Origin of the sequence: Rice orange leaf phytoplasma (genome assembly GCF_001866375.1) — a bacterium.
Classification (GTDB): Bacteria; Bacillota_I; Bacilli_A; order Acholeplasmatales; family Acholeplasmataceae; genus Phytoplasma; species Phytoplasma asteris.
Genome location: NZ_MIEP01000008.1, coordinates 1 through 57,671, shown reverse-complemented (window position 1 = coordinate 57,671; position 57,671 = coordinate 1). Strand labels below are relative to the sequence as shown.

Here is a 57,671-nt window from a genome sequence, read left to right as displayed (position 1 = left end):
GCAAAGAAGAAGAATTAGAGTGGCGCAAAAAAGACCCAATTGTACGTTTTCAAAAATACTTGATGAATAAAGGTTATCTAACTCAAAAACAAGTAGAACAATTTGAAAAAGAAGCCCAAGAAGAAGTTGTTTTAGCACACCAAAAAGTAGAACAAACAGGCAATAACATTGATATTAAAGATATTTTTGTATACACTTATGAAAAAATGACTCCTCAATTAGAAGAACAATACGAAGAATGCAAAGCTTTTTTCAACACAAAGGAAGGTAAATAATAATGGCTTCAATGACATTACTAGATGCAATTAATCAAACTTTAGATAGCAAGTTAGCAAAAGATCCTCGAGTAGTTCTTTTTGGACAAGATGTAGGAAAATTAGGCGGTGTTTTTCGCGTAACTAAAGGCCTGCAAGATAAACACGGAGAAACTCGCGTTTTTAATGCCCCTATTGCTGAATCTTCTATTATCGGAAGTGCTATCGGACTTGCCATTAACGGCATGCGACCAGTTGCAGAAATCCAATTTGATGGTTTTATTTTTGTAGGACTAGAAGACCTATTTGCCCACGCAGCCCGTTTGCGTAACCGTAGTCGTGGTAATTACACAGTACCTATGGTAGTAAGAGTCCCAGTTGGTGGAGGGGTAAAATCCTTAGAACATCACTCCGAATCATTAGAAGTAATTTTAGGCTCTGTTCCTGGTCTTAAAGTAGTTATTCCATCCAATCCTTACGACGCTAAAGGTTTATTAATGGCTGCTATTAACGACCCTGATCCAGTAGTCTACATGGAACCTAAAAGAATTTATCGTGGTTTCCGTCAAGAAGTTCCCGAAACAGATTACGAAGTCCAAATCGGTAAAGCCAAAGTCGTTCAAGAAGGCACAGACATTACAGTTGTAGCTTGGGGAGCAATGGTACCAGAAACACTATTAGCCCTTAAACAACTTGATCCTAATGTTTCCGTAGAGCTAATTGATTTAAGAACTATTAATCCTATTGACAGAGAAACTGTAATTACATCTGTTAAAAAAACTGGACGCTTTTTAGTAGTTCATGAAGCATGTAAAACTTACGGACCTGCAGGAGAATTAATTGCTTTAGTTAACGAACAAGCTTTCTTATACCTAGATGCAGCTCCTGCCAGAGTTACTGGAAATGATATCACAATGCCTTTAGCCAAAGCAGAACATTATCAGTTTTTAAGCCCTGAAAAAATAGCTGATGCTATTAAAAAAGTGGTTTGCGAATAAGATAACAAAAAGATATAAGGAGATAAAAATATAAAGGCAAACTAACCCTTTTCTTTTGTCCTGAAAAAAAATACATTAAAACTACTTCCAAATCAAATTAAAAACTCAAAATATCTAAATAAAACTAAAAACCACAACCACAACCATAACCACCAACCAAAACACATACCAAAATAAAAATTAAAAACTAAAAAAACCAAAAAACAAAACCCCAACCAAACTAAACTGCATTATAATCAAGGAGATAAAAATATGTTTGAATTTAAATTTGCTGATGTCGGAGAAGGCATTCATGAAGGTACAATTACAAGATGGTTTTTTAAAGTGGGCGACCAAGTAAAAGAAGGTGATATTTTAGTTAAAGTTGAAACTGACAAATTAGACGTTGAACTAACTTCTCCTGTAGCAGGAAAAATCTTAAAAAGAGACCTTAATGAAGGTGAAGTTATTTGCGTAGGAGATACTATCGTTTTAATCCAAGAACCAGGTGACACTGATGCAGATGTTAAAAAGTTTTCTTCTCAAAACCCTAATGAAACTGCTGCTACAGAAAAAAACGACACCCAACAAGCACAAACATCCGCACAAACCTCTTTACCACCTCAAAAAGTACTTGCTACTCCATTAGTAAAAAATCTAGCCAAAGAACTAGGACTTGACCTTTCAACCATTAAAGGAACAGGTGTAAATGGAAAAATCTTAAAAGTAGATGTACAAAACACAACTAACCCTTTACAAACTCAACCACAACCACAAACAACACAACCAACAACCCCTTTTTTCCAAGAACAACCAACCCCCACCCCAACTTTTGCCACATCTAGCCAAGAAACAGAAGTAGTAAAAATTTCTCGCCTCAGAAAAGCCATCGCCCAAAAAATGGTTATTTCCAAAGGAAAAATCCCAGAAACTACTCTAATGGACGAAGTAAACATTACTGCTTTAGTAACACTACGCAAACAAGCCAAAGATCAAGCACAATCCCAAGGAATCAAATTAACTTTTATGGCTTTTATCATGAAAGCAGTAGCGATTGCCTTACAAGAATTCCCAGTATTTAACGCTAGTTATGATGACGTTAAAGAAGAAGTTACTTACAAAAAATTCATTAATTTAGGAGTAGCAGTTGATACCAAAGACGGTCTAATCGTTCCTAACATCAAAGATGCTAACAAATTAACTCTTTTAGAAATGGCACAACAATTACAACAAGTAGCCAAAGCCACTACCGAAAGAAAAGTAGAATTAAATCAGATTCAAAACGGAACTTTTACTATCACTAATTTTGGTTCTATTGATATTACTTACGGCACTCCAGTTATCAATTACCCTGAATTAGCTATTTTAGGAGTAGGAAAAATCACCAAAAAACCTGTAGTTGAAAACAGTCAAATTGTAATTGCAGACATGCTTCCTCTTTCCTTAGCAATTGACCACCGTATTATTGATGGTGCTGATGGCGGTAGATTTTTAAAACGCGTTAAAGAATTGCTAAATACTCCTACTTTATTGCTTTTATCCTAACAGAAAGACCAAGGGCAAATTATGAAAAATTATGATGTTTTAGTGATTGGTGGAGGTCCTGGTGGATACGTTGCTGCCATTAAAGCTGCTCAAATGGGTGCTAAAGTTGCTTTAGTAGAAAAACATAAATTAGGTGGTATTTGTCTTAATTATGGCTGTATTCCTACCAAAGCTTATTTAAAAAGTGCCAAAATGTATAAAGATATCAAACGTTGTGCTGATTTTGGAATTAAAGTACAAAACGGCGTTTCTTTTGATTGGTCCTCCATTTTATCACGCAAAAATAAAATTGTTGCTCAACTTACTACAGGTATATCTTTTCTCCTGAAAAAAAATAAAATTGATTTTTACCATGGTTTTGCAAGTGTTCTTTCTCCTTGCGAAGTACAAGTAGACACTAACTTATTGCACACCCAAAAATTAATTATTGCAACAGGCAGTACCGCTTTTGTTCCTCCTATTCCAGGTGCCCAAGAAGCTTATCAAAAAGGCATTCTTAAAACTAGTAAAGAATTACTACAACTAGAAAGCTATCCTTCCAAAGTTACTATTGTAGGAGGCGGTGTTATTGGAGTAGAATTTGCAACTATTTTTAATTCTTTTGGTAGCGAAGTGACTATTTTAGAAAGACAAGACACTATTCTAAATGGTATGGATAGGGACGTTGTTGTTGCATACACTAAAAAACTTCAAGCAGACGGCATCCAAATTTTGACTCAAGTAGAAGTAACTAAAATTAATGACAATCAAACTACCTACACTCAAAAAGGAAATTCCAAAACAATTACTTCGGATGTTATTTTAATGGCTGTAGGCACCAAAGCCAATCTTGCAGGCTTAGAAAAATTAAATTTAGCCCTCAACCGCAATAGCGTCCAAACTGATAATTTTTGTCAAACTTCAATTCCTGGAGTATATGCTATTGGTGATGTAAACGGCAAACACATGTTAGCTCACGTGGCAAGTCATGAAGGTATTGTAGCTGTGACTCACGCTTTAGCTTTAGAACAAAAAGCACATCCCATTAATTATGACCGTGTTCCTGCTTGTATTTATGGTTTTCCTGAAATTGCTTCTATTGGCATGACCGAACAACAAGCCAAAGAAAAACAAATGGATTATAAAGTTTCTAAAATATCTCTGGGAGCTGTTGGCAAATCTTTAGCTGATGGCGAAAAAGAAGGTTTTGCTAAATTAATTGTTTGCAAAAAACATTTAGAAATTTTAGGAATGCATATTTATGCTTACAATGCTACTGAATTAATTAGTGAAATGGCTGTAGGAATGGAACTTGAAGGAACCGCTTACGAACTATCTCAAGCAATTCATCCTCATCCTACCTTATCAGAACTTACTTTTGAAGCTCTTTTAGGAGCTGTTGACAAACCAATTCATGCATAATTATTATTTGATCTTTTAACAAAAAAAAAGAACCTTTAATAGGTTCTTTTTCCTTAAATGGGTGATGCAATTATGAAAACCCAAAAAAGAAAAAGAAAACGAAGCGAAATAAAACAACAAAACTAAAATAAAGATAAAGCACAACATTAAATATTAAATCCTCAAATATTTTTGAATAAAAGAAGATGATAAATGATTACTAAATATAACATTAGAAAAGTTTTATTTTTTATCTTATTATTTGAAGATTTTACCATAGCTTTTCTCGAAAAAGCCAAAATATTTACAATCCCAGATAAATATTGGGCATTAAGTTTACCTTTTATTTATTTGTTGCCATTTTTGACTCTTTCTGGCATTCCTTTTTATATTGGATTTAAATGATCACAAGGTAAAGAATTTGTTTAATAAAGACCCTAACAAAGGGGGGACACTTCAAAATATTGATTTTGGTGAATCTATTAGGCCAGATTTTAAAGCATGCATGTATGATGGCAATATAGGTTTAATTCTAAAGAAAAAAAACTAAAATAGTTTGTTGCTCTTTTGTTTTAGCTTTTATACTAATGATTTTAGCACTATTTTTTAGTGTGGAATTAAAAAAAGAAAAATTGGCAAAATTTTTATTTTATATTTCTTTAACTTATTTTATTTGTTTTTATATCTATTTTACTTTATATTCATATAGTGTTTTATGGTTTTTATATGTTAAATTTTTTAAATGGTTAGGTTTTGCTTATTTTGAAAAAGATTTTATCAAAACTATCAAAAAACATAATTTATTTGCTATTAGTATTTTTTATTATGAAAACCAAAAAAAGAATAAGAAAAATAAAGATTAAAAGCCCAACATTTATTAAATAAATTTTGTTTTGCTTTCTTATGTATCTAATTATAAATTATTATTACTTTGCAAAATAATTTACCCTATGAAATTAACAAATCTAAAATCACTTCTTTAATCTTTTATATTTACCATTTTTTAAAACTTATAAATAACAACAAAATAACCATTTTCCAACCCCTTAAAATCAAAAAAAAGGAATACATTAAAATGTTAATAGACACTCACGCTCATCTCAATCTTAAAACATATAAAAATAAATTAGATGATGTTTTTCAAAAAGCTTGGAATAATGACGTCAAAAAAATGATTGTTATAGGCATGGATGAAAAAACTAACCAAAAAGCATATGAAATCGCTAATAAATATAAAGAAGTAATGGTAGCTTTTGGGATTCATCCTTGTTCTGATTTTTCCCAAGAAACTCCCGAAAGCATCATCAAATACCTCAATCATCCGCAAACAGTTGCTATAGGAGAAATTGGCCTTGATCTTCATCAAAGACAAGATAATTTAGCTGTCCAAAAAAAGTTTTTTCAAGCCCAAGTTAAAATTGCTATCCAATATAACTTACCTATTATTATTCATGCACGCAAATCTTTTGAAGAAATTTATCAACTTTTACTACCTTATCGCAATCAAGTTAGAGGAGTTTTTCATTGTTTAGTTTTTAGTTTAGAAGAAGCCAAAAAAGCTTTGGAACTAGGTTTTTACATTGGAATTGGAGGAGTTGTTACTTATCCTCATGCCAAAGTTGCCCACGAAATTGCAAAAACTATTCCCCTAGATAAAATTTTATTAGAAACTGATTGTCCTTATTTAACTCCTTATCCGTTTCAAAATGAAACCAATGAGCCTTATCATATCAAATTAATTGCCCAAAAAATTGCTCAATTAAGAAATATTTCTTTGCAATGTATTGCTACTCAAACAAGCAATAATGTAGCTAAGTTGTTTTTAAATAAAAATTCTTTTTAATCTTTTTGGCATATCACAAAAATATTTGAAATATAGAATAATTCAAAATCACACCCAAAAAACATCCCTTATATAATAAAAAAATCAACTCCGCTTATGCGAAGTTGATTTTGCTTTTTTCTTCTTCATCAGTTTGGCGAAAACTATCTACATCTAACCAAACTTCAGAAACAGTAACACATTTACTTTGCTTAACTTTTCCTTCTAACACTTTAATAACTTGTCCTGGTTGCAAAAAAAACTCAGGATTATCAGCGTCAATATGAGTAAAATTAATAAGAACTTCATCATATTTTTGTTTACAATTATCAGTTCCTACACAAACATTAGTAGCAAACCATTGTCTTTTTGAACTACCATTTTGTTTTAAATATCTAACTTTTACTTCTAAATAAAAATTTTTAACGATTGCTTGTTGCATGCATTCCATTTTCTAACACTTCCTTTTACAATTTTTTGTTGATAAAATCGTTACTTTTCAAGTTTAATTCATTACTTAGAAACTTAAAATAATGAAATTATCTCCTAATATGATAAAATAATATTGAACTGTTTAATGTAGTTTTTTTATTTAACATTTCATTTACTATTATAGCAAATTATTATAAATTTTATTTTGATAAAAAAATATTTGTAATAAATTTATCATTAATTTGTTCTAAATTATCTTTTTGTTTCTATAATTATTTGTCAACCAATCTTTTGATATCATTATTTGCCTCTTTATTTTTTTTATTTTTGCCACATTTTTGCCAAGACTTATTAATTGCAACTTGAAAATTATTTTGATAATGCTTTTTCTGAAATTTCTTTTAATTGCAAATGCTTTGAAATTTTAACTCAAAAAGGCTAGAAGATAATTATTATCAAAGTAATTTATTATGATGGATTATAATTTTTCAACACTTCACAAAAGAAACAATCAAATTATGATTTAGCCCTATTTTTATTTTTTGCCTCTATATTTCGATTTGGTAAAAATAAAATACTTTTTAATGAACCCCAAACTTAAAAAACCTCAAACGTTTTATTTACCAACAAAACAATTTAATCTAAAAAACAAAATCAAATTTCAAAAACAATACACAAAAGAAAGGAGCTTTTTTATGATTAAAATAGCAATAGATACTATGGGAGGCGATTTTGCCCCATTAGAAATTGTCAAAGGAACCTTGCTTGCCTTAAATAAAAATAAAGAACTTCACGTTGTTTTATATGGCAATCAAAAATTAATAACTCCACTTATTGAAAAAACTCCTTTTTTTGGCAACAACCAAATTGTTATTAAACACACCCCTTATTTTTTAAGATCAGACGATAAAAATATAAGAGACCAATTAAAAACCACTCCCAACGCTTCTTTATTTTTAGCGCTTGAAGCAGCCAAACAAGATGAGGTTCAAGGAGTAGTTTCGGCAGGCGCTACCCAAATTTTGGTCTTAGCAAGTCATCTTATTCTTAAAAAAATGCCTTTAATGCAAAGAATTGCCATTGCCCCTATGTTTAATTCCTTTGATAATCGCACAAGAATTTTGTTAGATGCAGGCGCTAACACCGAACTAAAACCCCAGCATTTGCACACTTTTGCAAATTATGCCACCATTATTGCCAAAGAAATTTTAGAAATTCCAAATCCCCAAATAAAACTACTTAACATCGGAACAGAGCCTACCAAAGGAAGAGCTTTGGAACTTGAAACTTACCAACTTTTAGCCCAAGACTCCAATCTTAATTTTGGCGGTAACGAAGAACCTCAAAACCTTCTTACTACTTCAGCAGACATTTTATTAAGTGATGGATTTACTGCCAACATCGCCTTAAAAACTTATGAAGGCACAATGCTTAATTTCATGAACCACTTAAAAACTATCCTTACTAAAAATCTTATCAAAAAAATGGCAACTAAAACTTTATTTCAAAAACCACTACAACAATTAAAAAACCAACTAGACCCACGCCAAATTGGAGGAGCTATGCTTTTAGGACTTAACAAAATTGTCATTAAAGCTCACGGCTCTTCCCAAGCTTACGCTTTTTGCCAAGCTATTTTACAAGCTCAAAAACTAATTAAAGCCCAAGTAAATCAAAAAATTACTCATTCCTTAGAAAGTGCAAAAAACAAAGAAACCCAAAGTAAACAAGCATCAACAACAAACACAGCTCCCAAAACTTCTGAAACTCCCAAAACTTCTGAAACCACCAAAGAAAGCCAATCCCTATGAAAAACATCCAAACTCTTTTTCAAACCCTCAATATCACTCCCCAAAACCTTGCCCTTTACAAACAAGCTCTTACCCACAGCTCTTATTCTAACGAACAAAACCCACCCCAAGAAGACAACGAAAGACTTGAATTTTTAGGAGATGCCATCGTAGGCTTACTTATGGCTGACTATCTTTATTCCCAATCCAAAGAAGACGAAGGCATTATGACTAAAAAAAGAGCTCAAGCGGTGTGTGAAAGGTCACTTACCATCTACGCTCAAAACATTGAATTGCAAAATTATCTTCTTTTAGGCAAAGGCGAAAAAAACAAAGATTTTAATGCTAAAAGTATTATGGCAGATACTTTTGAAGCCTTATTTGGTGCTATTTATCTTGATTTAGGATATTTGACAGCCAAAAAAGTTTTTCATAATATTGTCTTACCTCACTTAGTCAAAACTATATATATTATTGATTTTAAAACTCAATTACAAGAAATAGTTCAGTCAGAAAAAAAAACTATCCAATATAAAATAGTCCAAGAGCAAGGACCTGCTCATTCTAAAAATTTTGTAGCAGAAGTTTATTTAGAAAAAAATCTTTTAGGAACAGGTGAAGGTAGCACTAAAAAAGCCGCTGAGCAAAAAGCAGCCCAACAAGCATTATCCAAAGTTGCCAAACCCAAAGACCTACTCAACAACAAAGGCGGCAAAGAAAAGGAGCTTCAATAATAATATGGTTATGTTTCAAAAACTTTACGAAGATGGTTTTTTACAAGTAGAAAAAATGTTAATTCAAGAATACCAAAAATTAGGATTAACCTACCCTGAACTAACTATTTTGCTATTCTTACTAGATTTTTCCAAAAAACGCGTCTTTTCGTCCAACGCCTTAGCCAAAAAAGCAGGAATCACTAAAAAAGAAGTAGAACATATTTTAGAACAATTAATGTCAAAGGTTTTTTTTGACCTTTCCCAAGAAACTAAAAACCATAAAATTATTGAAGTTTTTTCACTACACCCCACTTTTGCCAAGCTAGAAAAAATCTATCAAGACCAAATTCGCGAATCCAAACGCCAAAACCAACTTACCTTAATCCAACAAACTATTGAATATTTAGAACACAACAAAGGACAAACTCTTACATCTAACGAATTAGACTTAGTTAGAAATTGGTATCAAGACCAAGAATTTAGCCATGAAGAAATTAAAAACACAATTGAAGAAGCTCTTTGTGTTAAAAAAACCTCTGTTTTTTACATCAACACTTTGCTTGGCAAAAAGAAATTTTTGACAGTTATACCCGATGAAAAAGCAGACAAAGCCTTAGCAAAACTTTTTAAAAAAATAAAATAACACTCAGTTTGGCAAACAAAAAGTCAATCTTACTCTTTTTATGTGTTATAATTACTTATGTAATTATTTTTTTAGTATTTCAATTATTTTATTTATGAAAAATAACTAGTAAGGGAATTAAGAAGATGAAATTTTTAGCAACTAAACGAGGAAAAATCATTACTGGCATTATTTTTATTACTTTTACTCTTTATTTAGGTTTAGGTTTTTATATTTCTTTTAATCCTGTTAACTGGCTTTCTCCTAAAAAAGTTTGGGCAAAACAAGCAGCTCAAAATTTGTATAATTCAGTTGAAAAGTTAACAAAAGAAGAAAATAAAGGCAATGTTAATTCCAAACTTGCCAGCATTAAAACTAATTTAGAAGCAGTAAATAAACACGTAATTGAATATTATAAAGAATCAACTAGCAATGAATACGAAGTAGTAAAAGACCTATACGAAAAAATTGTTAAAGCAAAAGACGATGCTTATGATTATTTAAAAAAAAACGATAATAAAGCAGATGATACAATTTTTTCAAATATAAAAAAATTATTTAAAAACGATAATGCCAAAAACCTCCAAGAAAAAGTTAATAATTTAACCAAATAAAAACACCCTTATTAAGGGTGTTTTTATTATACATATAACAAAAAAACTACCTTTTTAAGGTAGTTTTTTTCATTTATAAATTATTTATTTTTTTGATTTAATAAAGACGCTTCAACAAACCCTTTAAATAAAGGATGTGGTTTTAATGGTCTTGACAAAAACTCAGGATGAAATTGTACTGCAATAAACCAAGGATGGCTTTTTAACTCAATAATTTCACAAAGCTTTTGTTCTTGATTTATTCCAGAAACAACAAAATCATTATTTTTTTCAAATAAAGCAACATAATGAGGATTCATCTCAAAACGATGACGATGTCTTTCATAAATTATTTCTTGATTATAAATAGCTTTACTTTTGGTATTGGCTTTAAGATGGCACGGATAAGAACCTAATCGCAGGGTTCCTCCTAAATTGCTGTCAACTATTTTTTTAGTAATTACAGGATGCGGCGTCTTTTCGTCAACTTCCAAAGAATTGGCACCTTGTAAATGTAGCACATTGCGGGCATATTCAATAACTGCTAACTGCATACCTAGACAAATCCCAAAGAAAGGAATATTGTTAGTTCTTGCATAATTAATGGCTAAAATTTTGCCTTCAATAGCACGATTGCCAAAACCATAAGGAACTAAAATACCATCATAGTCTTCAAGCAAAGAAGAAATGTTGTCTGGCGTTACTTTTTCAGCATCTATCCATTTAATTTCCAATTTACAATTATATTGATAAGAAGCATGTTTAAGAGCTTCTACGATTGATAAATAAGCATCATGTAAAACAATGTATTTACCCACTAGAGCAATGACTACTTTTTTTTCTAAATTTTGGATGCGTGTAATTAGTTGTTGCCAGGCTTGCAAATCGGCGTTTGAAAAATTAGTAAGTTTTAAATGTTGTAAAATAAAATCATCGATTCCTTGATGATGCAAGTTAAGAATCATTTGATATAAAATATCAACATCTAAGGCTTCAAAAATAGCTTGTGGATTGATGTCACATAAAGCAGCAATTTTATTTTTGGTTTCTTGGTTGATAGGAACTTCACTACGTAAGACCAAAATTTGAGGTTGTATTCCTAAAGCACGTAATTCTTTAACGCTGTGTTGGGTAGGTTTTGTTTTGATTTCTTGAGCTTTTTTTAAATAAGGAACTAAAGTGGTATGAAGATACAAAACATTGTGATAACCAAAATCAAAGCGCACTTGTCTGATGGCTTCTAAAAAAGGCGATGATTCAATGTCTCCTACGGTGCCTCCAATTTCTACAATAACAACATCTGATTTGTGAAAAAGAGCAGCATCAATTAGTTTTTGTTTGATTTCTTCAGTGATGTGTGGAATAACTTGCACGGTTTTACCTAAGTATTTGCCTTCGCGTTCTTTATTGATCACACTTTGATAAATTTGCCCTGCAGTGACATTTGACTTTTTGCTCATGTTTTCATCTAAAAATCTTTCATAATGACCCAAATCAAGATCAGTTTCAGCGCCATCATCAGTGACAAAGACCTCACCGTGTTGATAAGGGCTCATTGTTCCAGGATCAATATTAATATAAGGATCTAGTTTTTGAATACTTACTTTAAGACCTCTATTTTTTAAAATTTGTCCAATAGAAGCAGCAGTGATGCCTTTTCCTAGGCTTGAAACGACTCCTCCAGTAATAAAAATAAATTTGGTTTTTAAATCTTTATTATTCAAGTTTTTGTACTTCGCTTTCTTTATGATTGGCTTGTGTGGTGCAATTGGAGTTTTGATTTGATTTTGGTTGGGGTGTAATGGGTTCAGAGAAGGATTTATAAGTGATTGGATGGGGCTTTGTAGGAGTTATTTTTTTACCAATAACAGTTAAAATAGGGATTTGGGTTTCATATCTTTTTTGGGTGTGTTCTAAAATACGAGGATCAAATGAAACTATATTTTTTTTAACTAAGATAATAATAGTTGAACCTCCTGTATCAAAATAGCCTTTTTCTTGACCTTTTGAAAACGTTTGCAAAGGATGATTTTGGATTTTTCCTACCAATGTGGCTCCTACTTCTATTTGAACTATTTTACCAAAATTTTTGGTTTGTAAGATACTATATTCGCGAGTGTTTGTTTTAAAAACATCAAAACTTTCAAAGGCAATGGGATTTACTGTATGTAATTTTCCTTTGATTTTGCAAGGAAGCATTTGAAAAAAACCTTCGTCTACAAAAAGATAACGGTGATAATCATGGGGTTCTAAGCGGAAAATAAGCAAATAGCCTTCCTCGTATTCTTGAGCTAATGTGGGATTTTGCAACAAATCAACTAAACTGTAATTGGTTTCTTTGATGCAATAGAGTGCTTTTTTGGTGATAGGATAAATGCTTAATTTGGATTCACAAGGACTGATAAAAGCAAAGTTGTCTTGAGGAATAGCAAGTTCTTTGTATTTTCTTGTAAAAAAATCATTATAAGAACTAAATTTTTGTTTTTCAAATAAGTTTAAATCAATTTGGTGTTGTTCGATGATTTTCAAAGCGTATTGGCGTGACCAAGGAGAATAAAAATACAGATTAACTAACCAAGAAATAGGTTTAGTGATCAAAATTTTGAGAAGGCATCTTTTCCAAAAGTTTTTTTCTAAGTTTGTGTATAAAAATTTTTGCAGGCGACTTGCTGGGTCTTGACAAATAATTTTTCCTTCTAAATTAACTATTTTCATATTGTAAATCGCTCACTTCGTAATTGCCATTATAAATATTTTAATAAGATTTTAAGCAACATAAATAGGATAAAATTTAGTGCTAATAATAAAATAATTGTTATTGTAGTTTTGGCTTTTGGCTTGGGGAAATGGATTTTTTTACAAAGAAATAAAAAAGTTAAAAGTAACATGCAGGCAAAATGAAACCAAAAAAAAGTAGGTCTTTGTTCGATAAATCCTAAACTTTTGAAATCCCAAGTTTTGCAAATAAACTTAGCTAAAAATAAAAAAGGGAATAAAATAGCAGCTGCAGTTACGGGCAAACCTTTAAAATAAGAAGGGCTTTGAGAGTCGTATTTTTGGGTTTCAGCTAAAACATTATAATAAGCAAGTCTAATTAAGGCTGCCAAAAGATAAAAGCCCCAAACTAGCCAAACAAGTGCAAATAGCCAAAATTCTTCTTTTAGGTTTGAAGTTTCACCTTTGAAACTCAAAGAATAGTTAATAAAAATAGGAAGGACGCCAAAGCTTATTATATCGGCTAAAGAATCAATTTGAATGCCATAGCTTTTTTCTGTATGACTGCGATTTTTTTTGGTTCGGCTTATCACACCATCAAACATATCACAAACGCCTGATATTAATAGGCAGATTAAAGCAGAAGTGTATTTGCCGCAAGCACCAAAGCCAATACCACAAAAACCACTCATTAAATTTAGGTAAGTTAAATAAGTTGTATAATTGTAAAAACCTAAAAACATATTATTTAACCTCGTTTTACTAATGTTTTTTCTTAAACCATTTTTGGTTGTTTAGAGTTGGGGGAAATAAAAAAAGAAAAATCCCTTATCCATCAAGAATAAAGGATATTAATGAACTTAAAAAACTTGATAATTATTGATTGGTTGTTTGTAAATGCAAATTGTAAAGTGGTAATTATTTTTCATAAAGATGTTCGCATTCTTCTTCTAATGGATCTTCATAATCATCTTTGTCTTCTAAAACAATATCATCTTCAATTTTGTCATCGTCTTTGTTTTGTTCTTCTGAAGGTTCGTCTTCTAAATCAAGCAAATCATCTTGTAGAGGGTCAGTTTGGACAGTGTATTTGTCAGAAAGGAAATCCTCAAAATCTAATTCTTGTAAATTGGTATCTTCGTCTAGAGGTTCGTCGTTTGAAATTTGAGTTTTTTCAAAAAAATCTTTATCCCAAAAAAGTTTATTATTTTCTTTAATAATTAATTGATTGTCTTCACAAAAAACAAATTTTCCGCTCAAAGCGATGTCTAAATAAAGCTGATTAGCTACATTGGGGTTGTTATTTGGGATTTGATGTTTTTGCAATGTTTGTTTTAATAAATCATAGACTGGAACAGGATTGTTATGTTTTTTCATAATGTCATAAGCAGTTTCCAAAAGTGATTTTGGAGTTTTGGTTTTTTTCATAAAATACCTCCTTTTAATGTAATAATGTTTGGGATTTAGGAAATAATGATAAGTGATAAAATAAAAAGAAAAGAAAGGAAAAAAAAGGCTAAATAAAATAAAGAAATGCAAAATATGGGGGGTAAAAATTTTAGAATTCTATCAAATATCCAGATGCTTTTTGCATGAGTTCTTTGGATTTTCTTTCTAACTTTTTTAAAGCAGCATTAAAAGCCAACAAAACGCTTTCTTGGAGAATTGCTTTGCTGTGAATTTGAGAAATAATAACATCTACGACTTGTTTGGTTCCTTGTAAAACAATTTCTACATCTCCTGCTTTGCCAATAAATTCTTGTAATTCTAATTGTTGTTGGGCGTTTTCAATTGCTTCTTGCATTTTTTTTAATTTTTCAAACATATTAGATTGTGTTTTCATAATTTTTTGCTCCTAGTTAATTATTTCTACTATATCTTTACCAAAAAAATCATAAGCTAGTTGGATAATAGCAGGCTTGGTTGGTTGGGTCGCTTTGATTTGATATAAGTCAAGATCAAAATTGCAAGTAGCTGTGAATTTTGCAATTGATGCCTGGTTTGGATGAGGATGATTTTTGTTGTAAAAAGTTTCTAAGGCTTGCCAATCTTGTTTTAAAAAAGCAATGTAGTCTGTAATTGCAAAAGTGTCGTTATTCAAAATTTCTAAAGCTTTTTGTTTGGTGTTTTTTTGTAAAACAAGTTCAAAGGCATCTTCATCTTCAAAAACTAAAATCATTTGTTGGGATTGACTCAAAGCAACTATTTTTCCTCTATCCAAAATTTCGGCTACATTTTTATAATAACTGTGAGTAGAATAGCGATTTTTTAAATTTGTCCAAAAATTTGTTATTGTGTTTTTGGTTGGCTCGTCTTGATTAGATAAAATATTAATTGCAAATGATATCAAACCACAAAGAGAAGAATTGAAAAAATAAGGGTTTTTTTTTGTTGGGGATTTGGTTTCTTGTGAGTTTTGGGAAGGCAAGTTATTTTGTTGAGTCAATTCGGAGGTAGTAGAATTGTTAGGTTTTTTTTGTGAAAAATTATTTTGAGACTGTAAATCTTGGACTGGATGCAGATATTCTGTTTTTGGTGGTTTTGGTGGTTTTTCGTTTGCTATTGACGCAAGTTTAGTTGGTTTGATTTTTTCTGTTTTGTCAAAGGTTTTTTTTTCTGTATTGTTTTGGGTAAGCTTTGTTGGTTCATAATTTTCTTTGGCATTTGTTTCATCTAATGCAAGTGATGGTTGCTCATTATTGTAAATATTTGTTTTATTTGTTACAAATTGTTGGGTTTCTTGTAAATTGGCTTGAAATTGAAAAGAATGTAGAGAGCATATTTGCAAAAAGGCAATTTCTACCAAAGATTTTTTTTGATCGCTTTTTTTGAGGTCTTGTTGTAATTTAATTAAGATTCTTAAAAAATGATCAATGTGGTTTGTTTCTTCAAGCAATAATATTTTTTGGTCTTGGGAAAGTGGCGATGTTTTGGAATCTTTTTTATTTTTGGCATTCCAAATTAAATAATCTTTGATAGCATCAATTAAATCTAAAATTAAAAGGTCGATGTTTTTGCCTGAATCAATTGCTTTGTGCAAAAGTTGCAACGCTTTGATCGCTTCTTTTTTTAGTAGGTTTTGGAACAATTTTTTGATAATGCTGGCAGACACCGTACCTTTAATATTTGCAACATCTTCTGAAGTAATCAAATTATTTTGATAAGCGCTTACCTGATCTAACAAACTAAGGGCGTTTCGCATTCCACCTTCCGAATGGCAAGCAATGCTTTTGATGGCATCTTCAGTGATAAACATATTTTCCAAAGCAGCAATTTTGGTTAATTGTGCAGTGATGTTTTTGAGGTTCAAATTTTCAAAGGCAAAACTTTGGGCGCGCGAAAAAATGGTGTCAGGGATTTTATAAATTTCGGTAGTAATCAAGATGAAAATTACATGTTCGGGCGGTTCTTCTAAAATTTTTAACAAAGCGTTAAAAGCGTTTGGCGTAAGGACGTGAACTTCGTCAATAATATAGACTTTGTATTTGCCTGTGTGAGCTTTGTATTGGGCTTTATCCTGTAATTCTCTGATTTCGTCAACCCCATTATAAGAAGCGCCATCAATTTCTGTGATGTCTATGTTTGCTTTGGTAAAGTTTTGGCAATAATGACAAGAACAACACACATCTCCTTGATTGGGCAACAAGCAATTAATAGCTTTGGCAAAAATTTTGGCTAAAGTAGTTTTTCCAGTACCTTTGTTGCCGCTAAAAAGATAACAATGATTAATTTTTTGGTATCTGATGGCATTTTTTAAAGTTTGGATAATAATTTCTTGACCGACAACATCTGCAAAAGTTTGTGGTCTGTATTTTCTGTATAAAACTAAATAAGACACTAAAAACCCCTTTGATTAAATTATGACCAAACCACAACAATACATCTAGATAAATTAGAACATAAATAATTTTTTATATACAAAAAAAATCTCCTAAATATTATAACATATTATTAGATGAAAATAGAAGTTTATTTTGCAAATTTGCAAATGAATTATTTGTTTATTGTAATTAAAAATATTGATCTATTCTATGGTTAGAATACGATTAGATTGAATTAACTTTACATTTATTATTTTTGTATTTTTTTCCCTTTGCTTCATAATAAATAAAAGTTCCATCTTTCAATTCTTTTTTATTCATTTTGCAATTCTTTTTATAAAATTCTATTTGCCCATTTTTGCGGTTTATTTTTTCTATTGTCTCGCATTTTCTGAAAAATACTTTGTCGCCATTTTTATTTTCTATATCGCCATTGTTTTGAACAAAATATTTTTCACCATTTTGAGTATATATTTTTTCTATTTCTTTGGTTTTGCTAAAAACAATATACTCGATAACTGATTAAAATTATAAAAGCTATTTGTCTATAAATAAAATAATTAACATAATAAATAATAATCTAAAATAAACTAAATTGCTTATGACTTTATTATAAACCAAAAAATATCAAAATAATAATTTATAATCGTTTTAAAATAAAATTAATTCCCACCCATAAATAAAAAATAAAAGCCAAAAAGACATAAAAAGTGGTTAAAATAACGAATTATATTGTTGTTGTTGTTGTTGTTTTTTTTGATAAAATATAGTTAATAAAGTTTATCAAGCAAAGTTTATCAAGCGACGTTTAAATATTAAATATAAATCAACGACCTAATATACAAAAGACAAATTATCTAATTATTTTTTTTCATTTTAAATATTTTCTAAAATAGTTAATGAGAGTGGAGAATTAACAAATATGTGTTTAAATAATAAAAAACAAAAAAATAAAAAGGAAGAGGCGATATCAAGAAAAAGCATTATTAACAAATTAAAAAAATGGGTTATGCAGAAGTTAGCATCAAAACACAAGAAAAATTAGAGGATAATTTTAAAAGACAATTTATAGAATATAACAGTAGGTATGTTTCTGACACTTCTTTTCAAGAGAAGGGGAAGGAGGAGCTGAATGAATACTGGTTTTCTACAATTAATAGTGAATTGCTTACCAATGAAAAAATGGATGTTATCGACATTTATAAATATTTAAGAAAAGAAATAAAAATTCCAAAAAAAGACAAAAAAGACTATTTTTATTTTAATTTTTTTAATAAAGAAAATTGGTGTAAAAATATTTTTCAAGTAGCACAAAAAGTTCCTGCTCAAAATTCATATAAAAACGAGTCAAAATCAGCTTAGTATGATATAGTAATATTAATTAATGGCATACCGCTGGTATTAATAGAATTAAAAAAAGAAGTTTGGATAAAGGGCTTGACAAAGCTTTTAAACAAGTAGAAGACTATTTCCCTAAATTAAAACAACAAGGTTTATTTAAATGTATAGAACTTTTTATAATTTCAAATGGAACCGATACTCAATATTTTTCAAATCAAGACGCAGGAAAAAGCAAGGAATTAAATAAATTCTGTTTTTGAATGGAGTGATGAAAACAATAATAAAAGAAATGAAGTCATGGAATTTATTCCAGAATTTTTACAACGTTGCCATTTAGCATTGTTTTTATTTTTCTTTTTGGTGCATCATGAAAAAAATCAAAAATTAATGGTTGCTAAACCTCATCAATTTCACGCTATAAAAAAAATTGTTGAATTCACAAAAAAAGAAATAACTCAAGAAAGTCCTTTAAATGTTACAAATAACATTAAAAAAAATAGTCATATTTGGCATACCACAGGTTCAGGTAAAACTTTAACTGCTTTTTTACTTTGTCGTTATTTGAAAAAATTTATATCCATTAATGAAACTCAAAAAAATATTATTTTTTTTTATAGTTGACCGCATAGAACTAGATTCGCAAACTCTTCAAGAATTTAATAATTTTGAAAAAGATTCAACTCAAGGAAATATTAAAGGTAGAAAATCTTAAAGAAATAATGCAAAATAAAAACAATGCTAGTGGAAAAATAATTGCAACGACTTTAAAAAAAATACATTCATTAATAAACAAATATAAAAATGAAGATTTTTTAAAAAAATATAAAAATGAAAAAATGTTTTTTATCATAGATGAATGCCATAGATCGCAACAAGGAGAAATGCATGAAAATATGATTAAATATTTTTATGGATCTTATTTTTTTGGGTTTACAGGGACGCCTATTTTCGAAAAAAATAAACTTAGTAAAAATGCTAAAACAACAAAAGAACTTTTTAATAAATGTATACATGAATATCGTTTTTCCAATGCTCTAAAAGATAAATTTGTTATTGATTATAATGTGGAATATTATATAAAAACAAAAAATAATTCAACTTGTAAAGAAGAAGTAGTAAAAAAGATTCTAAATTCTTATCATGATTTAACACAAAATAAAAAATATAATGCCTTATTTGCTGTTTCTAATATTGATGATTTAATAGAATATTATAACATATTTAAAAACAAGGAAAATGAACATGATTTTAAAATAGCAACTATTTGTTCTGAACATTTTAACTCTGAAAATGAAAAAAATGACGATAAAAGGGAGGCTTTTAAATCAATAAAAGTGATTTTTATAAAAATTTTAGCAAAAAAACAAAAAATCAATTTGTAGATGATAAAACGCCTTTTGTTAATGAAAAAAGATATCATGAACAAATATTAGAAAAAATGAAAACTGATAATAAAAATCAAAAAAATAGATTTACTTTTGGTAGTCAACATGTTTTTAACTGGTTTTGATTCTCCTCTATTAAATACCTTATACTTAGACAAAGAGTTGAAATACCATAATTTAATCCAAGCATTTTCTAGAACAATTAAAAAACATGATAAAAACAAAAAATACGGTAATATTTATTGTTTTCAAACGAAGAAAAAGGACAACGACCAAGCTTTATTATTTAATGAAGCAATGGGTTTATTTGATCCAGAACACACAATCAAAAAGAAAAAAGTTATGAAGAATTAAAACTAGAATATAAAGATTACTTAAAACAAATAAGAAAATTAGCTCCTAATGTAAAATATATTGAAAAAAATATTATGGGTTATACAGAAAAAGAAAAAAAATTCATAGATATTTTTGATAAATATTCTAAAATAAGAAATATTATTAGGATAAAAACAGAGTTTGAAGAAAAATATTTTAAAAATGAAATAGACAAGAAAAAGTTCTTAGATTATATAAACAAAAGAGATAAAATTAAATCAGGAACACCACAAAACACGTCGAATCCAAAAGATGAAATAAAACACGTTGATAGCGCATTTATTAATTTAGATTATATAAACAAATTAATATCATCATTTGAAAAAACTGAACAAAAAATACATAAAAGCATTTTATCACAACAAAACAAAAATTTTAATAAAGAAATAAAAAATATTTTAGACGAAAATAATAATGATGTGACTAAAGAATAGCAAGAATTTTTTTTAAATAAAATTGAAGATGATAAAATTTTTTCTACAATAACACAAAATGCTCAACAAGGGGGGGCTATAAGAAATATTTTATCTAATTTGTGGAAGAATTTTATTAAAGATTTAATTAAAGAACAAGAAAGCAAAAGAGAAATAGAGGTAAAAAGCAAAGAATTTTGTTTTGAAAATAGTAAAGATTTGGAAAAATTAATTAATGCTTATTTTGATTATAAAAAAATGATCTGGGTTTTAAAGATTTTATTCTAAGAGGACATATCAGCAAAAATGAAAACCAAATAAAAGAATATATGGATAAAAATAAAGGGCAAAAGAGCGAAGTTTTGCCTTATCTTTATAAATTTAAATTAAGAGATGAAATTTATAATTTCATTAAAGATTGGTGTAGTAATTATAAAGATATCCAAAAATGACAAAATTAAGGAAAATTATAATATGAAAAATGACAAAAATCAAAATGTTCAAATTTGTAAACAAAAATTATGGAATTTGATTAATAACACTTTAAGAAATTCTGAGGATACAACTATTTTTAAAGATTATATTTTACCTCTTTTAAGTTTCCGTTATTTATCTATAAAATTTGAAAAAGATATTTGTAAAAATACAATATTGGGATCCTTGGAGAAATATAAACAAGCATGGGATAAATGGGATTCGAATGAACAATCAAGATTTAAAAACAATATAAAAGGTTTTTGTGGATTTCACATTGAACCTCAGTATTTATGGGCTAATTTAAATAATTCTATTAATCAAGATAATTTTAGTTTTGTTGCAATAGATAAAGCTTTAAAATCTATTGAGTCACATTGTTTTAAAGGATTATTTGAAAATTTTGATTTAACCGAAAAATCCAAATTAGGCAACGAGGAAGAAAAAAATACAAAATTAAAAACCCTTATTACAGGCATCGACAATATTTTTTCAGGTAATGAATTTTGTGAAGATGCAATGGGTGAAATTTATATGTATTTAATTGAAACATTTGTTAGCGATAACATTACTAAAAAACAAAAATCTGGAGAATTTTTTACACCACCCTCTGTTTCTGAACTTTTATCACAAATCATTTGTCATAAAACAAAAAATAAAAATATTACAAAAATATATGATCCTTGTTGTGGTAGCGGATCTTTACTTTTAAAAATTATAAATCATATAAATAATAATAAAGATTTTAGCGGTCAAAAATACAAAAATGATATACCTTATTATAATTTAAAGATTGAAAATGGGGATACTTTATTATTCCCACATTAAAGCCATTTAGAACAAAAATACAACATTATCATCGCTAATCCTCCTTTTGGCGCTCCATGGTATACCAATAATAAAGAAAAAAATAAAGAAAATTGCGACAGATTTTATTTAAAAGGCAAATCAATTCCTAAAAAAGAGGAGAACTAGCTTTTCTAATGCATATGTTACATCTCTTAGAAGAAGATGGCACTTTAGGTGTTATTTTACCATCTGGAGTTTTATGCGCTTCTACACCTGGAGTAATAGAATTTAGAAAATTTTTAGTAGAAAATCAATATATTGATACAATTATACAATTACCCCTAAATATTTTCCCTTATGTATCTGAAACAACCATTACTTATATTTTAATTATACAAAAATGTGTAGAAAATCAAAAACATCAAATTCGTTTTATTGATGCATCAGAAATGCATGAAAGAATTAAAAGTGGTATTTCTCTAAGACAATTAGGCAAAAAAAATATTAAAGATATAATGGAAATGGTGTCACAAAATAAAAAAAATGACAAAATGTCAATAGCAAATATAGAGCAAATATAGAGCAAATTAGAAAAAATAATTATGTTTTAACCACAAACTTATATTGTTCAAATCATTTACAAGAAAACAAAGAGGTAAATATAAAAAATATTGCGATTTTCAAAAGAGAAATAGAATTATTAGAAACTAAAAAAAATAATTTATCTCAAAAAATACAACAAATAGAAAAAGAGATTGAATTATTTTTCGAAAATTCTAAAGAAAGAAAAGAAATAGCAATTAAAGATATAATACAAGAAATAACAAAAACAAATAAAGATAGCTTCCTTTATGATATTTGTAGTCTAGATTGTAAAAAAGGTTTGATTTTAAGAGATAATAACAAACAATTTAAAAAAAACATTAAAAAAATTATAGAATAGCATATCCCAACAATATTGTTATGAACAACAGAGATTTCTTAAAACATAAATCAATTGCTTATAATATTTATAATAAACCAGTATTGATTTCTAATATTTATTCAGTTTTTGAAGTTAAAGAGGGGTTTGATGCTAATTTTATATTGAATTTTTTAAAAAATTCTCAAGTTCATAAAAATTAAAGGTTATTGGAAAATAAGGGGTAATATCCGAAATTGATAAAAATGTTTTTTATCAACTAACTTTTAAATTACCCGCTTTAAAGAACAAAAACAAATAAATGTTTTTTTCAATAATTTATCTAAATTATTAAATGATATTGAAAATATTTCCATAGAAATACGCCAACTTCAAAAAGAAAAACAAGAATATTATTATTTATTATAATTATATAATTTATTCCTTAATTTTTCTTGCTTTTATTCTCCATTTTTTTAAAATACAAAAGACATTCATTAAATGAATGTATTTTTTTGTAAATTGATATATGCTTAATGCAAATCTAAACTTAATATAAACCCTAACCCACTTTCACCAACTTCCAACTGTTAAAATGAAAAATATTTTCAAAATGCTAGTATAATATAATAGAGTGTTTTGATTAAAATATATGAAGGATATGATATTGACAGCGATATTTAGAAGTCTATTTTTTCAAAATCCTAAATTATATTTCTAATCATAAATAAAATACATAAATTAACTAATAAAAATTGGAGACCAAAACTAATATTCCCAAACAAATTTTTTCACAAACAAAACCACCCAAAAAGCCCAAACCCCAAATAAACCAAATAAAAAGAAAAAGGACTTATAAAATGCAAAAACAATCAAATTTCATCAAAACCATCATTCAAAAAGACCTCCAAAGCGGAAAATGCAGCCAAATCATTACACGTTTCCCGCCCGAACCCAATGGTTTTTTACATTTAGGACACGCCAGAGCCATCATTATTAATTTTGAATTAGCACATTTTTTTGAAGGCAAAACCCTTTTACGTTATGATGACACCAACCCTTCCAAAGAAAAACAAATTTATGTTAATGCCATCCTCAATGACATCAAATGGCTGGGATACACTCCTTACAAAATCACTTTTGCCTCAGATTATTTCCCTCAAATGTATCAAATGGCACTTTTTTTAATCAAACAAGGAAAAGCCTATGTTGATGACCAAACCGCTGAACAAATTGCCCAAAGTCGCGGTAATTTAACCCAAAAAGGTACCAATTCTCCTTATCGCAATCGTAGTATTGAAGAAAATATCTTGCTATTTGAACAAATGAAAAAAGGAAAATTTGTAGAAGGTAGCAAAGTTTTGCGTGCCAAAATTGATATGCAAAACCCTAACCTTAATTTGAGAGACCCTATTTTGTACCGTATTCTTTCTGCTTTTACTTTAAAACAAAAACATTGGCATATTTTCCCTACCTATGATTACGCTCATCCATTGGAAGATTCCTTTGAAAACATCACACATTCTTTGTGTTCTTTGGAATTCGAAGACCACAGACCTTTATATGATTGGATAATCAAAGAAACAAAAGCCAAACATACTCCACGCCAAATTGAATTTGGAAGACTTAATCTTACCCAAACTTTGATGAGCAAAAGACATCTTAATAATTTGGTAGAAAAAAACTTAGTAACAGGTTGGGATGACCCTAGAATGCCAACTTTATCAGGCATCCGCAAAAAAGGCTACACTCCTGAAGCTATCAAAAATTTCGTCCTTGAAACAGGCTTATCCAAAGTAAATTCACAAGTTAAACAAGAAATGTTAGAATCTTTTGTAAGAGATGACCTTAAAAGAAAATCCTTGCCTTGCATGGCAGTTATAAACCCCCTCAAACTTACTATTACTAACTTTCCTGAAAACCAAATAGAAACTCTCAAAGCTCCTTGGACTAATAATTTTCATACTTGTAAATGTTGCAACACATCTCAAACCCAAGGAAAAACCCCAGAACAAAATCAAGAACAAACAAAAGGAAAAGAACAAACCCAAGAAAGAGAAATTTATTTTTCCCGCCATCTCTACATTGAAAAAGACGATTTTGCACTCCAAAAACCAGATAAAAATTATAAAAGATTAACTTTGGGCGAAGAAGTAAGATTATTTCATGCTTATTTTGTTAAAGCTTACGATGTTGTCAAAAACAACAAAGGAGAAATAACAGAAATTCTTGTAACATACGACCCCCAAACCAAAAGCGGCAGCGGCTTTAAAGATAGAAAACCAAACGGAACTATTCATTTTGTAGAAGCAAAGACTGCTTGCAAAGCCACTTTTAATTTTTTTGCTCCACTACTTTGCACAAATGGCAATTTCAACGATAAATCCTGGCATATCAAAAAAGGTTTTGTAGAATCAAGTTTACAAAAAAGCTGTTGTTGCAAAAACCATTTTCAATTTCTAAGACAAGGTTATTTTGCAGCAGACAAAATCACAAAAGACACAAATGGAAAAACGCAAGAACTTAATTTCAATGAAGTAGTAAGCTTAAAATCAAATCCTCAAAAATAAATTTGTTCTACTAAAAAAATAAAAACTAATAAATCCCATCAAATTACCCAACCAAAAAACACTCCCAGAAAAAAAACCACAAAACAAAAAGGATAAACAACGAAATAAAAGGTATAAAAATGTTTTCCAATAAAACCAATTTTTTAGAAAAATTAAATAAACCCCAACTTGCAGCAGTCACAAGCAATGCTAAATCTTTTTATCTAGCAGCAGGAGCAGGCACTGGTAAAACCACCACTTTAACTGCTAAAATTGCTTATTTAATCGAACAAAAAAACTTACCAAGCAACCAAATTTTAGCCCTTACTTTCACCAACAAAGCTGCCAAACAAATGCAAGAAAAACTTGCCAAAATGATTGGTCAAGAAAAAACCAAAGGCATTACTATTTGCACTTTTCACTCTTTGGGAAACCAAATTTTGAGAAAATTTATCCCCTTTTTACCATTTTCATATCGCACCAATTTTAAAATTTTAGATGACAACGACTGCAAAAAAATCATCAAAGAAATTTTAAAAGAAATGAATATCGACCCCAAAAGAATAAAAATTAGCGAATTAAGAAAAAACATTTCTGCTATCAAAAGAAAACACGAACCACAAAACAAAGATACTTTGCAACACACAACCCAAAAAGAATACAATTTTCAACGTGAAAACAGATACGAATTCGAAATGCCAATCAAAGCTAAATATCAAATTTTTTTGCAAAACAATAATTTAGTTGATTTTGATGACCTTATTTTATATACGCACCAACTGCTCCAAGAAAATGCCGATGTAAGGGCTTTTTATCAACAAAAATTCCAATATTTATTAGTTGATGAATTCCAAGATACTGATTTTTTACAATACCAAATTTTGACTCTTTTAGCCCAAAACCACCAAAATATTTTTGTAGTAGGAGACCCTGACCAAAACATTTATTCTTTTCGAGGAGCCAGATTTGAAAACAGCCAATTGTTCTTAAATAAATTTAGTCCTCAAGTAGCTTTTTTGGAACAAAATTACCGTTCTTCTAAAAACATCCTAGACAAAGCCAACCTTTTGATTAAACACAACGAAGACCATCCTTTTAAAAAAAATCTCAAAAGCACTAAAAGCGGAGGCGAACCTGTTATTTACAAGTTTTTTTCAGATTATAAAGAAGAGACAGACTACATCACAAAAACCATCCAAAACCTTGTTTTACAAGGTATTTGCAGCTATCAAGATTTTACTATTTTATATCGTACTAACATTTTGGGACGCCCTTTGGAAGAAAAATTCTTAGCAAACAGCATTCCTTATCAAGTTTTTGGAGGTATTTCCTTTTACCAAAGCAAAGTAGTCAAAGATTTTTTAGCTTATCTCAATGTTATTGCAAATCCCTCACAAGATTTTGATTTCAAACGCATCATTAACACCCCTAAAAGAGGAATTGGAACAACTTCACTTGCACATCTAGAACAACTTGCCCAAGAAAAAAACTTAGCTCTTTTTGACGCCCTTAACTACCTAGACCAAACTCCAATTCAACCAAATACCAAAACTAAACTAAACGAATTCCAAAAATTAATTACAGCTTTACGCCAAGAACTAATTAATGATTCTTTTGACTGTCTTAGTGATATAATTACTCATATTGATGAAAAAATTAAGTATTGTCACAAAAAAGATGAAACTTACAAAATGCAATCAATAAAAGATTCTGAGCCTGCTTTACATTACATCGAAGAATTAAAATCAGTTTTTATGCAAGCAGAAAAAAATTTGGAAGGAAACATTTTTGAAAAACTAACCCAACTTTTAGATCAAATATCTTTGTATAGCGAAATTAACGAACAAACCGAACAAGACCCCAAAACCCCAAGCAAAAACGATCGCGTTAAACTTTCTACTATTCACAAAGTCAAAGGTTTAGAGTTTAGAGTGGTTTTTATAGCTGCTTTTGAAGATATTTTTTTTGATTGCAACCAAAAAGAAAAAAGCGATTTAGAAGAATCAAGACGTCTAGCTTATGTAGCAATTACAAGAGCCGAAGAAAAGTTATTTTTAACTGGGTCTTATCAAAGAGTTTCATATGGCAAACAAATAGACAGTCAACCTTCACGCTTTTTACAAGAAATGGGCTTTTTTCCAAAAGAAACCCCAAGACCAAATTATTTTTCCCCACATTTATTTCAACCAAACCAATCAAACCAAGTATCTTGCACTAATGAAAATGGCTTTTTTCAAAAAGGAGACAAAGTCAAACACAAAACTCTCGGCTTGGGCGTAGTGGAAGCCATCATGCAAGATTTAATCCAAGTACGCTTTATAAATTCCAAAAATATAAAAATATTTGAAAATACAACCGCTTTTCTTGCTAAAATAAAAGAGTAAGTAAATTTTAAACATTTATCAAAAAAATGAATCATCAATCATTATTTTATTAAATCGATTAGAAATTTAAAAACAACAAAACAACAAAATCAAATTACCAAAATCAAATTACCAAAATCAAAGGAGATTTTTATGAATTATACCGTTTTTTTTGTAACTATTTGTACTTTTATCGTTTTAAGTACTTTATTTTTAGCAGATAGCAACGACAGTTTTTCTTTGGGAAATTCTTTTTCCGAACAAAAACAAGGACGCAAAATCAAAGGCGAACAATTCTTCTTAAACTGCTTTCTTACTGTTTTAACCATGGCTTTTTTTGGACTTTCCTTTTGGTGCCAACAATAGTTGATGCCATATGCAATTAGAACAAAATACCTTAGCTTGGCATAATCATCGCAAAAAATACATTAATGCTTCCGAAGTAGCAGCTATCATGGGCTTAAATCCATTTGAAACCAAAGAGCAATTATTAAAAAGAAAAGTTTTTGGCACTCCAATCGAAGACAACGAAGCAATGAAACGCGGACGAATTTTGGAACCCCAAGCAAGAAATTTTTTCAACCAAACACAAAAAATGCAATTCGAACCAAAAGTCTTTGTCAAAGATTTCATGTCTGCTTCTTTGGATGGATGGGACGCCCAATCCCAAAGCCTCTTAGAAATCAAATGCCCCATTTCTTTTGCCTCTTATACTTGGCAATCCTTTTTAAATGAAGGAAAAATCCCTAATATCTATTATGCCCAACTCCAAGCCCAAATTTATTGTTCTCAATCAATTAAAGCTTACTTTTTAGTCTATCAAAACGACCAAACCAACAAAAATATCGAAGTCAAAGAAGACCCGAATTTTATCACAAACATGCTTGAACAGTGCAGTCATTTTTTTCAATTATACTTAAAAACTAAACAATTACAAAAACAACTTCAAATTTAAAATTACTCATTTATATAAATATAAAAATACATTATTACTATTGCATTTCATTTAACCGTATTTATGACAAATTTCACCATAAAAACGACCATAAATAAAAGACAAAACCACTTACAAAAATATTTAATTATTTTTTTGCTTTTTCTTATTGACAAACAACAAAAAAAGAGATATAATATAAGTAGTATTGCTAATTTTTAATTTGAGATTATGGAAAGGAGATATTAATGCCAAAAACTGTTTTTCGTAAAGGAGAAACTATCGAAGAAACGCTACGTCGTTTTAAAAGAGAAGTTTCTAAATCTGGTGTCTTAGCAGAAGTGCGTCGCAAAGAACATTATATTAAACCAAGCGTACAAAAGAAAAATCGCCAAAAAAATATGCGTAGTAAAAAGCGTTAATGTTTTAATCAATTAAAAGCTACTTGAAATAAGTTGCTTTTTTTTATTTTATATTTTCTTATATTTGCTTAAGTTTTTTTGCAAATGTCTTTTTATTTTATTCGTTCAAATGTTCGCTCAAATCATCAAAAAATAATCTCATTATTAAAAATTACCAAAAAAAACTCAATTGCAACCAAAACTACAACAACCACCCAAACCCCAAATAGGAAATGCTAAATGATCATTAAAATCCACAATCAAACTTCTTTTTGCATCACACCTTTTAAATCTTTATTAATTAAAATGTTTTTACCCATCAAAGAAAAAAAATTAATGCATCTCGTTTTTGTTACCAACGAAAAAATTCAAGAACTTAATTCCTTTTATCGCAAAAAAAATTATCCCACAGATGTTTTGTCTTTTCCTAATGATTTAACTTTTTTTGCAGGCTTAGAAGACAATTCTTTAGGCGATGTTTTTATTTCTTTTTCCAAAGCCCAAGTCCAAGCACAAAAAGCTAAGCACAGTTTAGAACGCGAAATTGCTTTTTTAGCAGTGCATGGTTTTTTGCATCTTAAGGGTTATCAACACCGCACCGAAGAAGAGTTTCAAATAATGCTTGCTTTACAAGAAAAAATTTTACAAAACGTAGGTCTAAATTTAGACAAAACCACATAAAGCAGCAGCCCCAAATCCCATAAAAACCAAACAAAAAGAAACAAACCAAAATAAAAACACCCGTACAAACACCAACAAGGAAAAAGAAAAACAAAAAAATAACTAAGAAATTGAGGACTTACATGGATTTTAAATCTGGTTTTATTGCTATTTTGGGACGCCCAAACGTCGGCAAATCAACTCTTCTAAACGCATTAACCCAACAAAAAGTTGCCATCACAAGCGCCAAACCCCAAACAACACGCCACAAAATTATTGGCATTTGCCACGAACCTAACGCCCAATATATTTTTGTAGACACCCCAGGAATTAACCAATATAAACATTTATTGAACCAAAAAATGAACAACATCGCTTTTCAAAGCATCAAAGACATTGATTTAATTCTCTTTTTAACAGATTCCTTTTATCATCCCAAAGAAGAAACTTTTTTAAAAATGATTTTCCAAACCAAAAAACCAGTTTTTTTAGTCATCAACAAAATTGATCGTTTAAAGAGCAAAAGCCAAATTGATGCTATTATTTTAAGCTATTTAAACCATTTTTCTTTTCAAACAGTAATCCCACTTTCTGCTATCAAAGCCAAAAACACCACTTTTTTAAAAGAAAATATCTATCAAAATATCAAACCAGGGGTCGCTTACTATCCGCAAGACATGATTACTGATCAAAAAAAAGAACTTTGGATAGCAGAAATAATCCGCGAAAAAGTCCTTTATTATGTCCACGAAGAAATCCCTCACGCCTCAGCTGTAATAATTGAAAAAATGGAACAAAAAGACCATTTATTAGAAATTTGGGGCTTGATTTTGGTAGAAAGAAACTCTCAAAAACAAATCTTAATTGGCAAGGCAGGTTCCAAACTCAAACAAATAGGAACACATGTTCGCCAAGACCTCAATTGCCATTTGCAAATCAAAACTCACATTAATTTATGGGTCAAGGTGTATCCTAATTGGCGCAACCAAAAAGATTTATTAAGTCGCTTTGGATATTAAATAATTATAATTGAAAAAACTCAAAAAAACAAAATCAAAAAAAACAACGCAAAAATCAAAACATCAACACCAACAACAAAAAGGAGCTTTGGGATGCAACATTTAGACAAAGTTATTTCATTAGCCAAACAAACAGGATTTGTATTTGCAGGCAGTGAAATTTATGGAGGACTTGCCAATAGTTGGGATTATGGTCCTTTAGGCAGTTTATTAAAAAACAACATTAAAAAAGCTTGGTTGCAAAAATTTGTACAAGAACAACCCAATAATGTTTTGTTAGATGGATCCATTTTACTTAATTCTACCGTATGGAAAGCCTCAGGTCATCTGGATTCTTTTTCGGATCCCCTTACCGAAAATCAAGACACCAACAAGAGATTTCGTGCTGATAAACTCATCGAAAGCCACAATCCACAGTTAGATATTAGCGGTTGGTCCTACGAACAAATGCATGACTATTTAGTCAAAAACCAAGTCTTAGGAACTTCCAACTGGACACCCATCAGACCTTTTAACATGCTTTTTAAAACCCATCAAGGAGTCATTTTGGAAAACTCCAAACCTCTATATTTAAGACCTGAAACAGCACAAGGAATTTTTATCCAATTTAAAAACATTTTAAAAACTACCAGAAAAAAACTTCCCTTTGGAGTCTGCCAAATTGGAAAAGTATTCCGCAACGAAGTGACACCTGGCAACTTTATTTTCCGTACTTGTGAATTTGAACAAATGGAACTAGAATTTTTTTGCCAACCAGGCACCGAAGCCCATTGGTTTAACCACTGGAAAAACTTAATGTATGATTTTTTAATTGCTTTGGGTATGAACCCGCAAAATTTAACATTTAAAGATCACAAAAAAGAAAACCTCAGCCATTATTCACAACAAACTTGCGATATTTTATTCAAATTTCCTTGGGGTTTTGATGAACTTTGGGGGATTGCTTCCAGAACAAACTTCGACTTGAAAACCCACCAACAACACTCCAAAAAAGATCTTACTTATTTTAACGAAACTACCAAACAAAAAATTTTACCCTACGTTATCGAACCTTCTTTAGGAATAGAAAGACTATTTTTTGCTTTTCTAATTAACAATTACCACGAAGAAAGCACCTCCAACGAAACAAGGAAAATCCTTACTTTTCACCCTTTTTTAGCACCTTACAAAGTAGCTGTTTTACCATTAATCAAAAAAACACACAGCGCCAAAGCCCAAGAAATCCACCAGTATTTAGCCAAACATTTTGATGTTTGTTACGATGAGACCCAAAGTATTGGAAAAAGATACCGCAGACAAGATATGATTGGTACTCCTTTTTGTCTCACTGTAGACGACCAAACCCTTACCCAAAACACAGTGACTTTAAGAAACCGTGACACCGCCCAACAACAAACCTTTTTACTAGCAGAAGCCAAACAATACATCCAAGAAAAAAATATTTTAAAATAACGGATCAAAATGCAAGATAACAAACAATTAATTGATCAAATCAATGAAAAAATACCTATCCTTGATTTAGTTCAAGAATTTATACAATTAAAAAAATCAGGCAAAAATTACATGGGGTTGTGCCCTTTTCACGATGAAAAAACGCCTTCTTTTTCTGTGTCTCCTGAAAGAAATATAGGAGTTTGTATGTCTTGTAAAAAAGGAGGTAATCCTGTTTTTTTTTACAAAAGCATCAAAAACATCCCTTTAAATCAAGCCATTTTTGAACTGGCAACCCGCTTGGGCATTGTTACTTCCCTGCCCCAACAAAGCACCCATCAATACCAAAAATTCTACAACATCATGCAAGAAGCAGCAGATTTTTATTCCCATCAATTAAAACACAACAAACAAGTCCTCAATTATTTAGAAAAAAGAGGCTTTGACAATGACATAATAAAACATTTTAAATTAGGTTATGCTCCCAAAGCTTCCCATTTATCACGTTATTTAATGGAAGGTACCAAATTTGACCCTGATGACCTCAAAAAATTAAGTCTCATCAATCAAGACGACAAAACCGGCAACTTTTATGATTTTTTCAAAAACCGACTCATTTTTCCCATTACTAACAAATCAGGCCAAATTGTTGCTTTTTCCAGCCGCAGTCTAGATGATCAAATGCCTAAATATCTCAACAGTCCCGAAACAATAATTTTCAAAAAAGGCGAAACTTTGTATCAATACTACGAAGCCCAAGCTGAAATCAAAAAAAAACAAACAGTCATTTTGCATGAAGGTTTTTTTGATGTTATGGCATCTTTCAAAGCCCAATTCAAAAACGTAGTTGCTACCATGGGAACCAACCTTACTTTGGATCATGCCAAACTATTAAAAAAACTCACCGACAAAATAATTATTGCCTATGACGGCGACAAAGCAGGAAAAACCGCTACTTTAGAAATTGGAACCTTTCTCCAAAAAAACCACTTCAAAGTCCAAATAGTAGATTTTCCCAATAATCTAGACCCCGATGAATACATCAAAACTGAAGGACCCGAAAAATACCAACACCTTATAACTGATAATTTAAAGGATTTTTTAGCTTTGAAAGTGGATTTGATTTGCCAACAAATGGATTCTTACAACCAAGCCAAAACCAAAAAAGAATTACAAGAACTATTCCAATCCTCAAGTTTTGAAATCAAAATGCTTTATCAAGAATACTTACAAAAAACATATCAACTAACAGTTAACCTTAATTCTCAAGTCTCCATTAACAAAGCCCCAAAACCTCCTTACATTGCTCACACCAAACAACAATTAAATGTAACCAAATTTGACATTAAAATAGAAATCATCATAGAATTGCTTTTAAATGCTGCTTTTTTCAAAACCCAAAACCCCAAAACATTTGCCACCATCAAAAAAACCCCCGGTTTTGATGACTTGCAATGCAGTTGTCTGCTAAACTATATTAAAAATTATTACAAGAAAAATCCTAAACAAACTTGTATCCCTTGGGAAGAAATCAAAAACACCAAATTTAAAGAAAATATTGATGATTTATTGACATCTATCGAAAAACATCATTTTTTTAAAATGGAAAAGCGCCCTCTTTTACAAGATAAAGAAGGCAAAATATTTAACAATTATATAAAAGAATTAGAAATCCGCGACAAAATGGAACAAAAACAACAAAAAATAAATGAGTTAAATGATAAATTACTTCCAATAGATAACACTGAAAAAAACAAATTACAAAAAAAGAAAGACAAACTCAAAAAAGAAAGAAGACAATTACAACAACAATTAAGCGAATTAGTAAATGATATATTTTGTTAAAAAACAAATCATCCAAAAAACCAAAATCAAAACAAGTTCATAGCCAAATTTTAATTAAAAAAAGAAAAAAGGGAGTTAATAAATGGAATTCGATAACATAATCAAAACTTTAAATGAGCAAGCTGGAAGCGAACAAAAACTAACATCTCAATTAATTATGTCTTTTTTGCAAAATCAAAACATAAAAATACCATATCAACAAATAGCACAAAACCTAAAAGAACAAGGTATTCAAATTATTTCTTGCGAAACACAAGCAGCTCCATCTCTAAATGAAAACCCCAATCAAAATGATACGCACCCCCAAACAAACACCACCAATGATGATTTTACTGACCTTGATTCCGAATTAACAAATACAAACTTAGAAAACACAGATGACAACAAAGATGAAGACAACACACAAGACTCAGAAGAAGACATCCAAGATTTTGACATTTCTGAAGAGGACTTAATATCAGATGAAAAACTCATAGAATTAGAAGAAGACGAAGATGAAAAAATTTCTAAAGAAGAAATTTCTAAAATCAATTCTGATATTAAAATGGATGACTCAGTTCGCATGTATTTAAAAGAAATTGGTCAAATCCCTTTGCTTTCGCTAGCAGAAGAACAAAAAAAATCCATTTTAGTTTTTTTAGGAAAACAAGCCAAACAAAAGCTTGCCAAGCACAAAACCAAAGAAATTGAATTATCCGAAGAACAACTCCAAGAAGCACATGACCAAATCGAACAAGCAAGGCGCGCCAAAGATATTTTGGTAGAATCCAATTATAGATTAGTAGTTTCCATTGCCAAACGATATATTGGAAGAGGCATTTTGTTTCTTGATTTAATCCAAGAAGGCAACATGGGCTTAATGCGTGCAGTAGATAAATTCGATTATCAAAAAGGATTTAAATTTTCTACCTATGCCACTTGGTGGATTAGACAAGCCATCACAAGAGCGATTGCCGATCAAGCAAGAACTATCCGAATTCCTGTCCACATCGTAGAAACTATTAATAAAATGGCACTTTGCACTCGCAAATTAACTCAAAAACTTAAGAAAAAACCTACAGTTGAAGAGTTAGCCGACAAAATGAATATTTCTGCTGAAAAAATTCGCAGCATCCAATATATTGAAAAAAAACCCATCTCTTTGGAAGCTCCCGCAAGAGAAAACGAAGAAGACGAAACTTCTTTGGGGGATTTTATCTCAGATCCCAACATTTTATCCCCCCACGAATACATGATGAAAGAAGTAACTCAAAAGCTTTTAGATGAAGTCCTAGAAAATACCTTAACTGACCGCGAGGAAAAAGTATTAAAAATGCGCTATGGTCTTTTAGATGGCAAAACCCACACTTTAGAAGAAGTAGGCACTTTATTTGGAGTTACTAGAGAAAGAATCCGCCAAATTGAATCCAAAGCTCTAAGACGACTCAGAACTCCAGCTAAACAAAGCAAATTAAAAAGTTTGTACCACAACCACAAATAAAATGAAACGAATCCTTTTTATTGCATCTCTTACTAAAAATTATGACACCGTTGTAGACATCGGAACAGATCATGGTTTAGTACTCAAAAAGGCTTTTCAACAAGGCTATATCAAACAAGCAATTGCAGCAGATATAAGATTAAAACCTTTATTTCAAGCCCAAAAAAACCTTGCTTGCTATCCAGTTACTTTTTGTTTAAGTAACGGATTCCAAAACATTTGCCAAGATTTTGATCTTGCCCTAATTTGTGGTATGGGAACTTATGCTATTACTAAAATACTTGAAAAAAGTCCTGATAAAAGCAAACATTTTATATTAGGATCACAAAGCAATCAAGATTATCTTCAAGAATGGCTATTAAAAAACGATTTTCAAATTTTAGAAGAATATCATTTATTTGACAAATTTTTTTATCATTTCTTAAAAGTAACTCGCAAAAGCTAATTTTGCTTCCAATTACATATCTATGATTAAACCAAACTATTTTAATAGTTTGGTTTTTTTATTATAAGTTAATAATTGTGCCATTTTATAAACAAAAAAGACCAACAATTAAGCTGGTCTTAAATGTTATATTAAAATATTAAGTTGTCTAAATAAATGAAACAGTTAGAAAAGACCGATAAAAAGCCATATAAATATTTTGTAAAGGTTTTATCATCAAAAAAAGCAAGACAGCAATATATTTATTTTATGTTTCCTTAACAATATATTTTTTATTTATTCAAATGCGCTAAAATAGCTTTTTGAACTTTTTCATAATCTTGAGGAAACATCAAAGAAGCATTATTTTTAAAAACCAAATTAATTTCTTTTTCATCAAAACGAGGAATCAAATGCACATGATAATGAAAAACAGTCTGCCCTGCTACTTTGCCATTATTATTTAATAAATTGATTCCCTGAGCTTGAAAAACATCCATTAATACTTTGCTTATTTGATGTACTACTTTAAACAAATGGGCAAAAACATCTTCGGGCATCATCAAAATATCACGATATTCTTGTTTAGGAACCACCAAAGTGTGTCCTTTGGTCGCTTGGGTAATATCTAAAAAAGCAACTACTAAATTATCCTCATAAAGTAGATAACCAGGAACTTGTTTTTTGATAATTTTAGTAAAAATAGTTGACATAAAAACTCCTTTAAATGTGTTTTTGGATAAATAAACTTGTAATTAAGCACCAATATTATAAATTTATTCCATTTTGCGCACAATATTTTTAAAATTACACTTAGCAATTTGAGGCAAAATCTCTAATCCGTGTTGTTTTACTATCAAATCAATTTGCAAATCTACCAATTTGCCTGCTCCTAATTGCAATTTGGAATTAATTTGCTTAGAAAGTTTTGCTATTTGTGTTAAAAAAAGATATCTAGCAATAACAGAAGCCACAGCAACACTAAAATAAGAACTATCAGCCTTAGTTTCAAAAATAATCTTTGTATAAATCTCATTTTGGGCTTTTTGGTCTTGCAAATAATTAAAATAATTTTTAGGAAAACAAAACTGATCCAAAATGACAGGAACATTTGGAGAAGCTTTTAAAACGGTTTGCTTAATTGCTTCGTTATGCATTAAAGCCTTAATTTTGTTGAGATTACATTGTTTGATTGTTTGATTGTATTCTAAAGGCATCATTATTTTAACAGAATAAATAACTTCTTTCATAATTAAAGGAGCTAGCTGCATTATTTTTTCATCTGAGATTTTTTTGGATTCGGCAATAGTTCCTAATTTTTGCAAAAAAACAATATTTTTAGCAGTCAAGTAAACACAACAAACAATAACAGGACCAAAAACATCTCCTGTACCTACTTCATCAGAACCAATGGATGGAAGATAATAAGTTTTTTTGTTATAAAGTGGCAAAAATGAATTTGTCCTTGCATTGCTTTTAGTTTTTAACGTTGGGACTTGTTTGACTAATGAATGGCTAACTTCTTTTGTTTCGCTATTATCGCTAACTGTTTTCATTTGCAATATTTTTTTAATAAAAGCAACGATAGATAAGGTATTTTTTCCTTGCACTAACAAAGTTCCGTTATTATAAACTGTTATTTTAGCCAAAGATTCATCTATAACAAAAGCAACCGTTTTATTAGGTGATAATTTTAATTGTTTGTAGTAGAATTTTTTAATTGTTGCTACTTGATTGTTGTTCAATTTGAAACTATAATTTAACATCACTTAATACCTCCTTAATATTTCTTGCATTTTGGCAGTTTTTGTTGTCTTTGGTTTTGCAAAAAAGACCAAAATTTGTCATCACTTCTTTTATTATATATCACAATAAACTGAAAAAAGATAAAATAACAAGCTAATATTTGCAATTTATATAAAAAAAATAGAATATTTGAAAAACATTCTAACTTTGAATTGAAAATCATTTTTGCAAAATTATTTTTGATTAAAATTGCTTTTTGAAAGTCTTGCAAGTTGCAACTTAGTTTATTTTTTTAATTACATCTTTTATAAATAGCCAATTTATAAATGGAAAGGGGCAAATATTGTTTTTAAACTTGAGTTTGTTTATGATAAAAGAAACTTTGCAAATGATAAGAGACTTTTTGCAACAAAAATATTGCTCTTCATTATTTATATTTTTTAAAAAAGTTTTGCAATACTGTTTCATATTGATTATTTTCTTTATCTTTATAAAAATTAACATTATTTTCCATCAAGTAAAAAAGCAGTTTTTTGGGAATAAAAATACGAATTTCTTCTTCATTATACCCAATTTAAATTTTTTGATCTTTAATAATGATAGGTCTTTTTAAAATTTCAGGATTTTCAATAATAATTTTTTTGATGTTATCGGTGTTGATAGTTTCCAAATCTATTTGTTTTTCTTTAAAAATTTTGGAACGTTGCGAAATAATATCATCAAACCCATAATCACAATTTTTTAAAATTAAATCCAGATCTTGTGGTTGCATTTTATAATTTAACAAATTCCGCTCTTCATATCTTACCCCATGAGCTTTGAACCATTTTTTAACTTTTTTACAAGAAACACAACTAAAACTCGTATAAACAATTACCATAATTATTTATGTAATTCTCCTTTGATAAAATAAATTAATGAATGAATTTTTGGCGTGCAAAAATGGGATATTCATATATTAAAAATATTATATTTTATTTTTAAAATGTAATAGTGCTATTAAAAATTTTAAATTATAATTAATTTGAGTTATAAAATGTAGAAGGTTTTTTATTTTTAGTTAAATAATGGTTTAATTTTGAAAAATATTTATAATCCTAAGGCAAATCCAAAGGCAAAATGTTTTTTAATGCAACATCTGCATATCCTAAAAGGAAAAACAAAAGGAAAATCAATGCAAGAAAAGAAAAAAGAATAAAAAGGGTAAAAAGTTATTAAAATGGTCCCACAATATTTAAAAAAAAAGACCGTTTTATTTTTTAAAAAAGTTATTTATTGTGGTTCAATAAAAAATTTTAATATTAAAAACGGTGTTAATATAAAAATCGAAATAAATTTGGAATAAAAAAATAATTCGATAAATAATAAAATAAATTTGGTGCACTATTTGCAAAAAAAGATATCATTGTAAAAAATCAAATAGTTTTGCAAATGGTTTTGAAAATGGTTTTTTAAAATAATGGAAATAAGAAAATAATGAAAAAATGCTATAAACTACTTTTAAAATGTCAAAATAATAGGAATAATAATTGGATTTCTTAAAGTAATTCCGTATATTTTAGAGGCAAGATAATCAACGATAATTTTGTTTAAAGTCTCTTTTTGCACTTCATCTTGTTTAATAGCAGTTTCAATACTATTTTTAATATCATAAGAAATTTGTTTAATCATTTCTTGATTATCTTTCATATAAATAAAGCCACGAGAAACAATTGTTGGCAAATTAAGGACTTTTTTTCTTTTTAAATCAATACTCATAACAACAGAAAATAAGCCTTTTTCACTCAGACTACGACGTTCTTTTAGGATGGCATTGCCCACATCGTCTATTCCAGAAGCATCGATAAAGACGTTGCCTACATTCATTTTTTCGGTAATAGCAGCTTTTTCAGGAGCTAAGTTTACCATTTGTCCGTTTTCCAAAATAAAAATATTACTTTCTGGAATGCCACATTCTAGAGCTAAATTTTTGTGTGCAATTAACATGCGATGTTCACCGTGAACTGGAATAAAATATTTAGGCTTGGTAAGCGAAAGCATCAATTTCAGGTCATTTTGGTTACCGTGTCCTGATACGTGAGTGTTAATTAAAGGTCCGTGAGTGATGACATTGACATTTTTTTTGAAAAGTAAATCAAAAATTTTATTAATGTTTTCTTGGTTGCCAGGAATGGGAGAAGAAGAAAAAATGATAGTATCTTTGGGACTTAACTTAATTTGTCTGTGAGTGTTGTTAGCAATTCTGCTTAAAGCTGCTAAGGGCTCTCCTTGTGAGCCGGTGCAAAGCAAGATAATATCGCGATATTTGTGAATGTTATTACTTGTGACAAGGGTGCCTTCAGGAATGTTAAGATAGCCATGTTTTTTGCCAATTTCCAAAGCTTTTTCCATGCTGCGCCCAAACACTGCAACTTTTCTTTTAGTCTGAATAGCAGCTTCTACAATTTGTTTGATGCGGTAAAAATTAGAAGCAAAAGTAACAATAATGATGCGGTCTGCAATATTTACAAAAAGTTCATTAATGGAAGCCCCAATAGTACTTTCGGATTGGACCAACCCAGATTGCTCGGCATTAGTAGAATCAGAAAGCAGGCACAAAACGCCTTCTTGTTTAATCTTGATTAATTTATCATATTGCGCTTCTGGACCTACTGGAGTATAATCAATTTTAAAATCCCCAGTATAAAAAATATTGCCGTATTTGGTGTTAAAAACGATCCCAAAATTGTCAGGAATAGAATGGTTAAGTCTGATGAAAGACACATTTACTTGATGGCTAAATTCGTATTTGGTATCATGGCTGTATTTTTCTATTTTGGGCAGGGCGCCAATTTCTTTATGCTCTGCTAATTTATGTTCTAACAAATAATATGCAATCCCTGAGACAAAAATTTTAGGAATACGCACTTTTTTAAGCAAATAAGGAATGCCTCCAATATGATCTTCATGTCCGTGAGTAACAAAAAGCCCTACAATACGCGATTCGTTTTTCAATAAATAATCATAATCGGGGATGACGTAATTGACTCCTAACAAAAAATCATCTGAAAACAAAATCCCTGAATCTACAATAAAAATTTGCTTGTGAATTTCAAAAACATACATGTTTTTCCCAACTTCGCCAAGCCCTCCCAAAGCAAAGAAAGAAACATCGGAATTATAGTTATTAATCTTTGGGTCTAAATTATTCATAAAAATTATTCTCCTTTAAATCTCATTAAAATCAATAAAAAACTGTTAAAGTTTCCTATTTTAACGATTATTACTACCTATATTATAGTATAATATAAGCAATAATTGTAATTAATTATTGTATAAAATTGATATTTTTAGCAAAAAAGAAATTATAAATTATATTCATAAAGAAAATAGGTAATAAAGTTTATGAAAAAACTAATTTTTTTTGATATTGACGGCACTTTAAGAAGTAATAAAAATAAAGCTATTTTGCCTCAGACAAAAGCGTTAATCAAAGAGCTTTCACAAGATACTAATGTAGTTTTAGGAATTGCTACAGGCAGAAGTTATGCTAGATTAGGAGTTTTAAAAGAATTAAGACCTTTATTTAAATATTTGGTTTTGTGCAACGGCGCTCTTACAATGCAAGCAAAAAAGACGCAAGAAGAAAAAGTCCTTAATGAGGTTTGTTTTGACCAAAAAGATGTTATGCAAGTAAAAAAAGCAGCTGCTACAAATGGAGTTGCTTTAACTCTTTTTACCTTGGACCAAATTTTTGCCATAAATTTACAAAACGACCAAACACTCAACAATATTAGCAGTTTTAAAGGGGAACAAAAACTAGTTCTAAATGATGCTTTTTTTGAGCAACAAAAAGTTTATCAAATGGTATTATTACATGAAAAAGAAAACGATAAAGAAAAGATACAACAATTTTTAAAAAATATGCCCCAATTAAAAGCTTACTTTTGGGATAGTGGTTTTGTTGATATAATGTATCAAAAAATAGACAAATCATACGGAATTAAGCAAATTAAGGATCTTTATCCCAATCATCAATTAATTTGTATGGGAGACGGTCCCAACGACTTTGAAATGCTTAAATTAGCTGATGTGGCAATTACTATGGGAAATACCAAAATAGAAGATTTAAAAAATATTGCTAATTTTGTAAGCCCTCATATTGATGAAGACCGCATGTATGATTTTTTTAAGACTAAAAAAATAATTTAATAGTTTGAAAGAAAAGTTGTAACAATTTGTTGCAGCTTTTTTTGTTGTGTTAATATATAATAAAAGTTAAACCGCTTATTGATGAGATAAGCGGTTTAACTTTTTAATTTATAGTTTTATTTTATATTTATTATGGGGAATAATAAATGGAGCGGGCGATGGGAATCGAACCCACGTCTTTAGCTTGGAAGGCTAAGGTAATGGCCATTATACGACGCCCGCATAAATAGTTAATTAAGGAATGGTCGGGAAGGCAGGATTTGAACCCGCGACCTCCTGGTCCCAAACCAGGCGCTATACCAAGCTAAGCTACTTCCCGTTAATTTCATTTATGATGTTTTAATGGCACACCCAAGAGGATTTGAACCCCTAGCCTTCTGATCCGTAGTCAGATGCTCTATCCAATTGAGCTATGGGTGCTTTTTTATCAAATTGGTGACCCGTACGGGATTTGAACCCGTGAATGCATGCGTGAAAGGCATGTGAGTTAACCGTTTCTCCAACGGGCCTAATATTTTTTATTTATACCTTGGAATAAATCATAAAGCACAAATAAAAATAATATCTTAAAGTGGCATCAAAATAAAATAAGTTATTCAAAAGTTTTTTTAATTTTAACCAATAATTATTATACCAACATTTAGCCAAAAAGTCAAATAATAAAATTGTTTTATGACAAATATTTGCAAAATATGTATTATTGAGATATTTTGGTGTAGAAATACAGTCGTGCAGGAACCCAAAAAATACATTTTGCAAGAATTAAGGAGCAAGAATTAATATTTATACTATTTTTCAATTTTGCAAAAACTATAATAATGGAAAATGGTACTATTTTTGAAATTTAGGTTTTCTAATAATTCCTACTCCAATAGCGCTGTCTCCTACATGACACCCAACAACAGGAGTTAAAGGGATTTGTACTAAATTTTTTAAGCCTAATTGGGTTTCTAAAACTTGTTGAAACTCGTTTTTTAATTCAGGGTGCCCTGTAAAAATTAAATGGATTTGATAATCATGATTTTGGGTATATTCTTTGATTTTAGAAGTTATGGCTAAAAGTGCTTTGTGGGAACTTAAAGTCTTTTTAATTAAGGCAATTTTGCCATCTTGTTGAACTTGCAAAATGGGATTTATTCTCAAAAGGCGCCCCAAAAAACTTTTTACTCCTACTAAACGTCCATTTTTAATTAATTGTGTAAGCTTTTTGGTCATAAAAAAAATGGTATTATTTTCTTTAATGAAATCTAAATGCTTAACAACTTGTTCTAGGGATTTGCCTTCTGCAAATAAACGATAAGCTTCTAGGGCAAAAAAACCTTCACAAAAACAGACAGTTTTAGTGTCATAACAGTGTACCTCAATTTTATCTGATACCATTTTTCCTGCTTGAATAATAGCATTATAAGTGCCGCTTAAAGCAGAAGATAGCGTAGTTACAAAAACTTTTTGATAACCTTGTAAAGCTAACTTTTCAAAATAAACTACCATTTCGCCAACTGATACTTGCGAAGTTTTAGGCATAAAATCAGAGTTGTTTTTAAACATTTGATAAAATTGATCGTATTTCATGGTTTTACCATCAATATATTCTTGATCGTCGATTAAAATTTTGATTCTAAAAATGTCAATATCACAAGAATGCGAGTAATAATCGAGACAACTAGTAGAAGTGGTTGCAACTTTTATTTTCACATCATTCTCCTTTAATTTGCTTTAGGGATGCCAATTATTTGCCATATAAAGGTTTTTGGTAATGAAAAATATTTGGAATATAATTAAAATATCAAAAGAAATTGGTATTAAAAATAGATGTTAGTTGGTTGTAATTAGGGTTTATTTGGGGTGAAGTAGTGCAAAAATGAAAAATACAAAAATAAATTGTCAGATTGGTTAAATTGGAAAAACAAAAGATCAAAAAACAAAAGGAAGGCACAACAACAATAAATTAACTTTTTTATATTGAATTATTGTTTTTTAACAACTTTCTTATTATTTTGTATCTTATTTATTTGTATTTATTATTCGTTTTATTCACTTTTAATACTAATGAAAATAGGAATAACAATAGGTCTTTTTTTAGTTTCTTTGAATAAAAATTTAACTAACGATTCTCTAATATTTTTTTTGAAATCATTCCATTTAAGATACTTTTTTTTCAAAAAAATTTCACTTTTTTCATCAAAAATAGCTTTTAACTTAGGAAAAATATGACTAGTTTCAGAATCTGCCAAAAAGCCTTTACTTACTAATTGTGGAGCACCTACTATTTTTTTGTGTTTAGCATTAACATTGGCAACAACAATTACAACTCCATCCGCTGCTAAAAGTTCACGGTCTTTCATAATAAAATCTTGCCCACCAATAACAGGAGTACCATCAATTAAAATTTCTGTAAGAACGCCAGTATTAGATTCGGCAAAGGCATCTTTTTGTGGGTCACAATGCCAAATACTGCCATTTTCTAACAAGAAAGTTTGGTTGAGTTTGAATCCTAAACTTTGGGCAATTTTTTGCACTTGATATTGATGACGATATTCACCCATAACAGGAATAATGTATTGAGGTTTTAAAAAATTAAGCATCAATTTGAGGGTTTTTTCATAATCATTGGAACAAGCGTCTAAGTCTTTTACCAAAACATGGGCTTGAATATTGTGGCGTGACAAAAGATCTAGGGTTTGAGATTGCATTTTGGCAATTCCTGCCATTTCTTTGGACATTAACAACACTAAATCTTGGGGCGTTAAATGAATTAAAGTGTCTGTTTTTTGACACATTTTTTGCAAATGAAACAAAGATTCAAAATGTTTACCTAGCACAAAGACAACTAATTTTGGATGTTTTTTGGAGTCTTCTAGTGTTTTTAATTCCACTAAATTGAAGGAAGGCACTTTTAAAAAACCTTTTTTCAAAGCAATATCAATAATTTTTTCACTTTTTCTACCTAAAAAAGTTATTTTAAAATTAAGTCTACATGCCAAATCCACTATGGATTGAATTTTTAACAAATCAGGCATCAAAGAAGGAATAACAATAATACCTTTCGATTTAAGCAAGTGATTGCTAAAATAGTTATTCAATTTGTGCTCAAAACTCGATGCATCATTATTATGCGCAGATGTGCTAAAAGCCCCACGACAAGAAGGCAAAAAGGCAAGTACTTTGGGTTGTGTTAATTGAGCTAATCTTGTAAAATTAGTTTGAAAAAATTTATTTTTAGAATGCAATAATTTAAGGTCGCCAGAGTAAACGATGCTACCTCGTTTAGTTTGAAAAACCATTCCCAATGTTTCAGGAATCAATTGCGATGTAGCAAAAAAAGCCACTGCCACATCATCAAAAATAAGTCTTTCATCGCTTTTAACGATTTGTAGATTAAAATTGCGGTAATTAATTTTATGACTTTGAAAATGCGCTTTTAGAACTTGCATCGTAAAATAAGAAGCATAAACAGGGATATCAAAATCTTTCATCAAGTAAGGCAAGGCACCCAAATTGGTTTCAAAAGCTGATGATAAAAAAACGCCTTTAATCTTGTCTTTGATATCTTGTAATTTGTAATAATCAGCAATCATAGAATCGATGCCATAAAGAGCGGTATTGGGATATTTTAGTCCAGCATCAAGTAAAAAATAAGATTCGTTAATTTGCAAGACGTAAAAATTTTTTCCACTTTCGCCCAATCCTCCTAAAGCAAAAAATTTAATGTCATTCACTTGGAACCTCCAGTTTGTAATTTGGAAATTATTCATAATTAAAGATGAAAATAATTTCTTGAAATGTTTTGAAAATTAAAAATTAAAAAAATAAAAATTGGGATTGAATTGGGATTGCAAATCCGGAATTGAGCATTGAAAAATATATTTAGGTTTGGTTTTTGGTTGTTGTTGGCATTGTTGAATTATTTAGTAAATATTTTTTCGTTTTGTCAATTTAGATGTTTTTGCAAAAGCGGGATTGGGATACGATAATGCTGCATTTATTTAATTTATCAATAAAAGACTTGCAAAATGCCCAAAATAAAAATCAAACAGCAATTGCAATTCAATAAATTAAATGCAATAAAAGACTTGCAACAAATGCACGAAAACTTTTAGGAAACTTGCTTGTATTTTATTGTAGCAAAAATGTTATTTATTAGGTTAAAAGTATTTTATAAGAGTCAAAATCAAATTTTGAATAATTAAAATATTATCCAGAAAAGAAAAAGAAAAGAAATATAATAAAAAATATTAGGTGGATTATTGATGGTTTTGGGCAATTTGATAATAATTTTAAATTATTAACAAAAAATATTTTTTCAGTTTTCTTTGGTTTTTTCAAATATTGCATTTTTTATTGGATATGAAAATCTCCAAAAGCAATTTTTTATTGATAAACATTTTTAATAATTTTCAAAATCATAAATAATTGAAAAAATAATTGACTTTGGGGTAAACAATTTTTTGAATTATTTATAATTTTTAAACTTGGCTTATATTTTTTTTGCCAAAGAAATTGATTTTGAGGCGGGTTGTAAAAAATAAATTTTTTGCAAATATTTAGTTTTAGATTTAGATTTGATATTAAAATCTAGATTATAACTTTTTTACAAGTTAATTTTAATATTATTGTTAGTATTAATTTGGTTTTTAAAATAAGCTGAATTATTGCTTTTGATTTGAATCATTATTTTTGATTTAAAAATTTAAACACCCAATCAAAATACTAAATATTATCTAATATACCTATATTATACTAAAAAAATAATTTTTAAAAACGCATTTTTGCCTTAAAGTTGACAAAAGAAATTATTTATGTAGTAAAACCCTCAATAAAGTGCGTAATTACTATTTGTTTATTTGTTACAATTTTGACTCAAATAATGAAGACCTACTAAAAAGTGGGTCTATTTTTTGAAAATTGACAAAAATCTCAATTTTGTAATGATAAGAATATTTGTTTTGCAACTTGTAATTTTAATTATTAAATATTATATTTAATTTATAATTATTTTATCATCATTTAAAAATTTAAACACTAGTCACAGGTCTAAAAGAAGGGTTTAATTTTTTTTCTAAATATTTTAGCCAAAGTATTATTACACTGAATTAAAACCAAATAAATTATGGAAAGAAGGACAAAAGGAGTTATGACATCAGCAGTAATTCCCATATTTCGGTTAGCAATCCAGCCCATTTCAACAAGCCCAATAAAAGCAAAAAAGGTACAATCTTTAATATTGGTAATAAATTGAGTTATGACAAAAGGAACCGATTTTTTTAATGCTTGCGGAAAAATAATATTGTAAAAAGTTTGTCTTTGAGTCATTCCCAAAGAAAAAGCAGCCTCAATTTGTCCTTTATCAACAAATTTAATATTTTGCATTAAAATCATAGTAAGACTCGCACCAGCATTAAGGTTAATTACAAATAATGCAGCATTTATTTGGTTAATTTGGGGGAATCCATCAGGAAATAAATCAGGCATAAGGCCTTTACTAGGCCACCACAAACTAGTAGAAAACCATACTAACATTGCTTGAGCTGCAATTGGCACTCCTTTTAATAACCAAATATAAGGTATCAACACATTTAGAAATCATTTTATAACATGCTTTTACAAAAGTGTTATTGGTTCTTGTATTTGTTACTTTAGTCTTTGTGCCTACTAAAAATAAAGCTAATAAAAAACCTATTAATAAACCATCAATACTAATTAATAAGGTATTATATAACCCTTTTTTATAAGATGGGAAATTATAACACATTTTTTGCCACAAACCTAAATTTTTAATATTTCTCATTTTATAAGTAGCATTATAAACTCTATCTTCAAATTCTTTTAATTTGTCTCTAATGCTATTAAGTTTTTTTTCTAAACGAATTATTTCGCTTGTTTCTTTTGTATTGTCTTGTTCGTTGCTACTTCTTGTAGTTGTTTCTAAATTATTAAATTCTTTTTCTTCTTCTTGGGTTCTTGTGTTTTTTTCTTTTAATTTTGTGTATCTATCTTTAACATTTTGTAATTTGGTTTGGTCTTTGTCTAAACATTGTTCCAAAGTATCAAATTCTAATTTTATTTCTTCAAATTGATTTTTTAATGAAATGTGTGCGGCTATGGTTTTTTCTTTTTCTGTATCATCTTCAAAAGCAAAGGCACATTTTTTAAAACTCTAAATTTTTGTTCTTCTTCTTGGGTTCTTTGGTTTAGGTTTTGATTGTTTTTTTGAGTTTTAGAATTATATGCCTTTTTATTTTTTAATTGGTCGTGTTCTTCTTTTATTTCTTGTCTTTTGCCGTATAAACATTTTTCCAAAGTATCAAATTCTAATTTAATCTCTTTTAATGCATCAAATCTTTCTTGGGCTTCATCAATTTTTTGTAGATTTCTAAGAATAAATTTATCTAAAACTTTAAATAAAGTAATAAATTTTTTTCTTCTTCTGGTTTTCTTGTATTTTTGCCTTTTAAATCTTTGTATCTAGTTTCTTGGTACTTTGTTCTTTTCTCTTTCTTTAATTCATGCAATCTTGTAAGAATATATTTAAGATCTTCAATAACATCTGTATCTTTTCCATCTTTGTCTTTTACATATTCTAAATTAAATATTTTCCTCAAAGCATCATTAACTTCTTTTTGTCTTTTGGTATCACCTTTTTTAACAACAACTCCTACACCATTAGGACCTGATTGCAATTGAGGATCAGTTGAATCAAGAATAAAATACTTTAAATCTTTGTCTCCTTCAGTATTATAATGTGCTATTACATCATCAACTACAAAAATATCTGCTTTATTATTTCTAATAAATTCTAAATTAGGTCCAATATTATCTGAAGAAGTTTCTTTTTTGATAATATCTCTATTGTTTAATAATTTTTTAATATAACCTTTACCTAAAAAATCTGTATCAGTAGTACTAGCAGTAACAGCTATAAAAGTAAATGATTTTTCTTTGCCTTCCTTTTTGGCATTTTCATATAAATTGTCTAAGTGAGCAAATAAATCTTTATCTTTGACTCTTGCGTTGTGTCCAAAAAGATTAGATTCAAAATCTTTATTGTCCCTTCTTACTACAAATCCATTCATAGGAACATTATATGCAATACTAAAATCAACTTTAGCTTTTCTATCCTCAGTAATAGCAAGACATGAAGCAGTTATATCGGCTTTACCTGTTTCAATATCGCCTAATAATCCTGCAAAAGTATTAATTGTTAATTCTAATTCTTTACCTTGTTGTTTGGCAATTTCTTTCAATAACAAAACTTCAAATCCAGTTAAACGTTCATCTTCTAAAGTAAGATGGCTATATGAAACCGAAGCATCCTCATCAGATTGTAAACAAACAGGACCCATTCCTACAAAAATACCTCCTTTAAGAGCATTAGGATTGGAATGTTTCTTAGCAAAAACTTTAATATGCAACCACAATAAAAAAAAATACAAACAGCTACCAAAAAATAATTAAAATACCAAAATACCTTATTTTTAATTAAATATTGCTTTACTTTCGACAAAAAAAATTTTACCTTATTAAAAAAATTAATACAAATATCACTAATATCGCTAATCATAAGTCAAGTTAATTATCTCCTTTTATATGGTTTTATATTTTTTTTTATATGTTTTTTTATGTTTTGAAAATATCTTTATATTTTTAAATATACAATCATTTTAAATAACTATTAATAATTTTCTTTTTGCTATATTGCTATGTTGGTTTTCTTTTTTTCTTGTGTTTTTGGGTTGGTATTTATTTATAGATAAAAAAATAGCATAACAACGACAACAAATAAATGGTTTTGTTAAATAGTTTTTAAAATAAAACTAAAATAGGCAAAATGAAAAATTGGAAAAATGAATAAAAAAGTAAGTTAGGAAAAAATATAAAAAATAATTAAAAATCTAATAAATTAAAAATAAAACAGTTGTAAATATAAAAAAGATTGTGAAATGAAATAATAAATGAATAAATATTTAGCTTTCCCAAAATAAGTAAAAAAATGCAAATAATGAAAATCAACATTAAAATAAAAAAATTAAATAAAATAAATTGATATTATAAATAAATGTTATAAAAATAGCCAATTGATAAATGGCTTTTGGGCTTTATTAAAATAGTATTATAATTATAAATAATTACTTACTAAACAAATGAATTTATATAATTATCTAATAATTAATTTATAAGACCGTATAATCGATAATTAATCATTGATAAAAAGATTTTGAATTTAATGTTTTTACACAATTTATTGCTCCCTAAAGTTTTTTAATATCATATAAGCGATTGTTGGGGGTTTTGTTGTCATAATTATGATAAATGTATCAAAAAAGATAAATATTTTTGAAATTGTTTTTAAAATAAATGATTATTATTATTTATAAAAATCATCAAAGTATTTATTACTAGATATTATACAATAATTTTTGTCTTTTTGCAAATATTAATTAATTATGCAGTTTTAAGGGATATAAAAAAATAAAAAATATAAAGTAAACAAAATAAAAAACCCATCAATTAAGACGGGTTTATTAGGGTATTAAATTGTAAAAAAGTATATAAAAGATTTGTTTTTTGTAATGTAATTATTGATTATTATCACTAGGGGAAGTTGGTTGTGGAGTTGGAGTTTCTTCAGGTCTTTGAGTAAATTTTTTATCTTCTAATTTTATTTTGTATTCTTTTTTCTTATTTGATTGTGTTTCTTGAACTTCATCAATTGAAATTGTTGTTGTATAAAAATATTTACTTTCTTCAGCAACAAAAGCATCTTTTCCTAAATTTTGTGTAGCAAGTTTTTCACTTAAATTTTTCCATTGTAAATTAGGAGTTTTGTTATCTTTATCATTTGGATCTTCTTTATATTTTTCAATAATTTCTTTAGCTGCATTATAACTAGCTTGAATAATTGCATTAATTTCTTTAGTTTGAGTATCATTATCCAAACTAAAATCCATACTTTCCGAACCTAATGACATTCCAAACTCTTTTACCATTTTAGTAGCAATAGTATGCGCCTTTTTCAAATCATCACAACAACCAAAACTAACACTTGTTTCAAATGCTTCTTCAGCTGCACGTCCTGCCAAAGCAGTAATCATTTGTTTTAATAAATCTTGTTTAGTTAAAAGTTGATCAGCTTGTTCGCCTTCATTACTAGCAGAAAAAAAGATAGTATATCCTGCTGCTTGTCCTCTTGGTTTAGCAGTTACACGATGCACATCAAACCCTAGAGCATGAGCTACTATGGCATGTCCTAATTCATGATTAATAACTCTTTTTTTATCTGCTTTAGAGATACTTTGTTTTAATTCAGGACCCATTAAAATTAAATCCATAGCATCATAGATATGCAAAGGTGTAATTTTGTTTGGGGAATTAGTATCTTTGGAGGCTATCTTTTTAACTTCTTTCACTAAAGAATTAATATCTGCAGGAGTAAATTTAGATCCGTGCAAAGTTTTTGCCACTTGTTTTAATTCATCATCTGAAGGATAATTTGTTTTTTTAATGTTTTCGCGTTTCATAAAAGATATAAGTAAGGCTTGGGTTGTTTTTAAATCTGGAGTGCCTAAATAAATGTGCTTCCCTAAACGCCCTTCTCTAATTAAGGCATCATCTAAAAAATCTTTACGATTAGTTGCTCCAATAACAATAGCTTGCGGAGTTTTTTCATCTGAATCTACTCCATCAAGTTGAGTTAACAAAGCATTAAGAGTACCTGAATGTTCTTGAGCGCTTTTTTCTTTGCTTCTTTCAGTTCCAATAGCATCAATTTCATCAATAAAGATAAAATAATAACTCTGTCCACGTTGTTTGGCAGTTTCTTGAGCTACTTTAAACAATTCTCTTAAACGAGCTGCTCCAACTCCTATATATTTTTCGACAAAATCAGAGCCAGTAGTAAAAAAAAAAGGAGCTTTACCTTTAACAGAACCCGCTAAACATTTAGCTAAATAAGTTTTTCCTGTTCCTGGAGGACCGTACAATAAAACTCCTCTTGGTAAATCTTTACGAGGAAAAGGGTTCATTTCATTTGCATCATCATTTACTGCTGAAATATATTCTCTTAACTCGTCTTTGACTTCATCATATCCAGAAAAGCTATCAATATTAAGATTGCCTTTGGGTCTGTATTCTTTTTCTTGTGCCCACATAGTATCTTCTTGGGTGTCTTTTCCCATAGTCTTAGAAAGATTTTCAGATCCTTTAATTAAAACAAACATAAAGAAAATCACCATAATATTTACAATAATAGTACTTACATTAGTAGCAATTGCAAAATAATTTTTAGGTTTTTTGGGCGTAATTGGATAATTTGGCGGATTTTGCGGTTGATTATCTGGTTCAGGATATTCAAATCTTTGCGGTTCCCATTTCATAATATACCTTCCTTTATATTTTTATATATTAATTAGTTAGTTTAATTGGGTTTATTTTTTTAGTAAATTAATTTGAAATGATAAAAAAAATCCAACATAAAATTTTAATGAAAATAAACAAATTGACAAATACCAAAAAATAAACATAATAAGAATCTTTATAAGCATTTATCCAACAATTTTTAATTATTTGAATCAATATTTGCAAAAAATCATTTTACTATAATTTTCTTAACACATTTATTTTAACAAAATTTATAGATATTATAACAATATCAGCAAAAAAAGCACTCTTTATGATTGCAATTTATTAATTTTATGATAAGCTAAAATTAGCAATAAATAAATTTGAAATATTAAGAGATTTTGGTCCTTTTTGATTGTTTATTGTTGTAATTTTAATTACTCCTTTTTTATTTTGTTATAAATTGATTATTTTGCTTTATAATTATTTTATTGACTAACTTATTACATTTAGTTTATCGACTATTTTTTTATATTTGATAATTGCTAATTAAACAACAATTTACAACTTAAACTTATAAATTATAAACTTAATTACAAATTACAATTGCAATTACGATTATAATTATAATTATTAACTTTATTTCTCCAAAAAAGATAGGTATCAAACCATGAAAACATTAATTATTTTAAAAGATTTAACCAAAGTATTTGACAATCAATTAATTTTAAGAGGCATAAATTTAGAAATTAAACAAAATGAATTTGTCACTTTATTAGGTCCTTCAGGTTGTGGAAAAACTACTATTTTACGTATTTTAGGCGGTTTTGAAAACCCTAGTAGCGGAGAGGTTTTATTTCAAGAAAAAAGCATTTTAAATGTAGCTGCTCACAAAAGACCAATTAATACTGTTTTCCAAAAATACGCTTTATTCCCTCATTTAAATGTCTTTGAAAATGTAGCTTTTGGCTTACGTTTAAAAGATTTTAACTCCAAGATTAAAGCTAATTTAGCTCTTAATAAAACTCATTATCAAACTAACAAAGCCAATTTATCAAAAACTTTTCATCAAGAATTAACCAAAGATTTAACGCAAGAAAAAACTACCCAAATTACACATAACTTTAACAATCAAATTGAAACTTTAACCAAAGATTTTGAAGCAAAACAAACTGCTCTTAAATGCAAAAAAATAAACAAGAAAGAGCAAGAAGAACAAATCCAAAAAGAAGTATTAAAATACCTTAAAATTATGGGTTTACAAGGACTTGAAAAAAGAACCATTGAACAATTATCAGGCGGACAACAACAACGAGTAGCAATTGCAAGAGCTTTAATTAACAAACCCCAAGTTTTATTACTTGATGAGCCTTTATCTAATCTAGATTTAAAATTAAAACAAGAAATGCAATACGAACTTAAAGAAATCCAAAAAAACTCAGGAATTACTTTTTTATTTGTCACTCATGACCAAGAAGAAGCATTTACTATGAGCGATAAAGTAGTTGTCATGAATCATGGCGAAATTCAACAAATAGGAAGTCCTGAAGATATTTATAACGAACCTGCTAATCGTTTTGTAGCTCAATTTGTAGGAGAATCTAACTTAATTAAAGGAGTGATGAAAGATGATTTTTTAGTTCATTTTGACAATCAAACTTTTAATTGTGTAGATAAGGGTTTTCGCAAAGAAGAAAATGTAGATATTGTTATTCGTCCCGAAGACATTGATATTGTCTCCCAAGGAAAAGGCTTAATTACAGGTATAGTACAATCAATTATTTTTAAAGGCGTTCACTGGGAAATTGATGTTAAAACTGCCCAAAGAACCTACACTATTCATACTACTGACCATGTTGAATTAAACAAACAAGTAGATATTACTTTTAATCCTGAAGATATTCATGTAATGGAGATTTGGTAATGAAAAAAACCTACACTTGCAAGGACAATAAAAAACTATACAGACTATTAATTTCGCCTTATTATATTATTTTATTAGGATTAATTATTTTACCTATGGGTTTTATTTTATTTGATTCTTTTCAAGATACTAACCAACAAAACGCATTTTTTGCAACCCGTTTTACTTTACAACACCATCAAGAATTTTTATCCAATCAATCATTTTTATACGTCCTTGCTAGATCAATTGCAATTTCTATTATTGTTACTTTTTGTGTCTTTATCATTGTCTATCCTCTAGCCTATATGATTTCTCGCCTCAAAATGAAATGGCAAAGTTTTCTTGTCATTCTCATCAATGGCACTATGTGGATTAATATGATTATCAAAACCCAAGCATTAGTCCAAATATTTCATTTATTACAAAAAACTTTTAATATCCATCTTTTAGAAACTAATTTTGCTATGATTGTAGGACTTATTTATTTATTTTTACCATTTATGTTTTTGCCTATCTACACTGCAATTATCAAAATAAATCCCCAACTTATTCAAGCCTCCAAAGATCTAGGAGCAAACGAATGGCAAATATTGCAAAAAATTATTTGGCCCTTATCACTTTCAGGAGTACTTGCAGGCATTTGTCTTGTCTTTTTACAAACAGCAACTAATATTGTAGCTCCACGTTATCTCGGAGCAACTACCCAAATTACTATTGCTGAATTAATCGAAAACAAAACTTTATTAAGTGGCGAAATCAAACAAGCTTGTGCAATTGCTATTCATCTTTCTTTAACAATGTTTTTGATTTTTCAAATGTTTAAAAAATTAAGTTTAGGAGAAAGTAAAGATGTCAATTAAATTATCTGGGGCAAAATCCCCCCAAACTGCTTCTAACAAAATCCCAAAAAAACCCAAAAAAACCATTACTAACACCTTATATATCATTTTAGTGTTAAGCTTTATTTATATTCCTATTTTATCTTTAATTATTTTTTCTTTTAACAAAAGCGAAGGCAGAATTGCATCTTTAGTTAATTGGCAAGGTTTTAGTTTTCAATGGTATTCTAAACTTTGGACTGACCAAACAGTTAAAACTGCTATCAAAATAACTTTATACATTGCTTGCCTAACTACTTTAATTTCTACTTTTTTAGGTACTTTTGCAGCTATTAGTCTTGCTCAAAGTCTTAACAAAAAATGGCGCAACATTGTTCTTAATGTAAGTAATTTTTCTATTGTTATTCCTGAAATTATTACTGCTTTAGCATTATTTGTTGTCTTTGGTTTTATGGGTTTGGAATCTGGTTTTTGGAAAATGCTTTTAGCCCACATATCTTTTTGCACTCCTTTTGTAGTTATTACTGTCTATCCTAAAGTAATAAATCTTGACCCTCATTCTTTAGAAGCAGCCTATGATTTAGGAGCAACCCCACTCAAAGCTTTAACCAAAGTAATACTACCTCAACTTAAAGGAGCTATGCTTTTAGGAGCCACTCTTGCTTTTAGTCTTTCTTTTGATGACTTTATGATTTCTTATTTTGTAGGTGGTTCTGAATGCCAAAATATTTCTGCTTATATCTACAGCCTCAAAGGAACTATTAACCCAACTGTAAATGCTTTATCTACTATTTTAATTATTATTGCTAGTTCTAAAATTATCCTTAATTTCATCAAATACAACAACCAAAAACAAAACCAAAGGAAAAATGTCAAAATAGAAGCAGAGGCAAATAACAATGAAAATGAAAGTAAAAATGGAGCTACAACAATAACTACAAACAAAACCACAACCACTAAAACAAAAACAAGCACAAAGACAAACACCAATGAAAACGAATTTAATACCAAATGAAAAAGACAATTAAAACTGTAGCAACAACATTGCTTTTCATTTTAACAACAACTTTTGTTATTCTTATTATTCTTAATCTTAAAAACAAAAATATACTTCCCCAACACCAAGAAGAACAAACATTAACATTATTTAATTGGGGCGAATACTTAGAACCTATCATTATTGAAAAGTTTGAAAAAGAAACTCACATCAAAGTTAAACAAGTTCTTTTTTCTTCTAACGAACTTGCAGTTACCAAAATTAAAAGTAAAAACCAATATGATCTAGCTATTTTAAGTGAATATGCAATTGATCAATTAAGACAAAGCAAAATGTTAGAAACAATAGATGATGGTGAATTAATAAAAGATGATAAACATTATTATGAATTAAACAAAGACCTCCAAGACAAACTCCCTTCTGAATTTAACAATTACGCCGTTCCTTATTTTTGGGGCAAAGTAGTTATTCTTTATAATAAAAACAAAATAACTCAAGATCAAATTAATGAACTCAAAGATCAAAATAAAGGTTTTAAATATTTAAAAGACACCAATTTAAAAGTAGCTTTATGCAATAACGCTCGCGACGGTTTAATGGTAGGTCTAAAAGCTACTGAAGGAAAAATTGCAAACCCTTCCCCAGATGAATTAAATGAAGCCAAAAAATGGCTCTTAGAACTAAAAGAACAAAAACCTAACTTAGCTTTTATAAACGACCAATTAATGGACCGCATGAAAAATAAAAATAAAGAATACTATGATATAGTTATTGCTTATTCAGGAGATGCTAATTTTTTAAAAGAACAAAATAATAATCTAGATTATTTTTCACCTACAGAAGGAACCAATGTTTGGGTTGATGCTTTGGTAATGCCTAAAGGAAGCAAAAAAACCCTAGCTTATAAGTTCATCAATTTTTTAAGACAAAAAGAAAATTACAAAAACAATTTAGCTTTTACTAAATATAATTCTCCTTATGTTGGATTAGAAACTTTTCCAGGAATTCCCCAAATAGAAATCAAAGGTAATGATGAAGTTTACAAATACGACCAAACCACCCAAAAAACCATCAATACTTATTGGAACGACATTATTGCTTTTCCCAACCAAAAAGATTATTGGCTATTTATCTTAAGTTTTTTCATTTTTTTAGCTATTTGTATCATATATTTCCATCATAAATTCAAAAATAAATTACGTTTAGACCAATTACCCCAAAAAATAAAAACTTTAATATAATTTGTTCTAACCCCAAATATTAATCAATTAATATTAAAAAAACCAACTTTTAAGTTGGTTTTTCCTTTATAAATGAAACAATTAAAACTAATTTGGTATTCAATCAATTATTTTTTTTCAATTTTTTTATATAAAGATAAATTGAAATAATAAAAACAGCCAACAACAAAATAAATAATATATAGGCAAATATTTTTATATTGTAAATGTGTGTGTCATAAGTTTGAGATTGTAAATCACCCACATCAGCTACTTTATTATTGGTGTGGTGCAAATAAACTTTATTTTTTTGAGTATTTTTATCCACTAAAACATTTGTAAGAGGCAATATTGGTTCTACATTACTACTTTTACCCCAAGTATAACGATGTTGCCAATCAACTACTTTATTATTTTCGGTACTTGTTTCTAAATAATGTCTTTGGGATGTTTGTCTACCATTTTTATCATAAGTAGCATCCCAAGTGTCATAATGTTGCCAATCAACTACTTTATTATTTTCGGTACTTGTTTCTAAATAATGTCTTTTAGAAGTTTGCTTTTGGTTTGCATCATAAGTAGCATCCCAAGTATCATTATTTTTCCAATCCACTAATTTATCTTTTTCAGTACTTCCTTGCAAATAATGCCTTTCTAATAATTGATTACCATTTTTATCATAGGTTTTATCCCAAGTATCATGATGTTGCCAATCAACTAATTTATTATTTTCGGTGCTTTGAGCTAAAAAATATCTTTTAGATGTTTGTCTACCATTTTTATCATAAGTAGCATCCCAAGTATCAGGATTTTGCCAATCAACTAATTTATTATTTTCGGTGCTTTGAGCTAAAAAATATCTTTTAGATGTTTGTCTACCATTTTTATCATAAGTAGCATCCCAAGTATCATAATGTTGCCAATCAACTACTTTATTATCTTGTGTGCTTTCTAATTTGTAATGTCTTTGTGCTATTTGATTT

The 57,671-nt window shown here is 29.0% G+C and carries 49 protein-coding genes, 4 tRNA genes and 3 pseudogenes (1 of these 56 running past the window's edge); 33 read left to right on the top strand and 23 right to left on the bottom strand.

All coding sequences use genetic code 11. The features are described 5' to 3' along the window. The 6 genes from pdhA to BHE82_RS02720 form a co-directional block, all read left to right on the top strand. On the top strand, window positions 1–275 hold the end of the coding sequence (pdhA, locus tag BHE82_RS02750) for a pyruvate dehydrogenase (acetyl-transferring) E1 component subunit alpha (protein WP_071345707.1). Its footprint begins 817 nt before the window's first position; only the last 275 of its 1,092 coding nucleotides appear in the window; its start codon lies off the left edge, out of view; it ends in the stop codon at window positions 273–275. A 2-nt stretch (window positions 276–277) separates the two neighbouring features. Beyond that, window positions 278–1,252: an alpha-ketoacid dehydrogenase subunit beta gene (locus BHE82_RS02745; RefSeq protein ID WP_071345706.1), complete on the top strand. Its 975-nt coding sequence runs from the start codon at window positions 278–280 to the stop codon at window positions 1,250–1,252. 252 nt (window positions 1,253–1,504) lie between these two features. After that, on the top strand, window positions 1,505–2,776 hold the full coding sequence (locus BHE82_RS02740; protein WP_071345705.1) for a dihydrolipoamide acetyltransferase family protein: 1,272 nt from the start codon (window positions 1,505–1,507) through the stop codon (window positions 2,774–2,776). Between the two features lie 21 nt (window positions 2,777–2,797). Next, window positions 2,798–4,177, top strand: a complete 1,380-nt coding sequence (lpdA, locus tag BHE82_RS02735; protein ID WP_071345704.1) for a dihydrolipoyl dehydrogenase — start codon at window positions 2,798–2,800, stop codon at window positions 4,175–4,177. Between the two features lie 192 nt (window positions 4,178–4,369). Beyond that, entirely contained in the window at window positions 4,370–4,561 is a 192-nt protein-coding gene (locus BHE82_RS02730) for a hypothetical protein (RefSeq protein ID WP_069028111.1), read from the top strand. Between the two features lie 670 nt (window positions 4,562–5,231). Beyond that, window positions 5,232–5,999: a TatD family hydrolase gene (locus tag BHE82_RS02720; protein WP_071345750.1), complete on the top strand. Its 768-nt coding sequence runs from the start codon at window positions 5,232–5,234 to the stop codon at window positions 5,997–5,999. 94 nt (window positions 6,000–6,093) lie between these two features. On the opposite strand, the gene BHE82_RS02715 is transcribed toward BHE82_RS02720, so the two are convergent. Then, window positions 6,094–6,429: a hypothetical protein gene (locus BHE82_RS02715; protein WP_071345702.1), complete on the bottom strand. Its 336-nt coding sequence runs from the start codon at window positions 6,427–6,429 to the stop codon at window positions 6,094–6,096. Between the two features lie 676 nt (window positions 6,430–7,105). Here BHE82_RS02715 and plsX point away from each other — a divergent pair. The 4 genes from plsX (at window position 7,106) to BHE82_RS02695 (ending at window position 10,152) form a co-directional block, all read left to right on the top strand. Next, complete coding sequence (plsX, locus tag BHE82_RS02710) at window positions 7,106–8,221, top strand: phosphate acyltransferase PlsX (RefSeq protein WP_071345701.1); 1,116 nt, start codon at window positions 7,106–7,108, stop codon at window positions 8,219–8,221. Next, window positions 8,218–8,934 carry a ribonuclease III gene (rnc, locus tag BHE82_RS02705; protein ID WP_071345700.1) on the top strand — a complete coding sequence of 239 codons (717 nt, stop codon included), beginning with the start codon at window positions 8,218–8,220 and terminating at the stop codon, window positions 8,932–8,934. Before plsX ends, rnc begins: the two co-directional genes overlap by 4 nt. 4 nt (window positions 8,935–8,938) lie before the next feature. Continuing rightward, on the top strand, window positions 8,939–9,559 hold the full coding sequence (locus BHE82_RS02700; RefSeq protein ID WP_180365501.1) for a DnaD domain protein: 621 nt from the start codon (window positions 8,939–8,941) through the stop codon (window positions 9,557–9,559). A 125-nt stretch (window positions 9,560–9,684) separates the two neighbouring features. After that, on the top strand, window positions 9,685–10,152 hold the full coding sequence (locus BHE82_RS02695; RefSeq protein WP_071345699.1) for a hypothetical protein: 468 nt from the start codon (window positions 9,685–9,687) through the stop codon (window positions 10,150–10,152). Window positions 10,153–10,232: 80 nt separating this feature from the next. Here BHE82_RS02695 and BHE82_RS02690 read toward each other — a convergent pair whose 3' ends face one another. The 6 genes from BHE82_RS02690 to dnaX all read right to left on the bottom strand — a co-directional run bounded on the left by BHE82_RS02690 (window position 10,233) and on the right by dnaX (window position 16,684). Beyond that, window positions 10,233–11,855 (bottom strand): CTP synthase, encoded by a 1,623-nt coding sequence (locus BHE82_RS02690; RefSeq protein WP_071345698.1) that lies wholly within the window; start codon window positions 11,853–11,855, stop codon window positions 10,233–10,235. After that, window positions 11,848–12,846: a phosphatidylserine decarboxylase gene (locus BHE82_RS02685; protein WP_071345697.1), complete on the bottom strand. Its 999-nt coding sequence runs from the start codon at window positions 12,844–12,846 to the stop codon at window positions 11,848–11,850. Before BHE82_RS02685 ends, BHE82_RS02690 begins: the two co-directional genes overlap by 8 nt. 29 nt (window positions 12,847–12,875) lie before the next feature. Then, entirely contained in the window at window positions 12,876–13,589 is a 714-nt protein-coding gene (locus tag BHE82_RS02680) for a CDP-alcohol phosphatidyltransferase family protein (RefSeq protein WP_071345696.1), read from the bottom strand. A 175-nt stretch (window positions 13,590–13,764) separates the two neighbouring features. Continuing rightward, window positions 13,765–14,274, bottom strand: coding sequence for a DNA-directed RNA polymerase subunit delta (gene rpoE, locus BHE82_RS02675; protein ID WP_071345695.1), 510 nt, complete (start codon window positions 14,272–14,274; stop codon window positions 13,765–13,767). Between the two features lie 130 nt (window positions 14,275–14,404). Next, entirely contained in the window at window positions 14,405–14,689 is a 285-nt protein-coding gene (locus BHE82_RS02670; protein ID WP_034172222.1) for a YbaB/EbfC family nucleoid-associated protein, read from the bottom strand. Window positions 14,690–14,701: 12 nt separating this feature from the next. Continuing rightward, entirely contained in the window at window positions 14,702–16,684 is a 1,983-nt protein-coding gene (gene dnaX, locus BHE82_RS02665) for a DNA polymerase III subunit gamma/tau (RefSeq protein ID WP_071345694.1), read from the bottom strand. 985 nt (window positions 16,685–17,669) lie between these two features. Between dnaX and BHE82_RS03515 the strand changes: the two are divergent. From BHE82_RS03515 to BHE82_RS02575, 18 genes and pseudogenes are all read left to right on the top strand, one after another. After that, window positions 17,670–18,268 (top strand): annotated as a pseudogene (locus BHE82_RS03515) (type I restriction endonuclease). A gap of 37 nt (window positions 18,269–18,305) precedes the next feature. Beyond that, window positions 18,306–18,629, top strand: a complete 324-nt coding sequence (locus tag BHE82_RS02655; RefSeq protein ID WP_071345692.1) for a DEAD/DEAH box helicase family protein — start codon at window positions 18,306–18,308, stop codon at window positions 18,627–18,629. After that, window positions 18,592–18,720, top strand: coding sequence for a DEAD/DEAH box helicase family protein (locus tag BHE82_RS03510; RefSeq protein WP_369126290.1), 129 nt, complete (start codon window positions 18,592–18,594; stop codon window positions 18,718–18,720). The genes BHE82_RS02655 and BHE82_RS03510 overlap by 38 nt, the downstream gene beginning before the upstream one ends. Continuing rightward, window positions 18,674–19,747, top strand: a pseudogene (locus tag BHE82_RS02650) (type I restriction enzyme subunit R domain-containing protein). The gene BHE82_RS03510 and the pseudogene BHE82_RS02650 overlap by 47 nt, the downstream one beginning before the upstream one ends. A 29-nt stretch (window positions 19,748–19,776) precedes the next feature. Continuing rightward, window positions 19,777–20,202: a type I restriction endonuclease subunit R, EcoR124 family gene (locus BHE82_RS02640; protein WP_257608410.1), complete on the top strand. Its 426-nt coding sequence runs from the start codon at window positions 19,777–19,779 to the stop codon at window positions 20,200–20,202. A gap of 453 nt (window positions 20,203–20,655) precedes the next feature. Beyond that, window positions 20,656–21,483: an N-6 DNA methylase gene (locus BHE82_RS02635; RefSeq protein ID WP_071345688.1), complete on the top strand. Its 828-nt coding sequence runs from the start codon at window positions 20,656–20,658 to the stop codon at window positions 21,481–21,483. 149 nt (window positions 21,484–21,632) lie between these two features. Then, a pseudogene (locus BHE82_RS02630) lies at window positions 21,633–22,025 on the top strand (N-6 DNA methylase); the annotation flags it as partial. Between the two features lie 1,180 nt (window positions 22,026–23,205). Beyond that, the gene (gene glnS, locus BHE82_RS02625) at window positions 23,206–24,915 is read left to right on the top strand and encodes a glutamine--tRNA ligase (protein WP_071345749.1); all 1,710 of its coding nucleotides are present in this window, start codon (window positions 23,206–23,208) and stop codon (window positions 24,913–24,915) included. A gap of 119 nt (window positions 24,916–25,034) precedes the next feature. Then, a complete protein-coding gene (locus tag BHE82_RS02620; protein ID WP_071345686.1) occupies window positions 25,035–27,278 on the top strand; it encodes an ATP-dependent helicase in 2,244 nt (747 codons plus the stop codon). A gap of 132 nt (window positions 27,279–27,410) precedes the next feature. Further along, on the top strand, window positions 27,411–27,623 hold the full coding sequence (locus tag BHE82_RS02615; protein ID WP_042068387.1) for a hypothetical protein: 213 nt from the start codon (window positions 27,411–27,413) through the stop codon (window positions 27,621–27,623). Between the two features lie 10 nt (window positions 27,624–27,633). After that, window positions 27,634–28,212 (top strand): YqaJ viral recombinase family protein, encoded by a 579-nt coding sequence (locus BHE82_RS02610; RefSeq protein ID WP_071345685.1) that lies wholly within the window; start codon window positions 27,634–27,636, stop codon window positions 28,210–28,212. 227 nt (window positions 28,213–28,439) lie between these two features. Then, entirely contained in the window at window positions 28,440–28,613 is a 174-nt protein-coding gene (gene rpsU, locus BHE82_RS02605) for a 30S ribosomal protein S21 (protein ID WP_071345684.1), read from the top strand. A 219-nt stretch (window positions 28,614–28,832) separates the two neighbouring features. Continuing rightward, entirely contained in the window at window positions 28,833–29,273 is a 441-nt protein-coding gene (gene ybeY / locus BHE82_RS02600; protein WP_084024651.1) for an rRNA maturation RNase YbeY, read from the top strand. Window positions 29,274–29,395: 122 nt separating this feature from the next. Next, entirely contained in the window at window positions 29,396–30,271 is an 876-nt protein-coding gene (gene era, locus BHE82_RS02595; protein WP_257608401.1) for a GTPase Era, read from the top strand. A gap of 93 nt (window positions 30,272–30,364) precedes the next feature. Continuing rightward, entirely contained in the window at window positions 30,365–31,723 is a 1,359-nt protein-coding gene (locus BHE82_RS02590; protein WP_071345682.1) for a glycine--tRNA ligase, read from the top strand. A gap of 9 nt (window positions 31,724–31,732) precedes the next feature. After that, window positions 31,733–33,547 carry a DNA primase gene (gene dnaG, locus BHE82_RS02585; RefSeq protein ID WP_071345681.1) on the top strand — a complete coding sequence of 605 codons (1,815 nt, stop codon included), beginning with the start codon at window positions 31,733–31,735 and terminating at the stop codon, window positions 33,545–33,547. Between the two features lie 82 nt (window positions 33,548–33,629). Next, entirely contained in the window at window positions 33,630–35,027 is a 1,398-nt protein-coding gene (rpoD, locus tag BHE82_RS02580; protein ID WP_071345680.1) for an RNA polymerase sigma factor RpoD, read from the top strand. Window position 35,028: 1 nt separating this feature from the next. Beyond that, window positions 35,029–35,472, top strand: coding sequence for a class I SAM-dependent methyltransferase (locus BHE82_RS02575; protein WP_071345679.1), 444 nt, complete (start codon window positions 35,029–35,031; stop codon window positions 35,470–35,472). 272 nt (window positions 35,473–35,744) lie between these two features. Here the strand turns inward: BHE82_RS02575 and BHE82_RS02570 are convergent, their stop codons facing one another. The 4 genes from BHE82_RS02570 to BHE82_RS02550 form a co-directional block, all read right to left on the bottom strand. Next, window positions 35,745–36,164: an HIT family protein gene (locus BHE82_RS02570; protein WP_034171969.1), complete on the bottom strand. Its 420-nt coding sequence runs from the start codon at window positions 36,162–36,164 to the stop codon at window positions 35,745–35,747. A gap of 63 nt (window positions 36,165–36,227) precedes the next feature. Beyond that, window positions 36,228–37,217: a ribonuclease HIII gene (rnhC, locus tag BHE82_RS02565; RefSeq protein WP_257608400.1), complete on the bottom strand. Its 990-nt coding sequence runs from the start codon at window positions 37,215–37,217 to the stop codon at window positions 36,228–36,230. Window positions 37,218–37,771: 554 nt separating this feature from the next. After that, on the bottom strand, window positions 37,772–38,077 hold the full coding sequence (locus BHE82_RS03420; protein ID WP_071345676.1) for a Spx/MgsR family RNA polymerase-binding regulatory protein: 306 nt from the start codon (window positions 38,075–38,077) through the stop codon (window positions 37,772–37,774). Between the two features lie 620 nt (window positions 38,078–38,697). Then, window positions 38,698–40,389 (bottom strand): ribonuclease J, encoded by a 1,692-nt coding sequence (locus BHE82_RS02550; protein WP_071345675.1) that lies wholly within the window; start codon window positions 40,387–40,389, stop codon window positions 38,698–38,700. A 192-nt stretch (window positions 40,390–40,581) separates the two neighbouring features. Between BHE82_RS02550 and BHE82_RS02545 the strand changes: the two genes are divergently transcribed. Beyond that, the gene (locus tag BHE82_RS02545; protein ID WP_071345674.1) at window positions 40,582–41,388 is read left to right on the top strand and encodes an HAD-IIB family hydrolase; all 807 of its coding nucleotides are present in this window, start codon (window positions 40,582–40,584) and stop codon (window positions 41,386–41,388) included. 147 nt (window positions 41,389–41,535) lie between these two features. Here the strand turns inward: BHE82_RS02545 and BHE82_RS02540 are convergent. The 11 genes from BHE82_RS02540 to BHE82_RS02490 all read right to left on the bottom strand — a co-directional run bounded on the left by BHE82_RS02540 (window position 41,536) and on the right by BHE82_RS02490 (window position 51,761). Further along, window positions 41,536–41,610: transfer RNA gene (locus tag BHE82_RS02540), tRNA-Gly, on the bottom strand. A gap of 20 nt (window positions 41,611–41,630) precedes the next feature. Continuing rightward, window positions 41,631–41,707: transfer RNA gene (locus tag BHE82_RS02535), tRNA-Pro, on the bottom strand. Between the two features lie 24 nt (window positions 41,708–41,731). Next, window positions 41,732–41,808: transfer RNA gene (locus BHE82_RS02530), tRNA-Arg, on the bottom strand. Between the two features lie 13 nt (window positions 41,809–41,821). Then, window positions 41,822–41,897 (bottom strand) — tRNA-Glu (locus tag BHE82_RS02525). Between the two features lie 322 nt (window positions 41,898–42,219). Further along, window positions 42,220–43,083 (bottom strand): DegV family protein, encoded by an 864-nt coding sequence (locus tag BHE82_RS02520; protein ID WP_071345673.1) that lies wholly within the window; start codon window positions 43,081–43,083, stop codon window positions 42,220–42,222. 335 nt (window positions 43,084–43,418) lie between these two features. Next, entirely contained in the window at window positions 43,419–45,107 is a 1,689-nt protein-coding gene (locus BHE82_RS02515) for a ribonuclease J (RefSeq protein WP_257608399.1), read from the bottom strand. A gap of 1,315 nt (window positions 45,108–46,422) precedes the next feature. Next, the gene (locus BHE82_RS02510; protein ID WP_071345671.1) at window positions 46,423–46,908 is read right to left on the bottom strand and encodes an ABC transporter permease subunit; all 486 of its coding nucleotides are present in this window, start codon (window positions 46,906–46,908) and stop codon (window positions 46,423–46,425) included. Then, window positions 46,886–47,431: a hypothetical protein gene (locus tag BHE82_RS02505; protein WP_071345670.1), complete on the bottom strand. Its 546-nt coding sequence runs from the start codon at window positions 47,429–47,431 to the stop codon at window positions 46,886–46,888. The genes BHE82_RS02510 and BHE82_RS02505 overlap by 23 nt, the downstream gene beginning before the upstream one ends. 56 nt (window positions 47,432–47,487) lie before the next feature. After that, on the bottom strand, window positions 47,488–47,688 hold the full coding sequence (locus BHE82_RS02500; RefSeq protein ID WP_071345669.1) for a hypothetical protein: 201 nt from the start codon (window positions 47,686–47,688) through the stop codon (window positions 47,488–47,490). Between the two features lie 89 nt (window positions 47,689–47,777). Then, window positions 47,778–48,800: a substrate-binding periplasmic protein gene (locus BHE82_RS02495; RefSeq protein WP_143549433.1), complete on the bottom strand. Its 1,023-nt coding sequence runs from the start codon at window positions 48,798–48,800 to the stop codon at window positions 47,778–47,780. A gap of 1,164 nt (window positions 48,801–49,964) precedes the next feature. Beyond that, window positions 49,965–51,761: an AAA family ATPase gene (locus tag BHE82_RS02490; protein WP_071345667.1), complete on the bottom strand. Its 1,797-nt coding sequence runs from the start codon at window positions 51,759–51,761 to the stop codon at window positions 49,965–49,967. Between the two features lie 635 nt (window positions 51,762–52,396). Between BHE82_RS02490 and BHE82_RS02485 the strand changes: the two genes are divergently transcribed. From BHE82_RS02485 to BHE82_RS02470, 4 genes are read left to right on the top strand one after another with little or no spacing between them, the layout of a single operon-like run. After that, window positions 52,397–53,650, top strand: a complete 1,254-nt coding sequence (locus tag BHE82_RS02485; protein WP_071345666.1) for an ABC transporter ATP-binding protein — start codon at window positions 52,397–52,399, stop codon at window positions 53,648–53,650. Beyond that, a complete protein-coding gene (locus BHE82_RS02480) occupies window positions 53,644–54,492 on the top strand; it encodes an ABC transporter permease (RefSeq protein ID WP_084024649.1) in 849 nt (282 codons plus the stop codon). Before BHE82_RS02485 ends, BHE82_RS02480 begins: the two co-directional genes overlap by 7 nt. Beyond that, window positions 54,482–55,486: an ABC transporter permease gene (locus BHE82_RS02475; protein ID WP_071345664.1), complete on the top strand. Its 1,005-nt coding sequence runs from the start codon at window positions 54,482–54,484 to the stop codon at window positions 55,484–55,486. The genes BHE82_RS02480 and BHE82_RS02475 overlap by 11 nt, the downstream gene beginning before the upstream one ends. Next, window positions 55,483–56,709, top strand: coding sequence for an ABC transporter substrate-binding protein (locus BHE82_RS02470; protein ID WP_071345663.1), 1,227 nt, complete (start codon window positions 55,483–55,485; stop codon window positions 56,707–56,709). The genes BHE82_RS02475 and BHE82_RS02470 overlap by 4 nt, the downstream gene beginning before the upstream one ends. A gap of 103 nt (window positions 56,710–56,812) precedes the next feature. Here the strand turns inward: BHE82_RS02470 and BHE82_RS03255 are convergent. Next, a partial coding sequence (locus BHE82_RS03255) for a hypothetical protein (RefSeq protein ID WP_180365498.1) occupies window positions 56,813–57,671 on the bottom strand: 859 nt, incomplete at its 5' end.

Bases quoted from the DNA above. Each gene is read 5' to 3' on its own strand.
- rnc (WP_071345700.1), top strand. From the start codon at position 8,218: ATGAAAAACATCCAAACTCTTTTTCAAACCCTCAATATCACTCCCCAA.
- BHE82_RS02695 (WP_071345699.1), top strand. From the start codon at position 9,685: ATGAAATTTTTAGCAACTAAACGAGGAAAAATCATTACTGGCATTATT.
- BHE82_RS02575 (WP_071345679.1), top strand. From the start codon at position 35,029: ATGAAACGAATCCTTTTTATTGCATCTCTTACTAAAAATTATGACACC.
- BHE82_RS02470 (WP_071345663.1), top strand. From the start codon at position 55,483: ATGAAAAAGACAATTAAAACTGTAGCAACAACATTGCTTTTCATTTTA.
- BHE82_RS02570 (WP_034171969.1), bottom strand. From the start codon at position 36,164: ATGTCAACTATTTTTACTAAAATTATCAAAAAACAAGTTCCTGGTTAT.
- rnhC (WP_257608400.1), bottom strand. From the start codon at position 37,217: ATGTTAAATTATAGTTTCAAATTGAACAACAATCAAGTAGCAACAATT.
- dnaG (WP_071345681.1), top strand. From the start codon at position 31,733: ATGCAAGATAACAAACAATTAATTGATCAAATCAATGAAAAAATACCT.
- BHE82_RS02685 (WP_071345697.1), bottom strand. From the start codon at position 12,846: ATGAAAATAGTTAATTTAGAAGGAAAAATTATTTGTCAAGACCCAGCA.
- BHE82_RS02720 (WP_071345750.1), top strand. From the start codon at position 5,232: ATGTTAATAGACACTCACGCTCATCTCAATCTTAAAACATATAAAAAT.
- BHE82_RS02550 (WP_071345675.1), bottom strand. From the start codon at position 40,389: ATGAATAATTTAGACCCAAAGATTAATAACTATAATTCCGATGTTTCT.
- glnS (WP_071345749.1), top strand. From the start codon at position 23,206: ATGCAAAAACAATCAAATTTCATCAAAACCATCATTCAAAAAGACCTC.
- ybeY (WP_084024651.1), top strand. From the start codon at position 28,833: ATGATCATTAAAATCCACAATCAAACTTCTTTTTGCATCACACCTTTT.
- BHE82_RS02730 (WP_069028111.1), top strand. From the start codon at position 4,370: ATGATTACTAAATATAACATTAGAAAAGTTTTATTTTTTATCTTATTA.
- plsX (WP_071345701.1), top strand. From the start codon at position 7,106: ATGATTAAAATAGCAATAGATACTATGGGAGGCGATTTTGCCCCATTA.
- rpoE (WP_071345695.1), bottom strand. From the start codon at position 14,274: ATGAAAAAAACCAAAACTCCAAAATCACTTTTGGAAACTGCTTATGAC.
- lpdA (WP_071345704.1), top strand. From the start codon at position 2,798: ATGAAAAATTATGATGTTTTAGTGATTGGTGGAGGTCCTGGTGGATAC.
- BHE82_RS02740 (WP_071345705.1), top strand. From the start codon at position 1,505: ATGTTTGAATTTAAATTTGCTGATGTCGGAGAAGGCATTCATGAAGGT.
- BHE82_RS02670 (WP_034172222.1), bottom strand. From the start codon at position 14,689: ATGAAAACACAATCTAATATGTTTGAAAAATTAAAAAAAATGCAAGAA.
- BHE82_RS02635 (WP_071345688.1), top strand. From the start codon at position 20,656: ATGAAAAATGACAAAAATCAAAATGTTCAAATTTGTAAACAAAAATTA.
- BHE82_RS02490 (WP_071345667.1), bottom strand. From the start codon at position 51,761: ATGAAATGGGAACCGCAAAGATTTGAATATCCTGAACCAGATAATCAA.
- rpoD (WP_071345680.1), top strand. From the start codon at position 33,630: ATGGAATTCGATAACATAATCAAAACTTTAAATGAGCAAGCTGGAAGC.
- BHE82_RS02590 (WP_071345682.1), top strand. From the start codon at position 30,365: ATGCAACATTTAGACAAAGTTATTTCATTAGCCAAACAAACAGGATTT.
- BHE82_RS02610 (WP_071345685.1), top strand. From the start codon at position 27,634: ATGCAATTAGAACAAAATACCTTAGCTTGGCATAATCATCGCAAAAAA.
- BHE82_RS02510 (WP_071345671.1), bottom strand. From the start codon at position 46,908: ATGTTAGTATGGTTTTCTACTAGTTTGTGGTGGCCTAGTAAAGGCCTT.
- BHE82_RS02700 (WP_180365501.1), top strand. From the start codon at position 8,939: ATGGTTATGTTTCAAAAACTTTACGAAGATGGTTTTTTACAAGTAGAA.
- BHE82_RS02680 (WP_071345696.1), bottom strand. From the start codon at position 13,589: ATGTTTTTAGGTTTTTACAATTATACAACTTATTTAACTTACCTAAAT.
- BHE82_RS02715 (WP_071345702.1), bottom strand. From the start codon at position 6,429: ATGGAATGCATGCAACAAGCAATCGTTAAAAATTTTTATTTAGAAGTA.
- BHE82_RS02615 (WP_042068387.1), top strand. From the start codon at position 27,411: ATGAATTATACCGTTTTTTTTGTAACTATTTGTACTTTTATCGTTTTA.
- BHE82_RS02745 (WP_071345706.1), top strand. From the start codon at position 278: ATGGCTTCAATGACATTACTAGATGCAATTAATCAAACTTTAGATAGC.
- BHE82_RS03510 (WP_369126290.1), top strand. From the start codon at position 18,592: ATGAAACTCAAAAAAATATTATTTTTTTTTATAGTTGACCGCATAGAA.
- BHE82_RS02620 (WP_071345686.1), top strand. From the start codon at position 25,035: ATGTTTTCCAATAAAACCAATTTTTTAGAAAAATTAAATAAACCCCAA.
- rpsU (WP_071345684.1), top strand. From the start codon at position 28,440: ATGCCAAAAACTGTTTTTCGTAAAGGAGAAACTATCGAAGAAACGCTA.
- BHE82_RS02545 (WP_071345674.1), top strand. From the start codon at position 40,582: ATGAAAAAACTAATTTTTTTTGATATTGACGGCACTTTAAGAAGTAAT.
- BHE82_RS02475 (WP_071345664.1), top strand. From the start codon at position 54,482: ATGTCAATTAAATTATCTGGGGCAAAATCCCCCCAAACTGCTTCTAAC.
- BHE82_RS02655 (WP_071345692.1), top strand. From the start codon at position 18,306: ATGGAATTTATTCCAGAATTTTTACAACGTTGCCATTTAGCATTGTTT.
- BHE82_RS02485 (WP_071345666.1), top strand. From the start codon at position 52,397: ATGAAAACATTAATTATTTTAAAAGATTTAACCAAAGTATTTGACAAT.
- BHE82_RS03420 (WP_071345676.1), bottom strand. From the start codon at position 38,077: ATGGTAATTGTTTATACGAGTTTTAGTTGTGTTTCTTGTAAAAAAGTT.
- era (WP_257608401.1), top strand. From the start codon at position 29,396: ATGGATTTTAAATCTGGTTTTATTGCTATTTTGGGACGCCCAAACGTC.